A 56,263-nucleotide genomic window follows, 5' to 3' on the forward strand; every position below is an offset into this window, starting at 1 on the left:
CTGGTGCTCGCCCGGCGCAAGGGAACCTAGGAGGACCGCGTGGTCACCACCGACCTGTACCTCATCCGGCACGGTGAGGCCGTCTCGAACGTCGAGCCGGTGATCGCCGGGATCCGCAGCGACCAGGGGTTGACCGAGCTCGGCCGGCAGCAGGCGGCGCTCCTCGAGCAGCGGCTGCGCGGCAACCGTCTCGGCGCCGACGTGCTCTACGTGAGCACGTTGCCCCGGGCTCTCGAGACCGGCGCCTACGTCGCCCGGGCGCTCGAGCTCCCGGTGCGGGAGAGCGACGACCTGCACGAGCTCCGTCCCGGGGACGCCGACGGCCTGACCGTCGCGGAGTGGCGCGCCCGGGCCGACCGCGAGGTGCCGCCTCGCGACCCGTACGTGCCCTTCTCCCCCGGCGGGGAGAGCTGGGCCGCTTTCCTGTGCCGCGCCGAGGCCGCCCTGCACCACCTCGTCACCCGCCACGAGGGCCAGACGGTCGTCGCCGTGTGTCACGGCGGGATCCTGGAGGCGTCGTTCCACCTCGCCCTCGGACGGGGCCCCTCCGCGCCGCGCATGGGCACCGACCCGCGCAACACCAGCCTCACCCACTGGCGGCACCGGCCCGGGCAGCAGGAGACCCCCGCGTGGACGCTGGTGTCGTTCAACGACGCCGGCCACCTCGCGGACTGATCGCGCCACCGAGCACCTCGCGGTGGTGTCCCCCGCTCGTGGTCGCGCTCTACCAGCGCAGCTCGCCGTCGTCGTCCTGCAGCGTCCCCGTCGGACCGTCGGGCCCGAGGGTCGCGAGGCGGACCACCGTGCGGGCGCTCTCCTCGACGGGGCGACCGATGCCGAACGCCGCGGTCATGTCGGTGGCGGTGGCGCCCGGCTCGACGGCGTTGAACTTGATGCTCGGCTGCAGCTTGGCGTACTGGACGGTCAGCATGGTGGCCGCCGACTTGGACGCGGCGTAGAGCGCCAGCGGCATCTGGGACTCGGGGCGCTGGGGGTTCGTCACGGCCCAGAACGACCCCATGCTGCTGCTGACGGTGACCACCGTGGGGTTGGCGGAGCGCACAGCAGCAGCGGGAGCGCCGCCTCGGTCACCCGCACCAGCCCGACGGCGTTGGTGTCGAAGGACCGCAGGGCGGCGGCGCCGTCGAGGCCGGTCTCCAGGACACCCGCGTTGTGCACGAGGACGTCGAGCCGCCCCTCGGCCTCGTCGATCCGCGCCAGGGCGCCGCGCACCGAGTCCTCGTCGGTGACGTCGAGCTGCGTGAACCGGGCGCCGATGGCCGCGGCGGCCTTCTCGCCCCGCTCGCTGTCGCGCGCGCCGACGTACACGTCGTGACCCAGCGCGGCGAGCTGCTTGGCTGTCTCGAACCCGATGCCCTTGTTGGCTCCGGTGACCAGGGTGACCGTCATCGATGTGCTCCTAGGTTGATGGCCCCTCGGGGGGCGTTCACGACGCTAGGTGCGGTGGCGGCGTCCACCCAGAGCCCTGCGCAGCCCGGGGTGGGACGGGACCCCCTCAGCGGGGGCCCCGGCGCGACGGGAGCTTCCCGCAGGTCGATCGGGGCGACACGACCGTCCACGAGCTGCGCCAGGAGCAGCCGCCCACCTCGAAGCCGGTCGAGGAGCTCACCCACGTCCAGTCCACGAGCGCCACCCCATCCGCGTCCCGTGCGACGGAATGCCTGCCCTGTTCCGGCTGGCCAGGCCGGCCGGCGCCCCCGACCGGAAGTCGCTGGTGGTCTCGAGCGACCCCGACGCCGTCGAGATCCCGGTGGGCCGAGGCACCGGTCCCGCCGGCCCGGTGGGACGGCGGACCGGTGGGGTCAGGGCCGGGCCCGTTCCTCCCGGCTCGGCTCCCAGCCGCGCTCGGTCCGGACGGCCTCGGCGATCCGCCTGCTGATGGCGCGCAGCTGGCGGGCCTGCGCCTCGGTGAGCGGGTCGAGAACCAGGTGGCGGACGGTGCGCACGTGGCCCGGCGTCGTCTGCTCGAGGTGGTCTCGGCCGGCGTCGGTGAGGACGGCCAGGGTGAAGCGGCCGTCCGTCGGGTCGGGTGTCCTCCGCAGCCAGCCGCGCGCCTCGAGCCGTGTGGCCGCCCGGGACAGCCGGGTCAGCGTGCTGTTCGCGAAGTCGGCGAGCACGCTCATGCGCAAGGTCCCCTCAGGGGCGTCGCCGAGCGCGAACAGGACCCCGTACTCGAAGTGGCTGAGCCCGCCGTCGCGCTGCAGCTGGGCGTCGAGCGCGCCGGGCAGCCACTCCAGGACGGTGGCGACCGCCGACCAGGTCGCGAGCTCGTCGTCGGTGAACGCGTCGGCGTCCTGGGCGGGCTCGGTGTGGTCGGGCGGCACGGCGCGAACCTACCCGCCGTGACTTGCCCAGGAAAGTCGACGGCCAGTACGTTCACTTGACTGAGCAAGTCAACGTCGACACGAGGGACACCACCATGGACATGCAGGTCGCAGGCAAGCGCGCGTTCGTCAGCGGCTCGACCCAGGGGATCGGGTTCGCCATCGCCGCGGCCCTGCTCGCCGAGGGCGCGGAGGTCGTCGTCAACGGGCGGCACCCCGACCGGGTCGACGCCGCCGTCGGACGACTTCGTGAGCAGACGCCGGGTGCGGCGGTGTCGGGGATCGCGGCCGACTTCTCCGACGCCGAGCAGGTCGCCGGGCTGACGGCCGCCCTGGGGGAGGTCGACGTCCTGGTGAACAACGTCGGGGTGTTCGAGGTGCGGCCGTTCGCCGAGGTGCCCGACGAGGACTGGGCGCGGTACCTCGAGGTGAACCTGATGAGCGGCGTGCGGATGTCGCGGCACGTCCTGCCCGGGATGCTCGAGCGGGGCTGGGGCCGCATCCTGTTCGTCGCGAGCGAGTCCGGCGTCGACGTCCCCGCCGACATGACGCACTACGGCGTCACCAAGGCGGGCATGCTCGCCCTGGGCAACGGCCTCGCCAAGCTGACCCGGGGCACCGAGGTCACGGTCAACACCATCCTCGGTGGCCCGACGTACTCCGAGGGCGTCGCCGACGTCGTCGAGCAGGTCGCCACCGCCCAGGGCGTGCTGCCCGAGGAGCTGCGCTCGGCACTGGCGGCGGGCAACCGCACCTCGCTGCTGCAGCGCTTCATCGAGCCGAGCGAGATCGCCCACCTGGCCGTCTACCTCGCCAGCCCGTTGTCGTCCGCGACCAACGGGGCCGCCGTGCGCGCCGACGGCGGGACCCTCACGACCATCGTCTGACCCCCGGAGTGCCGGTCGGCCGGACTGCCGCTCAGCCCGCGCCGAGGGCGGCGAAGATCTGCCCGTACCGCTCCTCCGGGCCGAGCGCGAGCCCGGACTTCACGAACCTCGCCCAGTCGTCGGCCAGCACCTCCTGCGCGCCCGACTCGATCGCGTCGAGACCCGCCGCCGCCAGGTCGGCGGGGGCGATCTTCGGCGCCTGCACGCCCTTGGCCATGTCGGTGTCGACCAGACCCATGTGCACGCCGACCACGTGGGTGCCCTGCGAGGCGAGCTCGAGGCGGGTGCTGTCCGTCAGCATCCAGGCCGCGGCCTTCGACGCGGCGTAGGCACCGGCGCCCGGGGCGGTGAACCAGGACAGCGCGGAGACGACGTTGAGGACGGCACCTCCACCGTTGGCCGCGAGGACAGGGGCGAAGGCGCGGGTCATCTGCAGCGGGCCGTAGAAGTTGGTGTCCATCTCCCGCCTGATGCTCGCCTCCTCGCCGGTCACCAGCGCCGTGCCCGTCGAGATCCCGGCGTTGTTGACCAGGACCGAGACGTCGCCGGCCGCGCGTGCCGCGGCCTCGACCTGGCCGGCGTCCGTGATGTCGAGCTCGATCGGCTCGACGCCGTCGGCCTCGATGGTGCTCACGTCGCGGGCGGCGGCGTAGACCTTGGCGGCCCCGCGCTCCTTGGCGAGCCTCACGAACTCCGCGCCGATGCCCCGGTTCGCGCCGGTGACGAGCACGACCGCACCCTTCAGCTCCATGACAACCCCATTCTGTAGTGACCGCTATTGATTACAGCCCGAACGTACCACGTTCCATAGTGATCGCTACGTTATGATGGTGGCATGGCCGGCCGACCACGCAGCTTCGATCGCGACGCCGCTCTCGCAGCGGCCGTCGAGCAGTTCTGGCGCGAGGGGTACGAGGGGACGTCGGTCGCGTCGCTGACCGCTGCCATGGGCGTGTCGCCACCGAGCCTCTACGCGGCGTTCGGCGACAAGCACCGCCTCTTCGAGGAGGCCTCCGCCACCTACTTCCGACGCACCTGCGAGGGCCTCGACGAGGCGGCCCGGCTGCCGACGGCGTACGACGCCGTCTCGCGGATGTTCCACGACACCGCTCGCGCCCACACCGACGCGGCCACGCCTCCCGGCTGTCTCATGCTGACCGAGCCACGGCTCACCGCTCAACGAGACGAGCTCCACCGCCGGCTCCAGGACCGGCTCGAGCGCGGGGTGCAGGACGGCGACCTCGCACCCGGCACCCGTACCGACCACCTGGCCTCGTTCCTGGTGTCGGTGCTGCGCGGCATGTCCGGCTGCGCCCGCGACGGCGGCACCACCGAGGACCTGCTGGCGATCGCCGACACCGCGATGGCGGCGTTCCCTCCCCCGCCCGGAGGCACCGCGCCGGGCGCGGTCGCGCCCGCCGACGGCGACGCCTGACGCCCGGACGAGCCGGCGACGAGCGGGGCGCAGCACGCCCGCGCCGATGGGGGGAGCGACGGACCCTGAACACGGATGCCGATCTCCCCCACGATGGGGTCCGTGACAGTCACCGGCAACCACCGCGCCCGCCCTGAGAGTGCCGCATGAGCAGGTGGCTGCGCCGACTCCTCCGCCTGGCCGTCGTGGGGGCGGTCGTCCTCATCATGGTCGTCGTCGCCGCCAACGTCGTCGTGGTGGCTCGGACCCAGGACGACGTGACCACCCGGCTCGACGACCTGGATCCTGCCCAGGTGGTCATCGTGCCGGGGTCGCACGTGCGCGACGACGGGTCCCTCGGCCCCGTCGTGGCCGAACGCGTCGAGGCGGCAGTGACCCTGTACCGGGCCGGCACGGTCACCAAGGTGCTCGTGTCGGGCGACCACGGCTCGCACGGCTACAACGAGACCGACGCGATGCGCGACGCCGTGCTCGCAGCCGGTGTCCCCGCCGTCGACGTGTTCACCGACCACGCGGGGTTCAGCACGTGGCACACCATGAGTCGCGCCCGCGAGGTCTTCGACGTCACGACCGCTGTCGTCGTCACCCAGAGCGCCTACGCCGCACGTTCGGTCGACCTCGGCGACGCAGCGGGCATCGCGACGCAGGGCTACGTGGTCCGCGACGGCGGCCGACGCGGGCGCGAGGTGCTCGCGCGTGTCAGAGGGCTCGGCGAGGCCACCTTGCGTCCGAGCGTCGTCGGCGGCCCGATGGTCCCGATCACCGGTGACGGCCGGGCTTCGTGGGACCTCGACACAGACCTACCGCGGCCGCTCGAGCGGTGACTGGTCCTCGGGGTCGGGGTCGCCGACGCCGTCGCGCGAAGGGGGGATCGGCAGGCCCTGAATGCGGCTGCGGATCTGCGCGACCGTTGGACCACGCAGCACCGGGGCCGACCCGGCCCAGCTGCCGGAGATCGCACCGCACACCCACCGTGACCAACAGGAGTGACACCATGCCTCGTACCACTGTCGACATCACCGTCCCGAACCTCTCCGGCAAGCGCGCCGTGCTGACCGGAGGCAGCGACGGCATCGGCCTGGGGATCGCCAAGCGCCTCGCGGCGGCCGGCGCCGAGCTGGTCCTGCCGGTGCGCAACCAGGGCAAGGGCCAGGCCGCAGCCGCCGAGATCCGAGCCGCCGCCCCCGGCGCCACGGTCGTCCTGCAGGCCCTCGACCTGTCCTCGCTGGAGTCCGTGGCCGCCCTCGGTGAGACCCTGCGCACCGAGGGCGCACCGGTCCACCTCCTCGTCAACAACGCCGGCGTGATGACCCCGCCGGCGCGCCAGACCACCGCCGACGGCCACGAGCTGCAGCTGGGGACCAACCACCTCGGTCACGTCGCCCTGGTGGCCCACCTGCTGCCGTTGCTGCAGGCCGGCAGGGCGCGGGTGACCTCCCAGCTCAGCGTCGCCGCGGCGGGCGGGACGATCAACTGGGACGACCTGAACTGGGAGCGCTCCTACGACGGGATGAAGGCGTACCGGCAGTCGAAGATCGCGTTCGGGCTGTTCGGCCTCGAGCTCGACCGCCGCAGCAGGGCCCTCGGCTGGGGCATCACCAGCAACCTCTCCCACCCCGGGATCGCGCCCACCAGCCTGCTGTCCGCCCGGCCCGAGCTCGGCCGCGAGCGCGACACCGGCGGCGTGCGCCTGATCCGTGCGCTGTCCAAGCGCGGCATCCTCGCGGGCACCGTGCAGAGCGCCGGGCTCCCCGCGCTGCTCGCCGCCACCTCGCCCGACGCCGAGGGCGGGCTGCTCTACGGCCCCAGCGGGTTCCAGCACATGAGCGGAGCACCGGCGGAGCAGAAGATGTACGAGCCGCTGCGCGACGAGACGGAGGCCAAGCGCCTCTGGCTGGCCTCTGAGAAGCTCACCGGCGTCACCTTCCCGACCGACCAGGACCCCGGCCAGCCCACCGACCGGCCCGTCACCCGCCTGCCGCAGCACCCCGCTGCCTGAGACAGCCCACGCCGTGCAGGCTGGGCGCCGACCCGCGAGCAGCCTGGACGTACGCCGGAGAAAGAGGCAGACCGTGATCGACCGGACCCAGATGGCGCAGTTCCTGCGTCGTCGCCGCGAGGCGCTGCAGCCCGAGGACGTCGGCATGCCGCGCGGACGGCGGCGCAGGACGAGCGGCCTGCGCCGTGAGGAGGTCGCCGTCCTGTGCCACATGTCGACCGACTACTACTCGCGTCTCGAGCAGGAGCGCGGGCCTCAGCCCTCGGAGCAGATGATCGCCTCGATCGCGCAGGGGCTGCACCTGACGGTCCCCGAACGCGACCACCTCTTCCGCCTCGCCGGGCACCAGCCGCCGGCCCGCGGTCCGAGCAGCGAGCACGTCAGCCCCGGGATGCTGCGGATCTTCGACCGCCTCACCGACACCCCGGCCGAGATCGTCACCGAGCTCGGCGCGACGCTGCGGCAGACCCCGCCCAGGGTCGCGCTCGTCGGTGACTGGACGCTCTACACCGGTCCCGCCCGCAGCAACGGCTACCGCTGGTTCACCGACCCCGCCAGCCGGGACATCTACATTCCCGAGGACCACGAGTTCCTCTCCCGCATGTACGCCGCCGGGTTGCGCGGCATCGCCGCTGTGCGCGGACCCGGCTCGCAGGCGGCCGAGCTGGCCGAGCTGCTGCTCGCGCAGAGCGAGGAGTTCCGCACCCTGTGGGCCGACCACGAGATCGGCCTCGAGCCCGACGAGGTCAAGCGCTTCCAGCACCCCGAGGTCGGCCGGCTCGACCTGAACTGTCAGGTCCTGCTCGACCCCCACCAGTCGCACCGGCTCCTGGTGTACACCGCCGACCCCGGCACCGAGAGCCACGACAAGCTCCAGATGCTCACCGTCATCGGCACCCAGAGCATGTCGGCTCCCTGACCGCGACCTGACCTGACCTGACCCCCCGCCCGGCCTGGCGCGGCCCTGCCCGCGCCCGGCTGCGCCCCGACGCGCCCTGCCGACCGCCCGGACCCGACCGGGCGCTGCGTCGTGGGCCGCCTCCCCCTGCCCACCTGACACCCCCTGTCAGCTCCGCCGACAGGCACCCAGCGCCGACACTGAAGGAACGATCATGACTCGTCTGCTCTACCGACTCGGTCGACGAACGGCCGGCCATCCCTGGCGGACCCTGGCGGCGTGGCTCGGCCTCGCGGTCGCCGCCTTCGTCGCGGCGGGGGCGTTCGGAGGCACCCCGCAGGACGACTTCAACATCGACCGGGCCCCGGCTCAGGCCGGCGTGGAACAGCTGCGCGAGCACTTCCCCGGGTCAGCGGTCGCCGGCAGCTCTGCCCAGGTCGTCGTCCACGACCCTGCCGGCGACGCCGTCGACGACGCCGATGTCGCCGCTCTCACGTCCCGCCTCTCCGACCTCGACCACGCGACCTCGGTGAGCCCACCGCGGTGGTCCACCGACCGTGACACCGCCGTCCTGACCGTGGTGTTCGACGTCCCCGTCACGCATCCCGACCTGACCGGCGGCGCCGGTGTCGAGGCCATGGAGGCCGCGGTGGCAGAGGTGGCCGGCGACGAGCTCCAGGTCGAGCTCGGCGGCGAGCTGCCGAACTCAGGACCGGGCGAGATCGAGGGCACCGGAGAGATCGTCGGGGTGGTCGTGGCGCTCGTCCTGATGACGCTGGTCCTCGGCACCGTCGTGGCCGCCGGCCTGCCGCTCCTGGTCGCGCTGGTGGGGCTGGGGGTGTCGGTGGCGGGGGTGACCTTGCTGGCGGCCGTGACGAGTGTCAGCACCTCCGCGCCCACCGTGGCACTCATGGTCGGGCTCGGCGTCGGAATCGACTACGCACTGCTGCTTCTCACGCGCTTCGTGGAGTACCTGCGCGAGGGAGTGTCGGTCCCCGAGGCAGCCGGACGGGCCACCGCGACGGCGGGCCGCTCGGTCGTCTTCGCCGCAGCGATCGTGCTCGTCGCACTCATGGGTCTGCCGCTGGCCGGGCTGCCGATCTACTCCTCGTTCGGATTCGCCACCGGCATCGCGGTCATCGCGGTCGCCGCCACCGCGCTGACCCTCTTGCCCGCACTGTGCGGGCTCCTCGGCCGACGCCTCCTCCCCAGGCGCGAGCGCCAGGGCCTGCCCCCGCGCCGTCCGCGTCCCCAGCGCGAACCGTTCTCCGCCCGGTGGGCTGTGGCGGTCGGACGTCGACCGATGGTCTGGACGCTCGCCGCCACGTTGCTCCTGATCGCCTTCGCCGCACCGACCCTCGCGATGCGGACCTGGCCACGCGATGTCGCCAACAATCCCGCCGAGTCCACCACCCGCCAGGCCTACGACATCATGGCCGCCGAGTTCGGCCCCGGCGCGAACGGTCCGCTGACCGTCGTGGTGGATCGTGAAGCAGTCGGTGACTCCGGCGTCGCCGCCACCGCGGCGCAGCTCACCGAGACCGACGGGATCGCCGCCGTGGGCGAGCCGCTGGTCTCCCCCGACGGCCAGGTGGCCGTCATCCAGGCGGAGCCGGCCTTCGGCCCCTCCGACGAGCGCACCCCCGACCTGGTCGAGCGGCTGCGCGGCGACCTGGAGGCAGCCGAGGTGACCGGCAGCACCGCCATGTTCTCCGACATCTCCGTCCTGCTCGCCGACCGGATCTGGCTGGTGGTCGGGTTCGTCATCCTGCTCTCGGTCGTCCTGCTCGCCGCCATGTTCCGGTCGGTCGTGGTGCCGGTGAAGGCAGCGCTGCTCAACCTGCTGTCCATCGGGGCCGCCTACGGGGTCGTCACCGCGGTCTTCCAGTGGGGCTGGGGCGCCGACCTGCTCGGGTTCGACGAGTCCGTACCTGTGTCCAGCTTCCTGCCGATCTTGATGTTCGCCGTCCTCTTCGGCCTCTCGATGGACTACGAGGTGTTCATCCTGTCCCGCATCCGCGAGGACTGGCTGAAGACCGGTGATGCCCGAGGCAGCGTCGTACGCGGGCTCGCCGGCACCGGACGCGTCATCTCGACCGCCGCGGCCGTCATGGTCGCCGTCTTCCTGGGCTTCGCGACCGAGTCCGACCTCGTCATCCAGCAGCTCGGTGTCGGCATGGCGGTGGCCATCCTGCTCGACGCCACCGTCGTCCGGATGGTGCTCGTGCCTGCCACCATGACCATGCTCGGTCACCGCAACTGGTGGCTCCCGGGCTGGCTCGACCGCCTCCTGCCCTCCATCGAGGCGGAAACGGTCGACCAGCCCTGGCACGTCGTCCCCGGCGAACCGGAGGCACCGCACCTGAGCTACGCCGCGTCCCGCGGAGCCGATGTCCCGGGCCCCACCGGCCGCTAGCCGCCACGCCGTCGACGGGACGGGTCGCCGCAGTGCGCGACCCGTCCCGTCGAGCCGGTCCGGCTCCGTGCCGAGGCGGTGCTCAGCGGATGGTCAGCTCGCTGATCAGGTCGCCGGTCAGGGTGAACCGGTAGACGAGGTCGGCGACGTTGCCGGGGAAGTCGCCCTCGATGCGGTTGACGACACCCCAGTGGACGTCGTCCTCGCGGCGGGCGGAGACGAGCTCGGTGGTGTAGGTGAACTGGCTCCCGGCGTGGCGGAGGAAGTCGAGCACCCGCTCCGTGCCGCGGAAGGTCTCGTCCTGGTCGACGACGACCGCGTCGTGGGCGAAGGTGCGCAGCGCGGCGTCGGCCTCGCCTGCTGCGTGGGCCGCGAGGAACGCGCGGATCGTGGCCGGGAGCTCTGCGGAGGGGACGGTCTGGGCGGTGGTGTGCGTGGTCATGCGACGACGGTGCTGCCTCCACCGGGCTGAGGGTCGAGCACTGGACCCTCCCCCGGGGAGAGCGTGCAGACTGCGCGGGTGCACGAGCGCCTCGGCATCGGAGAGTTCGCCCGACTGACCCACCTGAGCGTGCGGACGTTGCGCCGCTACCACGAGGGCGGGCTGCTCGTGCCTGCTCGCGTCGACGAGCTGACCGGGTACCGCTACTACACCGCGGACCAGATCCCCACGGCACAGGTCATCCACCGGCTGCGGGACCTCGACGTCCCGCTCGCCACCGTCCGGCGCGTCCTCGACGCGGCAGACCCCGGGGCCCGCTCCGACCTCGTCGCCGAGCACCTCCACCACCTGGAGTCCGAGCTCGACCGGACCCGGGCCGCCGTGCGGTCGCTGCGTCGCCTGCTCGCGCCCGACCCCCCGCCGGTGCACGTCGAGGTCAGACCCGTTCCCCCGACCACCGTCGCCGCCGTCGAGGGCGACGTCGAGCTCGACGACGTCCTGGGCTGGTACGCCGGCGCGATGGCCGAGCTCGACGCGACCGTGCAGGAGCCGGCCGGGACGCCGGGTGGCGTGTACGACAACGCCCTCTTCGAGGTCGGGCGCGGACACGTGCTGGTGCACCGCCCGTCACCGGACCCACCCACCACGGGACGGGTGCACCCGGTGCTGCTGCCGCCCGTCGAGCTCGCGGTCGCGACCCACGTCGGCGACCACGACGACATCGACGTGACCTACGGCGAGGTCGGCGCCTGGGTCGTCGCCAACGCGCTCAGCGTGGCCGGCCCGGTGCGGGAGACCTACCTCGTGGGACCTCGCGACACCGCCGACCGGTCGCAGTGGCGCACCGAGATCGGCTGGCCCGTGTTCTCGGTGGCCGCCCCGGGCCCGGGCTGACCGGTCCGGAGGTCAGCGCCCGGGGCCGGGCGCGTCGCAGCACCCGCACCCCGGTGCGTCGTCGTCCACGAGATGGGGTGAGGAACCGGAGGCGGGTCCGCACCCGCAGGCCTCGCCGCGCCAGGCCTCGAGTCCCTCGCGCACGGCGACGGCGGCGATCACCAGGCCGGCCACGGCGTCGGCCCACCACCAGCCGAGCGCGGCGTTGAGCAGCAGCCCGAGCAGGAGCACCGCGGAGAGGTAGCTGCACAGCAGCGTCTGGGTGGAGTCGGCGACCACGGCACCGGAGCCCAGCGCACGCCCGGTCCGCCGTTGCGCCCACGACAGCCACGGCATCACGGCCAGCGAGAGGCAGGCCAGCACCATGCCGACGACCGAGGCGTCCGGGCGCGCGCCCGTCACCAGGGCACGCACCGACTCGGCGCCGACGTACGCCGCCAGGGCGAGGAACGACACCGCCATCAGCCGCAGCGCCGTGCGCTCGCGCGCCTCGGGCAGCGGACGGCGGAACTGCCACAGGACGACCAGGCCGGAGGACACCTCGACCACCGAGTCGAGGCCGAAGCCGACCAGCGCGACCGACCCGGCCACGAGGCCGGCCGCGACCGCGACGACCGCCTCGACGCCGTTGTAGGCCACCGACGCCCCCGCGAGCAACCGGGCACGGCGCCCCAGGCGGGCCCGGTCACCGGCGTCCACGGCCGTGCCGTGGTGGTGGACCGCCGCGCTCACCGGGCACCCCCGGCGGACGTGGCGTCGCCGACGGCGTCCGCCCCGTGGGTGGCGCACAGCGTCACGGCCTCGCCGGTGAGCGCCAGGAGCCGCTCCGCGGCGGCCCACAGCTCATCGAGCTCCGGGCCGTGCGCGAGGGAGTACACCGAGGCGCGACCCTCGGGGCGCACGGTGACCAGGCCGCAGTCGCGCAGGCAGGTGAGGTGCTTCGAGACCGTCGACTGGGCCAGGCCCAGGTGGGCGGTCAGGTCGACGACGCGGTGCTCGCCCAGCGCGAGGTGCTGGAGGATCGCGAGGCGGGAGGGGTCGCTGAACCCGTGGAAGAGGCAGGCCGCTGCGACGAGACCGCGCGGCGAGGCCGACCTGCGGGTCGCGGCATCGCCGTCGGGCACCATCATCGTCATGCGGCGATGCTGCTTCCCCGCAGCGGCCCCGTCAAGGCCACCGTGGCGGTCGACCTCGCCCACCTGGGGACCTGGGACGCCCTAGCTCCCCACGGCGGCGCGGAGCAGCCGGCAGGTCTCGGCATAGGTCTCCAGCAGGTCGATCGTGCGACCGGCCTCGCGCGCCTCCGCCCACCTGTCGAGGGCCACCCGCACCGTCACGCCGGCCGCCTCGACCGCGACCCTCGGCGCCAGGTCGTCCTCGGCGCCGACGAGGTCGCGGAGCCGGACGACCAGGGCATCGGTGCGTTCTTCGTCGTAGGCGATCGCGGCCAGGCGCAGTGCCGGCTCGTGCTGCATCAGACGGCGTACGCGCAGCAGCAGGCGACCCGGCTCGCTGCGTCCGTCGTCGAAGGCGAGCATCACCTCGCGCCACACCTCCTCGAGCTGGTCGAGGAGAGGACGCGTGGCGACCAGCTGCTGGAGGAGCACCTCGACCCGCTCGTCGAGGTCGACGTGCGGCACCAGGGCAGCGCGTTCCTTGGTCGGGAAGTAGCGGAAGAACGTCCTGGGTGAGATGCCCGCCGCGCGCGCGATGTCGTCGACGGTCGTGCGGTCGACGCCCCGGTCCTCGAACAGGTCGAGTGCGGCGTCGCCGATCTCGCGCTCGGTCTGGCGTCGTCGGCGCTCGCGCAGGGCGGTCTGGGACACAGGTGCAGCCTACGCGGAACAAAGTCAGATACCGTCAGGTTGGCAGTGACTGCCACACCGGCATGCGCCGCCAGCGACCCGACACCAGGAGCCCCGCCGTGACCCCCACCCTCGACGCCGCCCGGACGAAGCGCCTGATCGCGCTGCTCGTCGGCTCCGCGTTCGTCGTCATCCTCAACGAGACGATCATGAGCGTCGCCCTGCCCGAGCTGATGCGGGAGTTCGACGTGGAGGCGACCACCGCGCAGTGGCTGACCACCGCCTTCCTGCTGACGATGGCGGTCGTCATCCCGGTCACCGGGTTCCTGCTGACCCGGTTCCCGCTGCGCACCGTGTTCGTGGCGGCGATGGGCTCCTTCAGCGCCGGCACCCTGGTCGCCGCGCTCGCCCCGACGTTCCCGCTGCTGGTCACGGGCCGGGTCGTCCAGGCGGTCGGCACGGCGCTGATGATGCCGCTGCTGATCACCACCATCCTCAACCTGGTAGAGCCCGAGCGCCGCGGCCGGATGATGGGCACGATCTCGATCGTCATCTCCGTCGCCCCCGCGATCGGCCCGACCGTGTCGGGCCTGGTGCTCGACTCCCTGTCGTGGCGCTGGATGTTCTGGCTCGTGCTGCCCATCGCCCTGGTCTCGCTGGGCCTCGGCGTGAGCTGGGTGCGCAACGTGACCGAGCCGCGCCGCGTGCCCGTCGACGTCACCTCGGTCGTCTTGTCGGCCCTCGCCTTCGGTGGCCTCATCTACGGCCTCAGCAGCATCGGCGAGAGCGCGGCCGGCGACGTCCCGGTCGCCCCCTGGATCCCGCTCGCGGCGGGCGCCGCGGCCCTCGTCGCCTTCGTCCTGCGGCAGACCACGCTGAGGGACCGGGCGCTGCTCGACCTGCGCGCCTTCGCCGTCCCGTCGTTCTCCATCGCGGTCGCGCTCGTGGCGGTCAGCATGATGGCCCTGTTCGGCACCCTGATCCTGCTGCCCCTGTTCCTCCAGAACGTGCTCGGCCTCACCACGCTGCAGACCGGTCTCGTGCTGCTGCCCGGCGGGCTGGCCATGGGCCTGCTGGCACCGGTCGTCGGACGCGTCTACGACCGCGTCGGACCCCGGCCGCTCGTCGCCCCCGGCGCGGCCGTCACCAGCGCCGCCCTGTGGGGCATGACCACCCTGGACGTCGCGTCGGGTCGTCCGGAGGTGATCGCCCTGCACGTGCTGATGAGCATCGGCCTGGCCCTCATGTTCACCCCGCTGCTGACCTCGGCCCTCGGCTCGCTCCCCCAGCACCTCTACTCCCACGGCAGTGCGATCGTCTCCACCCTCCAGCAGGTCGCCGGCGCCGCGGGCACCGCGCTGTTCATCACGGTGATGTCCCGCGGCATCGCCTCCGGCACCGACGCCGGCGCGTCGGTGGTCGACGCCACCGCCGACGGCATCCACACCGCGCTCATGTACGGCGGTGCGATCTCGGCCGTCGCCGTCCTCGTCGCCCTCTTCGTACGACGTCCCGAGGCGCAGGCCGCCGCGGCGCAGCCCGGGCACGAGCGCGACGAGGTCGCCGTTGGCGCCCCCGGCGCGCGGTGACCCTGGTGCCCGGTGACCCTGGTGCCCGGTGCAGGTTCGCCGCCGTCCTGGGCCCACGGCACCAGGTCGCCCGGCGCCTGCAGGCCCTGGAACCCCGGTCCGGCTGGTCGACGAACCGGCGCCACCTCGAGCCGGACTCACGTCTCGTACGAGCGACCCTCAGCCGTAGCAAGCGCGGTTGAGGGCCACGAGGAACTTGCCGTCCACCGTGCCTCCGGCGCGGAGGTACTCGCCGATCGATGCCATGGCCAGGTCTCGGCGCTGGGGAATGCGGTCCCTGTCGGCCGCTGCCAGGAAGGCCGGCATCTCCTCGCGCGTGCGATCGGTGCAGTACACCGGCGCGCCCGGTTGTTGGCGCCAGGACCCAGCGAGGGCCCCGGCATCGACCGCGTCGAAGCCGGTCTGCTCGACCAGGAACATCGCGAGCGACCGATGGGCGTGATCGTCAGCCGCGACGGGGATGGCCACACGGCGTGGGTGACCCGGTTCCGTGGCCTTGGCGTCGAACGAGTGCGAGGTGATCGCGTTCCACGCCTTCGCGACGGGGCGGGCGAACAGATCGGTCAGCCAGACGCTCTCGACCTGCCCCTCGTCGAAGTCCCGCATCGCGCCGTCTCGCATCGGGTAGTAGTTGGACGTGTCGATGACCACCGCGTCCTCAGGGGCCGATCCCACCAGGGCCGCGATGTCCTCGTTGCGGTTCATGGGCACCGAGACGATGAGCACCTCGACCCCGTGGGCGGCCTCGGCCGCCGCCACGGCGCGCGCTCCGGTGCTCAGGGCCGCCGCGGCGACCGTCTCTGGACCGCGCGAGTTGGCGATGACGACGTCGTGCCCGCGGCGGCTGAGGCGTCGGGCGATGGTCGAGCCGATCGAACCCGCTCCGATGATGCCGATCTTCACGGGTTCCTCCTCGTAGTTCTCGTTCATCGTCACCTGGCCCCCGTCTGGCGGACCGCTTCGTCGGCACCTGACGCGCCGCCGATCGGCTCGTCTTCGACCGGCCCAGCAGCGCCCAGCGCGCCAGTGGCCGTCCCGTCGGCTGCGGTGGTGTCGGGCGCCGAGCTCGGCGTCCGGTTGACGAAGAAGGCGCCCAGCAGGACGACCACGCCGATGGCCAGGGCGGTCAGGAAAGCGGCGTGCGCGGCGGACGTCGCCTGACCCACGTCGAGCACGCCGGCGTCGCGGGCACCGGATCCGATGGTGTAGGCCGAGATGAACACCGCACCGAAGGCGGCACCGGCGAGCTGCTGGGCGGCAGCGAAGGCCGAGGCGCCGTGCGGATAGAGCTCGGGGCGCAGGCCGCTCATCGCACTGGTCGTGAGCGTCGCCCACATCGCGGCCTGCGCGCTGGTGAACACCAGCCACGCGACGATCAGCGTGACCACGCTGGTGCTCTGGTCCACCCGGCTGAGGAACCACAGGACGGCCAGCCAGATGACGGCAGCGGGGACCAGCAAGGGACGTGGGCCGAGGCGGTCGTACGCCCGGCCGCTCACCGCCGCGAAGATCGGGATCGCCACTCCGCCCGGGACGAGGAAGAGGCCGAGCTGGAGGATGCTCAGGCCGGTGACGTTGGTCAGCACCAGCGGCAGCACGACCAGCAGGCCGATCGCGTTGCCCGCGACGAGGAGCATCACCAGGAGGGGCGCGGTGAACGACCTCGCGAGGAAGATCCGCATGTCCAGGAACGCGTCGTCGCGGCGTTGCAGCGGGATCTGCCGCAGGACGAACGCCACCAGGCCCGCCAGACCCACCGCGATCGGCAGGTACGGCGTGATCGGGGCGTGTCCGGAGGACGCTTCACCGATCAGGGAGAGTCCGTAGACCAGGCCTCCGAACCCGAGTGCGGACAGCAGCAGCGACGGCACGTCCAGGGCCACCGGCTCCGGGGTGGTGGTGTTGCGCAGCTTCCAGGCACCCAGGACCAGGGCGGCGACCGCGAACGGCAGCATCAGGATGAACAGCCATCGCCAGCTCAGCGTCGACAGCACGAGACCTGACAGGGCCGGCCCGACCGCCGGCGCCACGGCCGGGACGGCCGTGGTGATCGCCATCATCTGGCCGCGGCGACCGACCGGGACCAGACGCATGGTCGTGGTCATCAGCAGGGGCAGGAAGACGGCGGTGCCGGACGCCTGGACGACCCGGCCGAGCACCAGGACGCCGAACGTCGGCGCGGTCGCGGCGAGCGTCGTGCCCAGGATGAACAGCGACATCGCGACCAGGAAGATCGTGCGCATGTGGAACCGCCGCATCACGAAGCTGCTGGCCGGGATCAGCACGGCCATGGTCAGCAGGAAGCCGGTCGTGACCCACTGCCCGGTGCTCGGGGTGACCCCGAAGTCCTCGATCAGCGTCGGGAGCGCGACCCCGAGGAGCAGCTCGTTGAGGAAGACGATGAACGTCGAGACGATCAAGATCCCGATGACCAGGGCGACACCCGGCGGGAGCCGTCCATCGGGGTCAGTCGTCGGGCTCGCTGCTGCGGAGTCGGGTGGCGATGTCGTCATGGTGATGTCTCTCTTCGTGTTCGGGGTGGGCCGACCGGTGGCGCAGCGGCGGGGCACGGTCGAGCCTCGTTCGGGGGTGGTGGCTGGAGGGGCGCCGGGCGCAGTCGGCGGCGCGGTCAGTGGTCGGGCAGCGCCTGGAGGCGCGGGTCGAGGCCGTACTGCTCCGGGATCCCGAGGTTGTCGCGCAGGGTCTGTCCGGCGTACTCGCCCGGGTAGAGGCCCCGGGCGCGCAGGACGGGGACGACCTCGTCGACGAAGGCGTCCATGCCGGACTCGGCGAGGTCCGGGATGACCCAGAACCCGTCGGCGGCCTCGGCGTCGAACCACTCCTGGAGGTGGTCGGCGGCGAGCTCGGCCGGACCGACGACTGTCGGGTGGAAGTCGATGACGCCGTGGGCGAGGACGTCGCGCACGGACCATCCCTGTCGTGCCACCCGCAGGGCGATCTCGGACCTCGGGTCGACGGGTGCCGCGAAGGCGCGTGCGAGCTCGCCGGAGGTGAGGGGGTCGTCCAGGCGATCGGGACCGAGGTGCAGCCCGAGCATCTGACCGAGCATCTGCACGCGGGCTGCTGGTGCCTCGCCGGTCACGGCCAGTCGGCGGTCCAGCCCCTCGCGGACCGACGGCGCCACCGTGGTCATCAGACCTGGGAAGTACTTGACCTCGTCGGGGTCGCGGCCTGCGCGACGTGCGGCCTCACGCACCATCGCGCGCTGCTGATGGGCCTCCTCGATCGTCCAGACCTCCGCGATGAACCCGTTCGCGTAGCGGCCGGCGAGCTCGAGCAGGTGCGGGCTCGGTCCCCCGGCCGTGAAGACGACCGGCTGTCCTTGCTCGGACGGCGGGATGGGCAGCGGACCGCGGGCCGCCACGTGCTCACCCTGGAGGTTCACCGGGCGCAGCTTGGCCGGGTCGAAGTAGCGTCCCGAGTCGCGGTCGCCGATCCAGGCGTCCATCTCCCAGCTCCCCCACAACGCCTGGACGACCTGGATCGTCTCGTGCGCCCGCTGGTACCGCTCGGAGCGGCCGGCCACCGGCTTCCCGTAGTTCGCCGCAACGGCCGGGTCGCTCGTCGTCACGGCGTTCCAACCCGCGCGTCCGTGACTCATCACGTCGAGGGCCTTGAACTGGCGCGCCAGGTTGTAGGGCTCCTGGAATGTCGTCGACCCCGTCGCCACGAGGCCGATGTGCGAGGTCTCGCGCGCGACCGCCGCCAGGGCGAGCATCGGGTCCATCGTCATGCCCAGGCCGGCACGCTCTTCCCCGCCCCGCACGGCGGCGAAGTCCGGGAGGAACATGAAGGAGAACCCTCCGCGCTCGGCCGACCGCGCGACACGCACCTGCGCATCCGTGCTCGCGAAGCTGTACGGATCGACCCCGGGTGCCCGCCAGGCGTTGACCAAGCCCCCGTAGCTCGATCCGAGCATGCCGCCCAGGATCATCTGACGGCCGGTCATGCTCCGGGCCTCGCCGGCGGCGCGGCCTTGTCCCTCAGCAACACGTGCATCTCCTCGACTCAACGAAACGGGGTCATCCCCCGTATCGCAAACAGGGGGAGCCCCCAGTTATTCCGAGGACGCACCGGACGAGGGTCAGCTCACGCGGACCAGCCGTCCCTCAGCAACTCCCTGAGGTGCTGCCGCGACCTGCGGTCGGCCATGGAGGCCCCCCTCAACCAGCTGACCGCCAGCGCCCCCAGGAAGAGATCCCGGCCCCTGACCCCCGGGCGCGCGTGGCCGTCCTCCTGCGCAGCGCGCAACAGTCGGTCGGACGACTCGACGAACCCCACACAGGTCGTGGCCAGCGGGTTGTGCTCCTCGAGGAACGCACTGCGCAGGGGGCCCGGAAGGCCCTCGTAGGCACCGAAGAAGTCCTCCATCGCCACGAGCCACGCCTCGAGAGCGGCGCCGCTGTCGCTCATGGCCTCGATCCGCTCGATCTCGGCCTCGATCTGGGTCGCGCGGCGTTCGAGGACCTCGGCCAGCAGGGCGTCCCTGCTCGGAAAGTGCCGGTAGAGGGTGGCTGACCCGACGCCGGCGTCTCGAGCGACGGCCTCCAACGAGGCCCCGACACCATCGGCTGCGAAGTGGCGCTCGGCCTGCGCGAGGATCTCCGACCTGTTGCGCTCGAAATCGGCCCGTGGTCGCCGCGCGCGTGCCTCGGTGGCCACAGGCATCTCCTCATCGCTGTTGCGACGGACCCGTGGGGCGACCGGCGGTCGTCGGCACGACCCGGTCGGGCCTCGTGCCCAGTTTACCGTCGGGCCGGGTGTTGACGGACGCGCAGGCCCAACCGGCCGTCACCCAGCCAGCCACAGCCGAGCAGCCACGAGCTCCCCGACCAGCACCTCGGTGAGCAACCGGACGTCGTCGGCGTCGTCGCCCGGGTAGCGCAGGGTGCAGGCCGCGTCCTCCAGCTCGCCGCCGACCGTGACCACGGTCGTCGAGCGGGGCAGGGTCCACTCGAGGATGCCCGCGTCCCAGCCGGAACCGGCGAAGGAGAGCAGCCGGTAGTCGGTGTTCTTGGTGAGGTAGACGTCCACGTGCGCCCAGTCGCCGGTCTCGCAGGCGACGGCGGCGCGACGCGGGCCCTCGCGGAGCATCAGCGCCGCCTGCTGGGCAGACGACAGGCGCCGGGCCGGGGCGACCACGTGGACGCCCGCAGGTCCGTCGAGCAGCGACGTCACCTCCGGGAGCCAGGACGCCTGCGTCGACAGCAGGTGCGAGGTCGCGGTGGCCGAGCCCAGGACGGTCGACACGAGGGGGTCGAGGGCGTCGCCGAGCAGGTGGGCCTCGAGGGCGAGCAGCAGCACCAGCGTGTGCTGGAACGACCGGCACGCCACCCCGCCCTCCTCCACGCCCGCCTCCATCGCGACCACCATCGAGCAGCGTGACGCCAGCTCGGAGCCAGGTGTGTTGGTCAGCGCCACGACGGTCGCGTCCGGGTGCACGCGGCGCAGTGCGTCGAGGGTCTCGACCGAGCCGCCGCCGGCGGAGATCGCGACCACGAGGGTGCCCTCGCCCCAGGCGGGCAACAGGTCGCTGCTGGCCAGCTCGGCAACGGCGACGAGGCCCCTCGCGCGCATCCGGGCGGCGGCGACCGATGCGGCGTACGCCGAGGAGCCCATCCCGACGAGCACGACGCGCGAGGGCCCGGGATCCAGCCCCGCCCACGGATTCCCCCTGCCGAGCACGGCGGCGAGGTCGCGCAGCGCGGTCGGCTTGCGCTGCACGTCGGTCAGGAAGGCCGAGGGTTCCATCAGGACTCCGTAGCGGTCAGCGGCAGCAGCGCCGGGAGCGCCGCCTCGGGAACGTAGGACCAGCGCGGCAGGTGCACCGCGGCGTAGCTGAACTCGCGGCACACCTGCCGCAGCCGGAAGCCGCGCACGAGTCCGGGCTGGTGCAGCGCCGGACGGCCGTGGGCCGCGACGGTGGCGGCGTACGTCGACACGAACGCCTCCTCGCACGCGTCGGCGGCGGCTGACGCGGTGGCGAGGTCGTGGTGCGGCTCGTGGCGGCGCAGCACCAGGGCGGCGTGCTGGATCGACTGCGCCAGCCCCGCCACGTCGAGGGCGGGGGGCTGCGGAAGCAGCCGCTGCGCGAGGGGGACGACAGGGTTGCCGTCGAAGTCGGTGACGACGTAGGTCGCGCCCGGGCCCGCACCCTGCCGGAGCACCTGGCCGACGTGGAGGTCGCCGTGCACGGGCAGGAGCGGCGAGCCGCAGGCGGCCGCGGGAGGCCGGGTGCCGGCGCGGACCGCGGCGGCCCGCCGGGCCAGCACCTCGTGCGGCTCGCCCGATGTCACGGCCAGCGCCTGCTCGAGGTCGCGGTCGGCGCCGGCCTCCCAGTCGGCGAGGTCGTCGCGAGTCGCCTCGTGGACGCCGTCCGCGGCGAGGGCGACGTGCAGCCGCCCGACCAGGTCGCCGAGCCGGTGACCGGTCTCGCGGACCACCTCGGTCGAGCCGTCGAGGACGGCGTCACGCAGGTCGTCGACGGCCCAGGTCCACCCGTCGAGCGCACCCGAGAGCAGCGTGTCGACGGTCGCCAGCAGCCGGGGCGCGTCGTCCCCGCTCGCGCGCCACTCCAGCAGCCCCCAGGGCGCGGGCATGCCGTCGAACCCCTGCCGCCGCAGCGCGTCCACGACCGTCGGCGCCGGGTGGGGCCCGGGCTCGGCGGCCCGGAACCACTTGACCACCGCCTGCTCCCCCACGACCACGGACTCGTTGGTCTGGTCGACGCCGACCGACCGCTCGCCCGACACCGCCGTGTGCGCCCAGGTGGTGACCTGGAAACGCCCCAGCCGACGGGTGCCCCCGCCGAGCAGGGCGACCAGCGCGGTGGCCGCGCCGTCCCCGCTCGCGGCCCGGCGGTCGGCGTCGACGACCCACGGCACGGGTCGCGGAAGGCCGTCGCCCTCGTCGGCGAGGAGCAGGACGAGGCCGGGGGCGAGCGGCAGGCGGTCGAGGACGATCACCTGGGCGTCACGTGCGGGAAGCCACGTGCTCGAGACCGACCCGCTCGATGACGGCGGCTCCCACCTCCAGGCCGTCGCGTGCCCGGATCCGCTCACCGAGCGCGGCCATGGAGGCACGCAGGTCGGCGTCGGCGAGCAGCCGGTCGATCGCGCCGGTCAGCTCCTCGTCGGTGAAGTCGTAGGTCGCCAGCCGGACGCCGAAGCCGAGCTCGTCCACCCGCTGCGCGTTGTCGTACTGGTCCCAAAACAGCGGCAGCACGACCATCGGCTTGCCGAAGTGCAGCGCCTCGGTGGTGGTGTTGTTGCCGCCGTGGGTGATGACCAGGTCGACCTGGGGGATGACCTTCGTCTGCGGCAGGGACTGCTCGCCCACCATGTTGTCGGCCAGGGTGATCAGGTCGGCCTGCGGTCCCTTGCTGACGATGAAGCGGTGCCGGCTGCGGCCCAGCACCTCGACCAGCCGCTTCATCAGGTCGACGTCGGCACCGCCGAGGGACCCGAGCGAGAGGTAGATCAGGGCGCTGCCCTCCGGGCGGTCGGCGACCGCGGCCGGCACGTCGTACTCCTCGTCGGTGAGCCGGACACTGGAGTCCAACCGCGTCCACGACCGGTCCAGCGGACGCTCTGCGACGTAGTCGGCCTCCTCGGGGAACACGTAGAGGTTGGCGGCGTTGTCGCGCGGCATGAACTCCAGGTCGGGCAGGGGTGCGGCGCCCTGCTCCACGACCCAGGCGTTGAAGGACTGCCACAGGTCGCGGTGGGTCCGGTCCAGCTCCTGGCGGTAGGGCGCCCAGCTGGCCGGGTCTGCCTGCGCGAGGCCCGAGAGGCCGGGGGCCACCCCGGGGCCGGGCACCTCGAGCGGGTTGCAGGAGACGATCCGGACGAACGGGGCGCCACTGGTCGTCAACGCGGGGAACAGCACGACGTTGTCCTCGACCACGACGTCGGGCCGGACGTCGGCCAGGATCGCCCGCAGGGCCGGCTCGGCGTACTGCGCCCCGTCGATCAGCGCCTGGTAGGTCGGTCGCACGAAGGTCTCGAGCTGCTCGGTGGTGCTCTTGCGGAACTCCGGTGCGGTCTCGGCGATGAAGTCGGTCCAGAACTGGCCCGCGTCCTCCTCGCCGGCGCCGGGGTCGGGCGCGGCGAGGTCGATCAACCGCTCCTCGAACCCGAGGGGCGCGAGCCGGCCGGCCCAGGACGACTCGGAGGCGAAGACCACCCGGTGCCCGCGCTTGAGCAGCAGGTCGCCGAGCCCGATGCACTGGTTGGTCGGCCCGTACGCGGACTCGGGGAGGAACAGCACGGTCAGCTGGGTCATGCGGGATCTCCTGCATCGGGGACGGTCGGGTCGGGCTGGTCGAGCGGGTGACCGGTCGCGAGCCGGGCGTAGTCGAGGATCAGCTGGGTGGCGACGCCGTGCCCGATGGTCGCGTGCCGAGCCACCATCCGGTAGCCGTAGGCGTCCTCGAGGGCGACGATGTTGCGGGCCACGGTCTGGGACGGCTGGGCCAGCGTGAAGACGCCGGAGGCGGCCCCGTCCTCCAGGATCACCTGGTACATCGCGACCTGGCGGTCGTAGAGCGACGTGAGCATGGCGGCGTAGCGCGGGTAGCGACCGGCGGCGCCGCCCAGCTCGCACAGCAGCCGGACCGCCTCGTCCTCCGAGTCGCGCGGGAGGCCCGAGGCGATGGTGACGACCAGCTTGCGGTCCGGGGTGATCGGCCCGCTGATCGCCTTCAGCCGCTGGTCGTAGAAGCGCTCCATTCCGGCCCGGTTGGCCTCGACGAGCAGCGTCTGGATGTCGGGGAAGTGGTAGAGGATCGCGCCCGAGGTGAGGCCGGCGACCTGAGCGACGTCCTTGAGGCGCACGTCGGCGCCGTGCTCGGCGACCGCCTTCTGGGCGGCGGCCAGGAGATTCTCACGGCGCTCCTTACGACCGACTGCCATGGCTCTCCTCGAGTCGGCGGGCTGTCGGGAGGAGCCTGCCAGGTCAGTTCCGAAAATTGAAGATGTGTTCAGTGAACGGGGTGTTTCGGTGCGAAAAGACTGTGTTTCGGCCATTGCGTTCCCTGAACTTAGGTGCAAGGTTCTCGGGTCAAGGCGACCCGCACCGAGGTCAGATCACGTTCCCCGGGCCCTCGGCCCGAGACCGGAGAGAGCCATGAACACCAGCATCCGCCGTCCCCGTCGCATCGCGGCCGCGGCCGTTCTCGGGACCGCTCTGACCCTCGTCGTCGCGGGCTGCGGAGGGGACAGCGAGTCCGCCGCCGAGCCCAGCGAGCTCGACCCCGAGGCCGACCTCAGCACGCAGACCATCGTGGTCTCCAACTGGGACGCCTACATGCCCGACGACATCGCCGACGTCGTCAAGAAGGAGACCGGCGCGACCGTCGAGGTGACCTCGCACGCCACCAACGAGGACATGGTCGCCAAGGTCACCGGGTCCGGCGGCGAGGGCCTCGACGTCGTCTTCGGCTCGCAGCCCTACCTGGAGGCACTCGCCAGGGCCGGGATGCTCGAGCAGCTCGACACCGAGTTCCTGGACAACTGGGGCAACCTGGAGCCCGCGGCCGTCGAGACCGCCGAGGTCGACGGCGACGCCTACTGGGCGCCGTACACCTGGGGCACCACCGGGATCTGCTACCGCTCCGACCTCGTCGACGAGGCCCCGACCAGCTGGTACGACCTGCTCGAGCCGACCGCGGCCAACCAGGGCAAGGTGACGATGATGGGCACCGAGCGCTGGGCGATGCTGCCGGCCCTCAAGGCCCTCGGCTACTCGGTGAACACCACCGACGAGGGGGAGCTCGCCGAGGCCAAGGACCTGATGCTGGCCGCGAAGCCGAACCTGCTGGCCTACGACGACACCACGTTCTACGAGCGCCTGATCAGCGGCGAAGCCACGATGACCCAGGCCTGGGACGGGTGGTGCAACTACGGCACCGCCGAGGACGAGAACATCAAGTTCGTCGTGCCCGAGGAGGGCTCGGACCTGTGGACCGACGGCATCGCGGTGCTGAAGTCCTCGGAGAACAAGGAGGCCGCCTACGCCTTCATCGACACCATCCTCGAGGCGAAGACGCACGCCTGGGTCGAGGAGAACATCCTCTACAACATCCCCAACCAGGCCGCCCTGGCCGAGGTGCCGGCCACGCTGACCAAGTCCTACGACACGCTGGGCGCCCGTCGTGAGGAGATGCTCGCCGGGGAGAACATGACCGACGTCGGCGACGACGCCGCTGCGCTCTACAACCAGATCATCACCGAGGTCACGGCGTCCTGATGTCGACCAGCCCGCACGGCGGACTCGGGGCGCGGCTGCGCCGCGGCGTGGAGCCCGCCGTGCTGCTGGGCCCGGGCCTGCTGTTCTACGCCGTCCTCGTGGCGGTGCCGGTCGGCCTGGTGACCGGCTACATGTTCGCCCGTCGTGGCCGCTTCGGGGGCGTCGAGTGGGAGCTCGGGTTCGACAACTTCGCCCGCGTCACCGACTCGGTCTACCTCGAGGTCTTCCGCGAGTCCCTCGGGCTGGCGCTCCTCGCCACCCTGATCGCGCTGCTCATCGGCTACCCCACGGCGTACGCGATCGCCAAGCTGCCGCCGCGGTGGCGGACGGTGGCGCTGGTCATGGTCGTGGTGCCGTTCTGGACGAACTTCCTGATCCGGGTCTACGCCTGGATCGTGCTCCTCAACAGCCAGGGCCTGCTCAACGACCTGCTGGTCGGGCTGGGGATCGTCGAGGAGCGGTTCACCCTGCTCTACACGCCGGGTGCGGTCGTCGTCGGTCTCGTCTACTCCTACCTGCCGTTGATGATCCTGCCGCTCTACGCCGCGATCGAGAAGGTGGACGACGGGCTGCTCGAGGCCTCGACCGACCTGGGCGCCGGGCGGGTCAGGACCTTCCTCGGCGTCCAGCTGCCGCTCACGCTGCCCGGCATCGTCACCGGATCGATCCTGGTGTTCGTCCCGAGCCTGGGCAACTTCGTCGTGCCCGAGCTGCTCGGCGGCGGCAAGACCGTCATGGTCGGCAACCTGATCCGCGACCAGTTCCTCAAGGCGCAGGACTGGCCGTTCGGGTCGGTGCTCGCGATGATGGTCGTGGCCCTGCTGGTCCTGCTCTTCCTGGGCCAGGCGTGGGTGACCCGGCGCGTCGAGGGCGGTGCTCGTGCCTAGCCGCGCAGCCGGGCGCCGTACCGGGCTCGGGTGGCTGTGGCTGCCGCTGGTCCTGTGCGCGCTCTTCCTCTACCTGCCGATCCTGGTGCTGGTCGCGATGTCGTTCAACGGCGGCGGCTCGGCCTACACCTGGGACGGCTTCAGCCTCCGCTGGTACGGCGAGCTGGCTCGCGACAGCGACCTCGTCCAGGCCGTGGTCACCTCCCTCGGGATCGCGGCCGGAGCGACGGTGGTCGCCACCGTGCTCGGCACCCTGCTCGCGGTCGGCCTCGCCCGCTACACGCGGTCCAAGATGCTCGAGGCCGCCGCGATGGCGCCTGCGATCCTTCCCGACCTGGTGCTGGCGATCGGGCTGTTGGCGTTCTTCTACGCGGCCGGCATCCCCAAGAGCGCGCTCACCATCATGCTCGCCCACGCCGCCTTCGGGACGGCCTTCGTGGTCGCGGTCGTCCGGTCCCGCCTCGCCGGCTCCGACGCCGCGCTCGAGGAGGCCTCCCGCGACCTCGGTGCCGGCGCGCTCCCGACGTTCGTGCTCGTCACCCTGCCCTCGATCGCCCCCGCTGTGGTCGCCGGCGCGTTGCTGGTCTTCACGCTCTCGCTCGACGAGTTCGTGATCGCCTACTTCACCGCTGGGCCGACCACCCGGACGTTGCCGATCAACGTCTACGCGATGGTGCGCACCGGCGTCACTCCCGAGATCAACGCCCTCGCGACCGTGCTCGTCCTCATCAGCGTCACCGTCGTCGTCGTGGCCGCGCGAGCGGTGCGCAGAACGGAGAAGTCATGACCACCACCCCCCTGCTCGAGGTGCGCGAGGCGAGTCGGTCCTTCGGCCACGTCCGCGCGCTGGACGCGGTCTCGCTGACGATCGCGGAGAACGAGTTCTTCGCCCTGCTCGGACCCTCCGGCTGCGGCAAGACGACACTGCTGCGCTCGATCGCCGGCTTCGAGCACCCTGACAGCGGCGCGGTCCTGCTCGGTGGTGCCGACCTGTTGGCCCTGCCGCCCCACAAGCGCCCGGTCAACCTGATGTTCCAGTCCTACGCGCTGTTCCCGCACCTCTCGGTCAGGTCCAACATCGCCTACGGGCTGAAGCGGGAGAAGCTGCCGAAGGCACAGGTGGCGGAGCGCGTGGCCGAGGTGCTGGAGACCGTCGGGCTGCAGACCATGGCCGACCGCCGCCCGGCACAGCTCTCCGGCGGTCAGCGGCAGCGGGTCGCGCTGGCGCGGGCCATCGTGAAGCGGCCCCGCCTGCTCCTGCTCGACGAGCCGCTCTCGGCCCTCGACCGCAAGGTCCGCGCCGAGATGCAGCTCGAGCTCAAGCGGCTCCAGCACGAGGTCGGCATCACCTTCGTCGTCGTCACCCACGACCAGGAGGAGGCCATGTCGATGGCAGACCGGATCGCCGTGCTCGCCGAGGGGCGGGTCCAGCAGGTCGCCTCACCGCTCGACCTCTACCGCAACCCGGCCAACCTGTTCGTCGCGGACTTCATCGGGACCAGCAACCTGCTGGCAGGGCCGTCGGACGGCGAGCGGCTGATGGTCCGTCCCGAGGACGCGCGACTGGTCGCGCCCGGCGAGGGCACCCTGGCCGGCACGGTCGTCGACACCCAGTTCCAGGGCGGTACGTCGACCGTCGTGGTCGAGGTCCCCGCTCTCGCCAAGCCGTTCCTGGTCTCCGAGCCGGGTCCGACCCGCGCGGTGCGCGGCACGTCGGTGGGGCTGGCCTGGGACCACTCCGTGATCGTCGGGGAGGGTCTCGCGTGAGCGACGTCCTCGGGGACGCCCGGCCACTGCCGGTCTGGTGGGAGGGTCGCGACACCGGCCCCGTCAGCGAGCCTCTCGCGGGCGAGCGGACCGCCGACCTGGTGGTCGTCGGCGCCGGCCTGACCGGGCTGTGGGCCGCGATCCACGCACTGGAGGAGGAGCCGGGCCGCGACGTCGTCGTCCTGGAGGCCTCCCACGTCGCGGCCGGCGCGTCCGGCCGCAACGGCGGGTTCCTCGCCGAGTCGCTGACCCACGGTCTCGCCCACGGCGTCGCCACCTGGCCCTCCGAGCTGCCCGAGCTGCTCCGGCTCGGTCGCGCCAACGTCGCGGAGATCGACGAGTTCGTGGACCGCGAGAAGGTGGACGCGGACCTGCGCCTGTGCGGCAAGACCGCGATCGCCACCCGCCCGCACGAGGTCGCGGCGCTCCGGGCCGCGCACGAGCTGAACCTCCAGCACGGCGAGGAGTCGACCTACCTCACGGCCGAGGAGGTGCGCGCCGACGTCCACTCCACGTCCTACCTGGCCGGCGTCCGCACCGCCGGCGGCGGCCTGGTGGACCCGTGGGGGTTGACGACCGGCCTGCGCGACGTCGCCCGGAGGCGCGGTGCCGAGCTGCACGAGGGGTCCGCGGTGCGGTCGCTGCAGCGTGAGGGCGACCGCATGGTGGTCCGCACCGACGCCGGCGCGGTCCGGGCCCGCCAGGTGGTGCTGGCGACCAACGCGTTCCCTCCGCTGCTCCGGCGGATCCGTGCCTACGTGCTGCCCGTGTGGGACCACGTCCTGGCCACGGCGCCGCTGACCGCCTCCCAGCTCGACGCGATCGGCTGGGCTGACGGGCAGGGGCTCACCGACGCGGGCAACCAGTTCCACTACTACCGCCGCACCGCCGACGACCGGATCCTGTGGGGCGGCTACGACGCCGTCTACTACTACGGCAACGGAACCCAGGCCGGACGCGAGCAGCGCGAGGCGTCGCACCGGCTGCTGGCCGAGCAGTTCTACGCGACCTTCCCGCAGCTCGCCGAGGTGCGGATGACGCACCGCTGGGCCGGGATCATCGACACCACGTCGCGGTTCACCCCGGTCTTCGGCACGGCACACGCCGGACGGGTGGCCTACGCCGTCGGCTACACCGGCCTCGGCGTCGCGTCGTCCCGCTTCGGTGCACGGGTGGCGCTCGACCTGCTCGCGGGCCGCGAGACCGAGCGGACCGCGCTCGGCATGGTGCGCCGTCGCCCCGTGCCCTTCCCCCCGGAACCGCTGCGATGGGCCTCGGTGCAGGCCACCCGCGCGGCCCTCGCCCGCGAGGACCGCAGCGGCAGCCGTGGCGCGCTGCTGCGCGCGATGGACCGTTTCGGCGTCGGCTTCAACTCATGAGGAGAGCTCTGTGACCACCACCCCCGGCCTGCACCTCGACGGCACCAGCCGTCCCGGCACCGGCAGCACCGTGACGCTCGTCGACCCGGCGTCAGGCGACGACATCTGCGTCGTGGCCCAGAGCTCGGTCGACGACGTCCGGGCCGCGGTCGACTCCGCCGCCGCCGCGTTCCCGGACTGGTCGTCGCGGACGGCGGGTGAGCGGGCCCGCGTCCTCCTCCGGCTCGCCGACCTCCTCGAGGCCGACGGTGACGCGCTGACCGACCTGGAGGTGGCCGAGACCGGCAAGCCGGTGCCTGTGTTCCGTGACGGAGAGCTGCCCTTCGCCGCCGACAACCTGCGCTTCTTCGCCGGCTCCGCCCGCTCGCTCGAGGGCACCGGTGCGGGAGTGCTGAGCACGGGCTTCACCTCGATGCTGGTCCGCCGCCCGCTCGGGGTCGTGGCCGGGATCGCCCCGTGGAACTTCCCGCTGGTGATGGCGATCTGGAAGGTCGGGCCCGCGCTGGCCGCCGGCAACACGATGGTCCTCAAGCCCGCCCCGCAGACCCCGCGCACGACGCTGCGGCTGGCCGAGCTCGCGGCCGAGGCAGGCCTGCCGCCAGGCGTGCTCAACGTCGTCACCGGCGGCGCCGACGTGGGCCAGGCCCTGGTCGCCGACCCGCGGGTCGCGATGGTGTCGGTGACCGGTTCACCGGGCGCCGGGCGCTCGGTGATGGAGACCGCCTCCGCCACCACCAAACGGGTCCACCTCGAGCTCGGCGGCAAGGCGCCGGCCCTGGTCTTCGCCGACGCCGACCTCGAGGGTGCCGCGGGCGCGCTGGTGATGGCCTCGACGTACAACAGCGGGCAGGACTGCACGGCCGCCACCCGCGTCTACGTCGAGAGCAGCGTCGCCGACGAGCTCGCCCGGCGGCTGGCCGAGCGGATGGCCGCGGTCACCTGGGGCCACCCGCGCGACCCCGCCACCGACATCGGCCCGCTGGTCTCGGTGGAGCACCGCGACCGCGTGCACGGATTCGTCACCCGCGCGGTCGCGGCGGGAGCTGAGCTGCTCACCGGTGGCGTGCGACCGGAGGGTCCGGGCGGCTACTACCCGCCCACCTTGCTGCGCGGTGCCGCACAGGACGCCGAGATCGTGCAGCAGGAGGTGTTCGGCCCGGTGCTGGTGCTCGCCACCTTCGACTCCGAGGACGACGCGGTCGTGCTCGCCAACGACAGCGCCTACGGCCTGGCGTCGTCGGTCTGGACCGTCGACGTCGGCAGGGCGCTCCGGGTCGCGCACCGCATCGAGGCCGGCGTCACCTGGGTCAACGACCACCTCCCCATCGCCTCCGAGGCACCGCACGGCGGCGTCAAGGGCAGCGGGTTCGGCAAGGACATGAGCCACGAGGCGGTCCTGGAGTACACCGTGACCCAGCACGTGATGATCAAGCACGCCGAGCGCGAGGCGCACGACTCGTTCCGTCCGGCGTGACCAGGCCGCACGGGGCGTAGGAGGGCACGCCGGGTCCAGGCGCAGGACCCACCGACCGGTGCCCGGCGTCCGTCCCCCGGCTGCGCGAGCCGGGGATCAGCAGGGCCTGGTACGCCGGGCGCCGCGCGTCGAGCCTGGTGCCATGAGCAGCCTCGACCTCCCCCGGCGAACCCTGGCGGCGAGCAGGGCGCAGCCCGGCGGTTCCGGACCGACGACGGAGGGGGAGCCAGGAGCACACCGGGGCGATGCCGCAACATCGAGGCGCCGCCGCCCCGTCCGCCGCTTCGCCCAGACCGCCAGCGGGTGGCTGACCCTGGTCCTGGGAGTGGCCCTTCTCCCCCTGCCTGGCCCGGGCAGCCTCCTGGTCGTCGCCGGGCTGCGTCTGCTGGTGCCCCGCTACGCCTGGGCCGCCCGTCTCTACGAGCCCGCACGCACCCAGGTCGTGCGGGCGGCCAAGGCCGGTGTCGCGACCTGGCCCCGCGTCGTCCTCGCCGCAGCCGGACCGGTGTGGCTGACCGTGGTCGCCGTCGTCTACACCCAGGGGACGCGCATCCCGCAGATCACGGTGGCCGGGGTCGAGCTCGGTCCGACCCTCCCCATGGCGAGCAGCGCCACGACGTTCGCCCTGTGGGTCTCGGTGGCCGCCAGCGCCGCGTTGGTCGGTGCGAGCGTGGCGTGGTGGGGCCCTGGCGTCTCACGAGGTCCGTCTCGGTCCGACGGTCCCCGACCACGTCGCCCTGTCGGGTTGCCGGCCCTCGTGCGCGCCCGGGCGGCGCGGCTCGTCGTGTCGCCCGGGCCGCTGACCGTCGTCGCTGCCGCCCTCCTGCTGGTCGGGCTCACCATCCACGTCTCCGTACAGCTCGTGGACGGCCCGGACGACCGACTCGCCTCACCTCGCTCGGCACGGCTCTGATCCCCGACAGGCTCGGCGAGCACCTCAGGGGGCCCGCCCACCCCGGGCGTCGCCCGTCGACCGGAACGACGAGACCGCACCGCCGGCCATCCGTACGACAAGGCGACCGCGAGGTCCTCGCGGCAGGACCGGTGCACGTCGACCACAGCGAAGGCCCCCCACGGCATTCTTGCTGGTGGGGGGCCTTCGCACTCTGTGCGCCTGTAGGGATTCGAACCCCAAACCTTCTGACCCGTAGCTGGCTACGTCCTGCTCCAACGGTCCCTTCTCGACCAACTGGCTGCCTACCTCGCCGAGCACCCGCGCCGGGACGACCCCACTGCGCCGCTGTTCCCGGGTCGGCAGAAGGGCGGCGCCCGAGCACCCGACCACGACCGCTATATGGATCCGGCGAGTATCTACCGGTACTACCTGAAGCCGGCCTCAGCCCAGGCTGGGCTCGAGGCGGTTCGCGCGCACGACCTGCGGCACACCTACGCGGCGCTCGCGGCCGCGGCCGGCATCGAGATTCAGAAGGTGTCCCGGTTCATGGGTCACCACTCCATCGCCGTCACCGCCGACACCTACGGCCACCTGTTCCACAGCGACTTCGGCGCCGACATGGACCGCCTTGATTCGTACGTGGCCGCACGGCGGGCACAGGGCACTACCTCGGCCCGGACCGTCACCAAAGGGATTGGCTAAGGGATCGCTTACGGGTACCTTTGGGCCTCAAAGCAATCGCATGCAAAGGACCCTCACACGTGACCAACCTCGTCAACATCAACGTTTCCGTCCCCCAGGATCAGGTCGCCGCCGTCTATGGCTTCGTGGCCGAACTCTTGTCCGAGACGCCCAGGGGCGCCCCCATCCGCCCGGGAGGAGCTGAAAACGGCCCGCCCAAGGGCTACACCGCGTACCGCGCATTCGCCGGGTTCAGGCCTGAAACCGTGCAGCGAAACTACCGAGGTGGCACCTCCGAGTACTGGCGGCCGTTCCTGGATGCTTTGGCAGCTCGTCCCGACGAGTGGGTCGCTTGGGCCGACCTTTGCGCCTCCATCGGGTTGGCCCCCAATCGCGCTTCCGGAATGTTGGGCGCAGCCGAACGAAGGTGCAAGTCCTACCCGCCCTACGAGAAGGCATCGAGAGGCGACACGTACTGGTTCCGCATGCCTGCCGACGTCGCCCACGTCGTTCGCGAAGCCGCTGGCGAGACGGCAGAGTGAGCGACCAACCGCGCCTGCGGGTCGTCAAGCCGCTGGGCACGTTCCACGCGGTCAAGACACGGGACGTGGTCGCGCGGGAGCGGGACGGCGAGACCTACCTCGCAATTACAACCTGCCCAGCGCCGTAGACATTACCTGGGAGATCATGTTCGAGGACGGCACTTGGATGCTCGCGCAGTTCGAGGACCTGGACTCTGACCTCAAGCTTAGGCTTGAAGCAGGGCAGATCGCTTTCGCGGCGACGGTGACTCATCGAGTAGCGCATTGACGACTAGCGCTGCTGCGGCTCGGTTCAGACGCAGCAGACCCTCGTCAGCTGGCGGTTCGGCAGGGGCGCGAATCGGGTCGACACCCAGGGCAGAGAGAAGACTCGTAGCCGCCGCCCGCGCGAGGGGCGGTGGGACGCTGTTTCCAATCTGTCGGTGCCCATGCCAGTTCGTCGTGTGAAACCGGAACCAGTCCGGATAACCGTGGAGCCGAGCCGCTTCTCTGACCGTGATCACTCGATCAGACACTGGGTGAATTGGGCGCGGAGACGTGTGCGACCCACGCTCAGAACCCGTCCCTGCTCGAAGTGTCCTCGAGACGCCATCGAGCGCAAGGCGGAACAGCCGACTCTTGGGCTCAACCGACCCCTGCTTAGTCGCGCCAAAGCGTTCGATCGTGGCCGGCGTATGGACCGTCCTCCGCGAACCGGTGACGAGACACGGGTTCCAAGCACGGAGCCCGGCGAAGTCGCCACTGTGGTCCGCCCCGCTCAACCCCCTAGCGTAGGAGCTCACGACGAGCTCCCGCCGCCGAAGGTCACTGTCGCCCGCGAGCACCGAATCCGAGTCGAGCAGCTCGGGGTAGTCCTCGATGTCTGGCAGACCTTCGAGAGCATCCCGAACCGTCACCGGTTGCGACGCACTCGTCGGCGGCCACTCGGCAGGCGGCCCATCGAGCACACCCAGCACGAACACCCGGCGCCTCGATTGCGGCACCCCGAAGTCGCGTGCATTCACGGCCTTGCTCGTGCCTGCAAGCCGATACCCGGCGCCCCTCAACCGCGCGAGAGCCTCCTCGCGCACCACGTCGAACTTCGCCTCCAGAAGGCCGGAGACGTTCTCCAAACAAACGACCCTTGGACGTAACGCCACGACCAGTGTCACGAAGGTCAGCAGCATGCCGTTTCGCTCGTCCTCAACCAGCCGCTTGCCACCGGTGGAGAACCCCTGACATGGCGGCCCGCCGATCACAGCGTCAATTTGCCCGGGCCAAGCCAAACCCGGGTAGCGGCGCTCGAAACCTCGCTGCGCCGCGGCCCGCAACTCGCTTGGGGTCAGGCGCGCGGCGTCTCGGCACAGAACCTCCACGGACGGGAAGTTGTACTTGTGGGTCGCCGCATGGACCGGGTCGTACTCCACCGCCGCGACGACGTCAAAGCCCGCCTCTTCGAAACCCAGGCTCAAGCCACCCGCACCTGCGAAGAGGTCAACAGCGATCGGGCGTGCGGTCGGTACAGCACCTGGGGCGCCCGGGGCAGTATGCACGCTCATACGTCGACGATCGCACATCCTGCACCTCGGCCGCCGGATCCTGGCCGGTAAGCCTTCCCCAAGTCTAGAGACTTTGCCAGCACATAGGCCTAGAGTACGGCCGAACGCCGGCAATCGAACCTGGGGGGAGAATTGCATGGCACTACGCAGGGAGAAGGCGAGCGGGAACCCTTCAAAGGACTTCTTCGTCTCGATGTTGACTCGGGACATAACGCTGGACGACTGCATCCTTGACCTGGTCGACAACAGCATCGACGGGGCATGGGAACAGGTTGACGCTGAGCCGAACGAGTTGGTCGCAGACGACAAGCTGAGTGCGTACGAGGTGGCCATCGAGATGTCCGGTGACCAGTTCCGCATTGTTGACAACTGTGGCGGGATAACCCTGGACGAGGCTGCGGACTACGCTTTCACTTTCGGCCGACGCCCCGACCAACAGCACGAGGAATTCTCAGTCGGCGTCTACGGTATTGGAATGAAGCGTGCCATCTTCAAGATGGGGCGCAATATTGACATCCGAAGTACATACGTCACCAGGTCGTCGGACACTGAGAGCTTTCGCGTTCCCATCAATGTCCCGGAATGGCTCGCACGGCAGCCAAGAATCCTTGATGAAAAGATCATCGAGCCAGCCGACTGGGACTTCGATATCGAGGAGTCGGCGGAGCTGGAATCCCCCGGCGTGGAGATTGTAATCAACGATCTTCTCCCCGACATGTCTTCTCGGCTCGGCGATCCAACATACGCCCGACGTTTGAGAAGTACGCTTGGGCGCGATTATTTGATTCCACTTATGCGGGGGTTGCGCATAACGGTCAATGGGGTCGCCGTAACGGGCACTGAATTCGCATTGTTGCAGAACGAAGAGTTTCAACCCATGCGAGACGCATACACCGACGGCGAGGTCAGTGTCGAGCTCGTCGCTGGAATGATCGAGCCCCCACCTGACTCGCCAGAGCCTGATGAGAATGATCGGAAGCCCAGCATATTCGGTTGGTACATCGTCTGTAACGGCCGGGTCGTGTTAGATGCAGATAAGACCCGCCTCACTGGGTGGAGCGAGACCTTACCTAAGTGGCATGGCCAGTACGACGGGTTCGTTGGATTCGCGTTCTTTGCGGCAGAGCGCGCCGCCGACTTGCCGATGACAACGACCAAGCGAAGCGTCGACACATCGTCAAGCGTCTATCGCCGCGCACTGCCGAAGATGTTTGAACCGACTCGTGCATGGATCTCCTACACAAATGCTAGAAAGGCTGATCGCGAGGCGTCGAAAGCGCGTGAGCTTGCTGCGCAACCTGCGCGGCTGACCGAGGTTGTGAACCGTCCGACCGTTCAGTTGCCTGCCGTCGCAAAGGTGACACGCGAACGGGTAGGAAACATCAACTTCGCTATGCCCGTGACACGGCTACGTACTCTTGCGCGCAGTTTGGGTGACGCCCAGATGACCTATCGTGACATCGGGATCAGCTCGTTTGAATACGCTTATGACGAGCTGGTAGAGGACGGCGACTGAATGACCGGCTCGTCAAACCTCATCAACTATAGCGTCCGCCAGAACAAGACCATTGAAAGAGCCCTCATTTTCGAGGGTCTTGTGCAGCTTAAGAACGCCTTCCAATGGCAAGACGCCGTCTACGTGGGTCTGGGTTCGGCGTGGTTCGTGGACTTCGATCTAGCGCACCGCGAACTGGGCGTCGAAACCATGATCTCTATGGAGGACGACGACATCACGTTTCGACGAGCTGAGTTCAATAAGCCATACCGAACGATCGAGCTTATCAAGGGCATCTCCTACGACGAAACGCCGCAGTTGCTGCTTCGTCCCGAGCTACAGAACCGACCGTGGGTCGTTTGGCTCGACTACGACCACGCCATGGACGGCAGTAAGCTCGACGAGCTCCGCCACCTGGCAGTTGAGGCACCGCCAAATTCGGTCATCCTCGCTACCTTCAATTGCCACCCAGGTAGTTACGGGCTGGGTAATGAAGACCGACTTATCGAGTTCGAAGAACTTTTCGGGCCGGCCTTCCCCAGCGAGGACCACCCCGGAGGGAAGGGTTTGAACAAGGCCGAACGACTGCAGTCAGTTCTGGCGCGTGCGTTGCTAGCAGACCTAGAGTCGACTGTGAGGTCCTCCGCGAGACGCGGATCTTGCATCCCTGCATTCGACTTGCAATATCAGGACGGTAGCCCGATGGTCACGGCTGGCGTGGTCGTGGCTGATGAAGCAACGGAAGTGGCTATTGGCGCCCTGACGGTCCTGCCGAGCTGGCGCTGCAATAGCGACGAGCCCATCAGCAGCCCGCCGTTGACCGCGAAAGAAGTGGCAGCGTTGCGGTCTCTGCTGCCCACCCCTAAGCCGCCGACGCGAGCCGACCTACAGAAGATGGGCTTCGATTTACCCGACAAACATCTAGCGTCTTTTATTAAATATTACCTCGATTACCCGACCTATTTCCAGAGTGCCCGTTAGAGCTCCCCAGTTAGCAACGCTCCCCGCCATTGGGTCGTTCGCAGGTCGAAGGCAGGCCCGTCGACTGCGCCGTCGTGGACGGAGACTGAGGCGTGGGTAGAACGCTTCAAATCGATGCCCGTGACCACGACGAGGGTGTACCTCGCGGCATTCCTGATCGAGAACCTGCGTTCGCCCTCGCTCATGAAAAAACCGGGCTCCGCGGCTTGGGTGCCCTTGACCTCGACGAAACGAGTCGGATCGCTTGCGGCACCAACACGGAGGTCGAAACCCGGATTGCTGTGCGCCATCGGCACTACGTCTTCGCGAAAGCGCTCCCTCATGGCTCTCACGGCGACAGCGACCGAATATGCCTCGACCGCCTGAGCGACCTTCGGGTCGGCGTAGGGAGTCACGGGGTCAGCTGCCGCGGCGCCCGTGCCGCTCTGAACTGCAGCGCCGGCTGCGGCAACGATGGCGTCGAAGCGCTCGTTGGACAGCGGTCGAACGCCCTGGCCCCAATAGACCTTATCCCGCCAGAAGGTCGGGTCGGCCTCGTAGTAAGTACCCGTTGCGTCCTTCAAAGAGACTGGCTCATCAAACGACACGACCGATAGGACGTCGCACACCAGTCTTCCCGGAGCCGGACTCGGCCGGATATCCCCAATGACGCCACAGCCGAAGTAGCCTAGTCCCGGTTTCTGGTAGACGAAACGATCACCAGTACTGATGTAACCGCTGTGCTTGCGGACGGGGTACTCGTACTCGATCCCTGTCCGGTCGCTGTACTCGTGGCCGTCGCGTCCGGCCCCACCAACTTCGACCAAGACAACAGGCATACCGTCAGCCTATGTAGCTCTGCCACTTGCCGCTGTCATTGCTTCAAGATGCAGCGGGACGAGGTCGGTGTCACCCGGTACGTACAGGGGATGACGAGGCTGCCCCTTTGCCGTCAGTCCCAGGCATAGAGCATTGTTCAGTCCACTCGCAACGGCACGCCCGCGGCCGAAGAGGTGACCATGAGATCCCCAGGCGGCCACCACCTCGGTCGAGGCCTGCGCTAGAGCGCGCAGAATGACGTCGTTAGCGACACCAACCGGCTCGGTTGCAGTCTTGAGCTCCAGCGGTTTGGTTGCACGGTACGAGAACAGGTTGACCACGACGACTCCGGCGGCACCCCGCTGGCGTGAGCGCTCGACGATGCGAGCAAGAGTTGGGCGCCGTCCGTTGTCAGTGTCGCCAGTAGACGGGTTCAGCATCACCCAGGCGACGGTCGCCCGAAGATCGTCAGCACCCCACCACCGACCAAACGCATACCGGTGCTTCATGTCGCGGGAGTACAGGTACGCCTCGGGTAACCCTGTCGCACTCGCAGCCAAGCGGTGCTCGAGGTCGTTCTTGCGAGCGAGGCGTTCGAACAGCTCGCTCCCCTTCACCGGCGCGAGCTTGCCACAGAGCCGGGACGGAGTAGCCGGTCGGACCACACGACCAGGATCGGAGGGGTTGCCGAAGGGTTGGCGGGCAAGCAAGAAGCCCTGGCAGCGACCAGCAGGCCGTCTACCAGGGCTTACGTGGTGCGCCTGTAGGGATTCGAACCCCAAACCTTCTGATCCGTAGTCAGACGGAAGATGTTCGCGGGCATCCGCTGGCGTTCGCCGGCTGCCGCGATGACCCGCAGCGGGCTGACGGTACGTTCGCCCGCGTGCACCCCGGTTCGGGGTGGTGTGACGCCCGGCGTTAGCAATGCGTTAGCACCGTTCGACAATGGCGCGGTGGAGGTGCTGACCGATGCCAAACGGTGGGGCCCGGCTGGGCTGCTGAGCGCCGGGCGGCTCACCTCGCTGCCGGTCATGGTGGGCGCCGACTCCACGAGTCGGCACAAGAGAACTGTTGCATCGTGGTGTTCGCTGCCGTCCAGTTGATCGACGCCGCCGGTGCGCTCGACCCCCCGGGTGGCCGAACCGTGCGCGTAGCCGGGCAACTCGAGCCGCACGCAGGCGCGCTACGTCCTCGATGAAGACAGGCAACCCGCGTCCGACGGCTGTACCGTCTCGCTCGTCCTGGGCAGCCGCGCCCCTGCGAACCGCGCTGGCAAACAGGGCCCCTTCGTACCAACCTGACCCACCGACTGGTCGACCCGTCTGGTAGTCGGACGACGGCCGCCGTGATGGTGCCGTCCATGACCGCGATCCGCTCCGCTGAATCGTTGTCCAGGTGGCCGAGGACGATCCCGTCGAAGTAGGACTGGTCGCCGTAGCCGAGCACGAGATCGTTGCAAGGGGCCTAGTTCCCCACGTCGCCGACGTCCGGGTCTGCCCCGGCCGGCTGACCCTCCAACGAGGGCGGCAGCGAATAGGCGGCCGGCCTCCTCCACAGCGCCATGGTCGTCGGCCCTCGGCGTACCCCCTGGCTGTCCGCCGCGTTGCCAGAAACACACGTGGGCATCTCATGGACCACGGCAACCGGTAGGGCCAACGGGGTGGCATACGTCTCCATGAGTACTCGACCCATCAGGTGGTCCAGACGGACCGCGGCTCTGATCGCTCAGGCCAGCGGTGCCTGCCGGTTCAGCGCTGCGCCGCAGCAGCCCTGCCCCGCGACGGGTGTCCACCCGCCGCGGGGCAACGGCACCGTTCAGACGAGGTTGCGCTGGAAGAAGGTCGTCAGCTTGCCGAACGGGATGAGCTGCACGCGGTCGTAGAGGTCGACGTGGCCCGCGTCCGGTACGACCACGAGCTCCTTCGGCTCGTCGGCGAGCCGGTACGCGTCTTCGCTGAACTCGCGCGAATGGGCGGAGGCGCCGGTGATGAACAGCATCGGCCGCGGTGAGATCGTCTCGATGTCTTCGAACGGGTAGAAGTTCATGAACTTCGCGTTCGTGGCGAGATGCGGGTGGGTGGTGGTGTCCGGACTGTACCCGCGGGCCGTCCGGTAGAAGTCGAAGAACTCTCGGTCGACCGGGGTCGAGTCTGCGGTCAGCTCCTCCGGTGTTCCACCGGTGTAGGCGACCTCTCCGCCGGAGAACTCGACGTCACGTTGCTCAGCCGCTTCGGCGAGGATCTCGCGACGCTGAGCCAGAGTCACGGAGTTCTCCAGCCCGTCGCGGTTCACCGCCCCCATGTCGTACATGCTGACGGTGGCGACAGCCTTGATGCGCGGGTCGATCTTCGCCGCGCTGATGACGAAGCTGCCGCTGCCACAGATGCCCAGTGCTCCCACCCGCTCACGGTCGATGAAGTGCTGCGCACGCAGGAAGTCCACCGCGGCGCTGAAGTCCTCGGCGTAGACGTCCGGCAGGACGGCGTTGCGGGGACGGCCGTCGCTGCCGCCCCAGAAGGAGAGATCGAGGGACAAGGTGACGAATCCGCGCTCAGCCATCTTGGTCGCATACAGGTTGGCGCTCTGCTCCTTGACCGCGCCCATGGGGTGACCGACCACGATGGCTGGCGCCTGCGCCTGACGGTCGAGTCCGCGAGGCACGAACAGGTTGCCCTCGACGTCCATCCGGTACTGGTTGCGGAACGACACCGGTCGCACTCGGACGCGGTCGCTGGTGTAGAAGTTGTCCGCGCCGTCCGAGAGGTCGCCAGGGGGGAGGTCCTCGGCTCGTCCAGCGTGGTTGGCGACCAGCGCCGGAGCAGCGGTCTCGGTACCGGCGGCACTGCAACCCGCTACGGCGAACGCGGCCGCACCGGTCGCTGTGACCCTGAGCAGTCCTCGTCGGCCGAGGTGGGCGGGGGTGGGATCCGGGCTGTTGGTGGCACTCATGACACATGCTCCTTCGGAGATTACTCAGGACTGTGGTGGACGAGGGATCGCGCGAGCGGTGAAGCCTGTGCCGGGGGGCGGCCGGGACGACCGCGGTTCCGGCGCGACCTGCGGTGGAGTTGCGGCGCACCGGACGTCGTTCTGCCAACGGTTCGGGCGTCGTCACTCCCCCAGGGAACTCGAACCGGAGGAGACTTGGGAGTCCCGGTCGTGACGCGTACTGACAGAGCACCCCGCGGGGTGCAGCAGTTATGGGGAGTGCTTGCAACTTCGTCGCGGCGGAGAACTGCACCGAGGTGCGACTCCCCATCAGCGCGGCCGTGGAGCTGACGCCGGCCGGCGTCGAGCGACGATGAGTCCCCCCGTCTGCGCCGCAGGGAACTCGCGGCGGCCAGGACACCTGAGCCGCCGGCCCTGGGAAGGCCGCCCAACCCATCTCGTCCCCTCGACCACCTCCGCCCGCTGCTCGGTGTTGGTGAGTTCCGTCAAACCTCGCTGGCTCCGTGCGACGTATTGGCAGCGAAGGATCGGCTGAACGCTTGTCCGGCGATCACCAGTTGTCGGGCGGGTTCGAGCATGCGCTGTTCATAGGCCCGTAGAGCCTCGCGCACACCGGTTCCGGCCGTGTGTTGGGCGAGCTCCTGAGACAGGGTCTCGGCATCGTCGACCGCCACGGCAAAGCCTCGCCCGGTCATCGGCGTGGAGACGTGGGCGGCGTCGCCGACCAGAGCCACCCGGCCCCTGACGAGCCGGCCCGGGACGTATTCAGCAACGGGCGTCCCGGTGACTCCGCGCTGGCGCAGGCAGGCCCGGATGGCCTGGCGCCACGGCGCTGGCCACCGCCTTGCTTCCCGCTCCAGCTCAGCGAGCGTGCCCTCCGGAACGTCGGCCGGTCGCATTGAGTGCTGCACCACGTCACCGACGACGCAGCCGGCCTGGCTCAACAGGTCGTTTCGGCGTGGGTCGAACCAGGCCCACCCCAGTCGCCGGGTGGCTCCGCCGTCGGAGGCGACGTCGCCGGTCAGGGGGTAGCCGAGCAGGCAATCAGGCCCGGCATCGCGAATATCAAGGCCGGTCGGCCACCGTCCCGAGAACTCAAGCTCAGGTTCCGTGGCGATGCCGAGCCAGATGACGTAGCCGGCGTAGGTCGCGTTTGGGTTGTCGGGAGCGACTAGAGGACGGACCGTGCTGCGGTGGCCGTCAGCACCGACCATCAGCGCACCCCGGTGGACGGCGCCCTCCACGGTCGTCGCCCACGCGTGGTCGTCGTCCTGCTGGACCTCGACGACTCGCTGTCCGCTCGACAGCCGGATCATGGGGTCGCCGTGTACGGCGGCACGTAGCAGCCGGTGGGCCTGCTCCCACGTCTCCGCCGGGCCGCTCACGTCGGCGCTGGCCACCTGACGGCCGCTCTGTGCGCTGGACCGCAGGATGCGCTGCAGGCCGGTGCTTGCGTTGCCGAGCGCTGCGCCACTTCGTGGCATCGGACCGGATCGCTCCAGGATGGCGACTTCGTAGCCGGCCCGTGACAGACCGAGGGCTGTCATCAGGCCGGCCAGGGAGCCGCCGACCACGACGGCGCGACGGTCCTGGTCGTGCGGCATCGTCACCTACTCACGTGTCGAAGCGCGCGGAACCGAGCCAGGAGGCGACCTGCGGATCGCGGTGGTCGACGATCGCGCTGTTGCCGGTGTCGAGAGTGGCGATGCGCGACATCTCCGCCTCGGTGAGCTCGAAGTCGAAGACCGCCGAGTTCTCAACCATCCGCTCTCGTCGCACCGATTTGGGGATGGCGACCACGTCGCTCTGGACCAACCAGCGCAGCGCGACCTGAGCGATCGACCTCCCGTGAGCCCGGCCGATCTCAGCGAGGACGGAGTTCTCGAAAAGGCCCTGGCCGCCCTCGGCCAGAGGACCCCACGACTGGTGCTGGATGCCGTGCTCGCGCATGAACGCTCGGTCGTCGGCGCGCTGGAAGAACACGTGGGTCTCGACCTGGTTGACCGCCGGCACGACCTCGTGGTGAGCGATCAAGTCGGCGAGCCGGTCGGTGTGGAAGTTGCTGACCCCGATGGCCCGGACGCTGCCCTCGCGGTAGAGCTGTTCCATGGCCCGCCAAGACCCGTAGTAGTCGCCGAACGGCTGGTGGATGAGGTACAGATCCAGGTAGTCCAGCCCCAGGCGCTGCAGCGAGCGGCCGAAGGCGCGCTTCGCGCCCTCGTCGCCAGCGTCCTGCACCCACAGCTTCGTGGTGATGAACAGTTCATCGCGCCTTACCCCGCTAGCTGCGATGGCGCGCCCCACGGCTGCCTCGTTCTCGTAGGCGGCGGCTGTGTCGATGAGGCGATAGCCAACCGCTAGCGCCGCCTCGACAGCCTCCTGGGTCTGGTCGTCGGGGACCTGGAAGACGCCGAAGCCGAGGACCGGCATCTCGACGCCATTGTTCAAGGTGACGCTGTGCATGGTGCTTCCTCCACGTGATGTGTACCGGGACTACAGGACCGTAATAGCGGACTGATCGTATCCGCTTACGCGTCGCACAACCAACAAGTGGATGCAACTATTCCGATTCGCGTAGCCTCGCCGTATGACCGGACTCCGCCCGCAGCGCAAGGACGCCGCACGCAACCGCGAGCGTTTGCTCGCCGCGGCCAACGAGGTGTTCACCCGCCACGGCTTGGGGGCGACGCTCAACGACGTCGCCCGTCATGCCGACGTAGGGGTCGCCACGGCGTACCGCAACTTCGCCAACAAGGAGGAATTGATCCGGGCGATGTTCGTGGATCGGCTAGAAGATGCGGTGGCGCGCGCTGTGGAGGCGGCGTCGTCGCCGGATGCATGGACCGCGCTGGTGGACTATTTGGAGTACTCGCTGCGTGCCAAGCGCGACGACCGGGCCCTCGCCCAGCTGCTCACCAACCCCGCTGTGGTGCATGACCTCGGCGACCAAGCCAGGGACCGACTGGGGTCCTTGGTGAACACGTTGGTCCGACGCGCCCAGGAGCAGGGCTCGGTACGTTCGGACGTGACGGGCACCGACACCGTGTTCGTCGAGCTTGCGCTGGACGCGGTGATGTCATGCACCCGCCATGTCGAGCCCGATCTGTACCGGCGACTTCTCGGCCTCTTCCTCGACGGCATCCGGGCCGACGGCCACAAGACCCGACTCGAACCGCCGGCCCTGTCGACCGAGCAGACCCACGAGGTCTTGAGCGGGCGTGCGAGCGGAGCCGGGCCGCGCTGAGGCATGTCCGGCGCAGCGTCCACCTGGGGTGATCGCTGACCGTTTCATCGGCGGGCAGCCGCCAAGGGACGGCCCAGGAGTCGCTGGGGTCCGAGTCGGCCCAGCCTGGAGGAGCATCGGGCCGGCGGCCGCCGCCCCGATGCCGCCGCTGACACCGGTGACGATCGCGACGGTTCCGGTGGCGGTGCTGTGCCGTCTTTCCTTCTGCAGCGTGGTGGGGCGAGCCCAGGCGTCGTCGTGGGCGAGGCTGAGCGACAGCTCGCGGTGGGCGTCAGCCTGCGCGAGGAGCTCGTGGACCCTGTGCCCGCAAGCGGCCATGGCTTCGGCGCCGGCGGCGTACCGCGTCGGGGGCTCGTCGAGGGCAGCGGGCTGGACGATGGCGTCGGCAAGCTTGGGGGGTCGTAGCCCTGCTTGCCGTCCATGCCTCACCGGGCCTCGATGGTCTGGTTGGTGCGCTCGGCGTAGTCCTCGATGCTGGGGCCGGCGTACTAGGTGGTCTGGGGCTCAGGAGCTCGGTGCGGAACAACCCGGGCTCGACCAGCATGGTTTGGATGCCCAACGGCGCGCCTTCGGGGGCCAGGGCCCCCATCCAGCCCTCGACAACCAACTTCGATGCGGCGTAGGCGCTGGTGGACTCCACCGCGGAAGATGATCCCGGCGGTGGATTAGGTATTGACCAGACCGGAGCGCTGGGCGCGCAGCTGGGGACAGCCGCGCGGGTGACGTTGACGGGCCCGAACAGGGTGGTCTCGATCTGGGAACGGAGCACGATCCTGGAGAAGATGACGGCGAAGGCCAGGAGCACGATGAGGTCACGCCCGGGGACGGCACGCCGGCGTCAGTGGTCTCGGCAGCGTGAGCGCGACGACCAGCGACACTGCCCCCTCATGCCGCTCCAGGCCACGACCAGGCGGGGTCCGGCACCTACGCGGCACTCCCGCTGTGACGGTCGATCATCGAGCAGCCGGACCAGGTACGGCACGGTTAACAGCCAGAGCAGGCGCACTCCGATCGCCGTGACGGAGACGGCGGGCGCTGAGCCGGCGACCAACCACACCGGGTCCTGCCAAGCTCGAAGATTGCCGCGCGCAGGTGGGGGCCGATGCGGACGAAGGGTGCAGCATTGACGAGGTAGTCGACGATGTCCCACACCTAGTACCCCTGCAGCCTCGGTTCGGGGCGGAGGAGCGCGGGGCCGCGGCCCCCCATGTAGAGCCCAACGGCGACGGTGGCGAGGGATCCGGGGACGTCAAGATGCGCGGCGTGGAGGTAGGCGGCGTAGCCGGTGAGCAGGGGGATGTTGAGGTTCTCCTGGGTGTCGGCGACCGCGACCAGTACGCCGCCGATCATCAGCTCGGCCTCACTCATCGCGCCGTCCTGCCGTCGTCGCCAGCGCCTCCGCCATCGAGCCCGTCGCTCGAGCGGGTTGCACTCCCGGTTGCCTCTCAGCCGGCCGGGGACTCAGCGTGACGGTGCTGCGTCGCCACGGAGCTCCACCCCGGTTTCATCCGCCAGCCCGCGCAGGAGCTCGTTCTGGAAAAATTCGTCGTTGACCAGGGCGTGGGCCTGGCGGCGTTCGCGGTGGTGCCAGTAGCCACCGGTGGTCAAGGCCCTGGGGTCGTCATGAGTAGCAAGCCACTCCTGGGTCTCGTGCCCGAGGTCGAGGTCGTCAGGGGCGTTCACTCCGCCCATCCGGGTGGGCACCCAGCCCGGGTCGACTGCATTGCTGGGCACATCGGGCCACAGCCGGGCCATCGCCGCCGCCAAGGTGGTGACAAACAGCTTGCTGTCCTCGTAAGAGCCAGCGCGGTTCCCGCTCCAGTCGACGCGCGCGGTCGCTGGGCAGCCGCCGTAGTGAGAGCCGCTGCTCAGGTACACCAGGCGCCGGGGCCTGGGCAGCAAGGCGGTGAGCAAATACGGGGCGATGACGTTGACCGGCATCACCGCAGGGCCGCTCCACACTCCGGCGTTGTGGATGACGACATCGAGCGGTTGCGCGTCGCGCAGCTCGAGGGCGAGCCGCACGACGTCCCCGCGGTCCATCAGGTCTCCGACCACGAGCCCGGCACCGCTGTCGACCAGTGGGGCCAGCGTCTCGGCTCGCTGGGCATTCCGCGCGTGCACGATGATGTCGTAGCCCTGGGCGAGCAGGGACTCCGCGGTGAGGCGGCCGAGGCCGTTGGCGGAACCGGTCACCAAGATGCGGCTCACAGGTGCACCTCTAGCAGGCGCCTGGCCGCCTCCACGACACCCGCCCGTCGGCGCGCATCCTCACCCTCAGCGGCCGGAGCAGCCGCGGTGATCATCCGGCCGACCTGAGGCAGGACAGCCCAGTACCCGGCCAAGGACACCAGGTGGAAGTGCAGCAGGTCCGGCGCGATCGTCGACGTGATTGCGCCACTGGCCTGGCTGGTGGCGAGCGTCGCGCTCTTGCGTCCGTAGTACTCACGCCGCAGCGCCTCCTCGGGCACCTCGTCGCTGACGGTCAGCGCCTCCCACTGCAAAAGCCGGGCGAGCTCCGGGTGTCGGCGGTGGTAGTCGTAGAGCCGCCCGGCGTACTCCGCGATGTCCTCGGCCGTGCCCGGGGACAGCGGCACGTCGTCTGAGGCCCCGGACAGCTGGGCACGCAACACTTGGGCGAACAATGCCGACTTCGACCCGAAGTATGCGTAGAGCCGCTCCTTGTTCACCCCGGCGAGCTTGGAGATTCGCTCGACTGTCGTGCCGTCGGGTCCGTGCGCGATGAACTCGGTGGTCGCGGCGTCGAGGATCTTGCGTTTCGTGCCTTCAGTGTCCCATGTCACGCGAACCAACCTACAACTCCAACGTTGGCGTTGTGAACCTGGACGAGTTCCCCTACAGTCTTTCCAACGACAACGTTGGAAGGGAACGCAATGCACCCCGCCACCCCCGACGGCTCGGTCGACACACCCCGGGTCCCCTCTCCCGCTCGATCAGCATCCGCGATGGGCGCTGGCCTGACGTGGTTGCTGGCAATCATCGGCGGCTTCGCCATCGGCAACCTGTACTGGGCACAACCCCTCCTGGGCGTCATCGCTGATGACCTCAGCGTCTCAGCCGGGGCGGCCGGTTGGCTGGTCACCTTCACCCAGATCGGCTACGCGATCGGCATCGTGCTGGTCGTGCCGCTAGGCGACGTCGTGGACCGACGCCGTCTGATCCCGCTCCTGCTGATCGCCTCCGCGGTCGCGCTCCTCGCCTGTGCCGCCGCGCCGACCTTCACCACGCTTTTGGTCGCGCTCGCCCTGCTGGGCCTCACGACGGTCGCCGGCCAGGTCGTGGTCCCGCTGGCCGGTGACCTCGCCGACGCCGCCAGCCGCGGTCGGGTGGTCGGCACCGTCATGACCGGCTTCTTGGCCGGCACGATCGTCTCGCGCACGTTGAGTGGGCTGATTGCCCAGATCGCCGGCTGGCGGGCGATCTTCGTCGTTGCCGCTGTCGTCATCGTGGTGCTCGCTGTCCTGGCCCGCCGACATATTCCGACACTGCCCACCCCGGCGGGGGTGAGCTACCCGGCGCTGCTGTGTTCGGTCGGCGAGGTCATCCGCGACCACCGGATCGTGCGGTGGAACCTCGTGCTCGGCGCCTTGCAGTTCGGGCTGTTCGTCATGTTTTGGACCGCGGCGACGTTCCTACTCAGTGAGGCCCCGTTCTCCTACAGCCCTCTGGCGATCGGCGGGCTCGGACTGTTCGGGCTAATCGGCGCGGTCGCCGCCCAGCACGCAGGCCGCCTCCACGACCGAGGTTGGTCCATGACGGCCACTGGCGCCGGCTGGGCCGTGGCCCTCCTCGCCATGGTGCTCGCCGGTCTCGGGCAGCACTCACTCCCGCTGCTCATCGCCGCGATCGTGCTGCTGCATGTCGCGATCTTCCCCATGAATGTCCTGATCTCCGCACGACTCTTCACCGTCGTCCCCGGCGGCCGCAGCCGCGTCAACACGGCCGTGGTCGCGGTCAACTTCATCGCCGGTGCCATCGGTTCGGCCGCGGTCAGCCCGCTGTGGGCCGCCGGCGGCTGGCACGCCGTCACCCTGACAGGAGCCGCCGTCACCCTCGTCGGCCTGGCCTTGTGGACCCTCGGTCGGCGCGGACCTCTGCACCAACACCCCAACTGACGACAACCTCGCGCTCGCCCTAACCCTCAAACCTCCAGGGTCCAGTTAATCGGGCAGCGCCACATCCTGAGGAGCACACAATGAAGTTCACCCGTAGCGGGGGCCACACCATCCCCGGCCCGCACGAGTGGTTCACCGGCGCCGTCTTCATCGACGGCGTCCGCAACCCCGACGAGAGCTCCTCAATCGGCTGCGCACACGTCCGATTCACCCCTGGCGCCCGCACCGCCTGGCACAGGCACCCCAAGGGCCAGACCCTGTACATCACCGACGGCATCGGCTACGTCGCCAGCCGCAGCGGCGAGGTCTGTGAGATCCGCCCGGGCGACGTCGTCCACATCGAGCCCGGCGAGGAGCACTGGCACGGCGCGACCGCCGACCGCTTCATGTCCCACGTCGCCATGCAGGAAGCAGACGGCCAGGGGCAACAGGCCGTCTGGGGCGACCACGTCAGCGATGCCGACTACAGCCGTGCTGCCAGCGCCAACCCTGAGACCCGCTGAACCGAAAGAAGGCGTACACATGTCGAAACCGTCCCTGAACCCGCAGCACGCCCTGATCATCGGCGCCGGCCCCGGTCTGGGCGCCTCCGTGGCCCGCCGCTTCGGCCGCGAGGGCTACGCAGTCACGCTCGTGGCCCGCGATGCCGAGAAGCTCGCGGCCCTGAGCGAAGAGCTGCGCGCCGACGGCATCGCCGTTGACAGCGCGACCGCCGACGCCGCCGACGCTCGCGGCTTCCGCACCACCCTCCGAGACCTCGCCAAGCGCATCACCCCCGGCGTCGTCGTGTACAACGCGGCTTTCATCGCCAGCGACAGCATCCTGGAGGTGGATGAGGACTACCTGCTCTCCAGTTACGCTGTCAACGTCGTCGGTGCCGTCAGCACCGCACAGGTCTTCACCGCCGCGATGCGCCGAGCCAGAGCCGGCACATTCTTGGCCACCAGCGGCTACGCCTACATCGACCCCTACCCCGCCTACGCCTCTCTCGCGCTCGGCAAGGGCGGGCTCCGCACCGCTACCACGCTGCTGCACAAGGAGCTCAAGGACGAAAGCGTCCACGCCACCAGCATCACCATCCACGGACCCATCGCACCCGACACTCCGCTCGCGCCCGATCTCATCGCCGAGCGCTACTGGACCCTGCACCATCTACCCGCCGAGCAGTGGACGGACGAGATCCACCTCAAGGGCGAGTAGCAGTCATCGACGGCCCCGCCGATCCGGCACCAGTAGCCCTCAACCCCGCCCCCTCGACCCAGAAGGAAACTCACGATCAACACACTGACGTTGAACAACAACCTCGTCATGCCCGCCCTCGGGTTCGGTATTTCAGAGCGCCCTCGCCGGTTCAGCGGTCATCGTGCCCGGTCCCTGACCGCGCGGTACCGGCGTATCCGCGCCTCGCACCGGCGTCGACCTGTTCCCGTTCCGCGGCGATGCCCTCGCGAGCTCGACGCCGCAGCGGGAGTCACTCCTACCAGTGCACGGCATCCGCACATCGGTCGCATGCGCTGCCGCTCGACGGGTTGAAGGCAAGACCCCAAAACTTGGCCCAGCTCACCGCACGCAGCCCACGGGCGGTCGTTCCGACCCCGAAGTTCCTGGTAGGGCGCTGAGCCTGCGGCACCCTGACGGCAGGGTAGTTCTCCAGCCCGAACCCGTAGTGCCGGGCCGTCACGAACCACCTGGGCGTGACGTTGAACGTCCTCGAAGACGCGCGCCCGGGGAACTCCGTCCTGACGTGCGTTGGGCCGGGTCGCACGATGCTGCCGTCCATGCCGTTCCTTCTCGTCTCTGCCCGATGTTGCTCGAAGACGGTCTGTGCCTTGATGTGGCCGAGCCTTGAAGAGCCCATCTGCCCGGCGGTTGGCCCGCACGCCCGGTTGGGCGGGTTAGACGGCGGGTGATTTCACCCTTGTCTTAGCAAGCGAACTGGGCAGATGCGTCGAACGAACCGCTCTGGCTGCCCGGCTGCACCACGGTGGTCGCCCACGCCCACCCAGAGCCAGCGGGTCGTTCATCACTGACGTGGTGTCTCGCTACAACTCGTCGCCCATACGCGACGGCAGCCATTCCGCCATCGCTGGGCACAGGATGAGGATGACCAGGAACAACTGGCTCAGCGGGAGGGCATGACCACTGCCATCATGACGTCCCCTGCGCGTGATGACGTGTCCGTGGCGTAGGTCGTCTTCCCTGACGATCCTCAACATTATGAAGAGCAAAAACCCATTCGGGGCGTCACGATGGCAATCTCGCACAGGAGCACACGAACACCCCGAAGACGAATGGCGAGACACCAGCGCTCTCGACCTCCGGCATCAGGATGGGCACTGTCCACAAGAACATGGTTACGTTCTTGGTGGGGGGAAGTCCGGGTTCGGCGAGACCGCCCAGGGCGTCACCATCCCCGGCAAGATCGACAAGATGGGCTACAAGGGCATCGACACCACCGAGATGGTGCTCGAGGGCCACCGCATCTCCGTCTGTCAGATCCTTGGTGGGAATACCGGCCAGGGCTCACACCAGATGATGGACGGCGTCGAGGTGGGCCGGGTCAATGTTGCCGCCGGCGCCGTCGGGATCGCCAACCGCGCTTTCGCACCGGGCATCGCCTACGCCCAGCAGCGCGAGACGTTCGGCAAGCCGATCGCGGAGCACCAAGCCATCCTCTTCCGCCTGCGGAGATGGCGACCAAGGCCAAGACGTCCCACGCGCTGATGGTGCGCTCGGCCCGCACGAAGGACGACGGGGAACGCAACGACGTCGAGGCCGGAATGGCCAAGATGGGCGCCCCGGAGTACTGCAACGAGGTCCCAGGACTCCCTTCCGAATCCACGGCGGCTTCGGCTACTCGAAGGGGTACGAGATCGAAGCGTCTTTACCGCGAGGCCGCTTTCATGCTCATCGGCGAGGGCACCTCCGACATCCAGAAGAGGATCACCGGTCGCAGCCTCCTGAAGAACTACAAGCTGACTTGAGCCGTGCGCCGTCGAACGCACGCCAGGCGAGACCGCGCAGGTCGTCACCGGTTTGGGTGCCGCGGGGGTTGAGGGCGGCCCCGCACCCCTCGGGGTGCGGGGCCGCCGCAGTGTCGTCGTCACCGATCAGCGCCGCGTGACCCCCACCACCTCCAGGCCGCGGGCCCACTCTTCGGATGCAACCAGATCAGGTGCTAACGACCCGGCCCCGCTACTCCTGTCGTCGCGCCGGAGAAGGGGGCACGACGCGACTGCGGCACCCCCCACCCGGTGGACAGCACCGTCTTGAGGACAGCGCCGCCCACGACGAGACGGCACATCAGCGTCGGACGGTGACATTGATGGGGCGGGTGACCGAATGGGTGCCACCGGTGCCGGTGAAGGTGACGCCGAGGACCACGTCCCTGCCCCGGCGGAGCTTCGTCGTCGCCGCCCTGGTCAGCTCTACGGTGACCCTCCGCTGGGCGCCAGCTGGGACTCGGACGTCCTGGGCGTGGATCCGCTGGTCCCGGACGCTGACCCGCATCCTGCTGGTGCAGACGCTCGCCGCGCTGGCGCAGCCCACGCGCAGGACAGCCGCGGCGTTGCTGCGTCCGGTGAGTGTCGCGGTCACGGTCTTGCTGAGGACCGTCGGGCGACGTACCTCAGGCGTGACGGGCTCCAGGGGCTCGACCGGGTCGGGCACCGCGTCCGCGTCGTACTCCAGGGCAGGCGTGACGGTGGGCAGCACCCGGCCGTCGGCGATCTGCTCGAAGGCGTACACCATGCCCAGGAGCTCGGCGTCCTGGAACGCCTTCCCCTGCAGCTGGAACCCGATGGGCGTGCCGTGGGAGTTCGTCCCTGCGGGGAAGATGGCCGTCGGCACGCCCGATGCGGACGACTCCGGGTCTCGACGTCCGAAGCTGTTTCCGGTGGAGTCGTTGAGGTGGATGTCGCTCAGGCCCGCCGGGTACAGGACCGCGTCGATGCCGTTGTCGTCCATCCAGGTCGCCAGCACATCGCGGTAGCGTGCGCGCCAGGCCTCGAAGTCGCGCTGCTGCTGGTCGGTCATCTCGGCCGTGCCCGGCGAGACGGCACTGATGTCCACGGGCGCGTCCGGGTGCGCCTCGAACCACTGGATCCAGCCCTCACGCCCCGTGCTGCCGAAGTCGCCACGGGCCGGTGCGGGCGGCGCCGCCGGGATCTCCTTGATCGTCGCGCCCGCCGCCTCGAAGGTGGCGAACTGGGCCCGCAGCGCGTCGCTGGTCTCCGTGGTGCCGAACGGGTCGTTGTAGGCCCCTGCCGGGATGCCGAGGACCTTGCCCCGCAGGGCGTCGGCGGTGAAGTACTCGGACCAGTCCTGGGGCCGGTTGCCGTTGGCCACGTCGTCCAGGACGTCGTCGGGGTTGTCGACCGCTGCGACATCGAGCAGCAGGGCGAGGTCCTCCACCGACTGGGTCATGAAGCCGACGTAGTCCTGGATGATGGTCAGGGGCATGACGCCGGCGCTGGACTGCATGCCGTCGGTGCCGCGCAGGGAGTACAGGCTGCCGGCCCACGACGGGCCCCACAGGGAGTCGCCGGTCTGGGTGCCCATGGCCGCGGCGCCGAAGCTGGACGCGATCGCGGCACCGGAGCCGCCGCTCGACCCGATCGTGCTCTTGGAGGGGTCGAAGGCGTTCCACACCTGGCCGAAGTGGCTCTCGCTGAAGTGACCGCTGAAGGCGAACCGGGAGAGGTTGGCCTTGCCGATGATGATCGCGCCGGCCTCGCGCAGCTTCTTGATCTGCCAGGCGTCGTCGGCCGGGGTCCATCCGTCGAACAGGAGGGACCCACCGGTGGTGGGCATGTCCTTGGTGTCGATGATGTCCTTGGCCAGGATCGGCACCCCGAGCAGCGGCCGGGTGTCGCCGTCCCTGCGGGCCGCGTCGGCCGCGCGGGCCTGCTGCATCGCGTCGGGCGCCACCGAGATCACCGACTTGAGGCCGAAGGGGCCGCGGTCGTACGCCGCGATGCGGTCGAGGTAGGCACGCACGACCTGTTGCGAGCTGGTCCGGCGGGCGTCCATGTCGGCGACCAGGGTGGTGATGTCCTTGCCGATGACGTCGTACGGCGACGTCGTCCTGACCGTCTCGGCCTGCACCGCGCCCGTGACGTCGTTCTGGATGGGCTCGGTCGCCACCGTCGCGCAGTCGGCGTCGTCCACGCCCAGGGTGGCCAGGTCGTAGTTGACGACCGAGCAGACCTCGCTGACGCTCAGCCCGTCGACGTCCGGGGCCGTGACCAGCCGCTCGGCGGCCGTCTCGACGAACTCGACCTCCGACCCGGCGGCCGGGACGGGCGCGCCCCCGAGGGCTCGCACCTCGGAGCGCCCGGCGACGACGTACCTGACCAGCGAGGCGGTGTCGCCGGGCTCGATGACGAGCTCGCTCATGAAGGCGGGGTGGTTGGCCTCGTCCCCTGCGGGCGCCAGGTCGTTGGTGAACGGGTCGCGCAGGAAGTTGCCCATCCGGGCGAGGGCCTCCGGTGTGCCGGTCTCGCCGGCCACGGTGGCCGACGGGCCGTTGTTGCTCGCCGAGCCCGGGCCGTTCGACGGGGAGTACCAGGCGGCCCAGGTGTCGCCCGGGGTGATGGCCGCGTCGCCTGAGGAGGTGCCTGCGATCGCGGTCTGGTTGACGCCGGTGTTGTAGCCGAGCTGGCCCCCGAACGCCACGTCGACGGTGACCGGCCGCTGCGTCGTGTTGGTGAAGGAGTCGAGGAAGCGGCCGTAGTTGTCGGCCCGGTCGACGGTCAGCTCGCGCTGCACGACGACACCGTCGAGCTTGACGCCCTGGGTGGTCGCGAACGTGTCGCGGCCGTCGTAGGTCAGCCCGAACCCGCGCAGCAGGATGCCGTTGAGGCGGCTCGAGCCGCCGGCGACCTCCACCCTGAGGCCGCCGTACCCCTGCAGCGCGTTCGCCGCCGTGCGGGTGACGCTGCCGGTGTCGAGACCGGGGATGGCGGCGTCGTGGACCCGCCAGGTGTCACTGCGTGCCACGGTCACGGTGTTGAGGCCCTGCGCCGGCACGACGCCGAGCGCGGACAGGGCCAGCCCGGCGACCAGCGCCGGAGGGACGAGACGACGACCGCGACTGGGCCGCTGGTCCAACTTGCGGGACATGGTTCTCCTTCGATCGAGCCGGACGAGGCATGAGATGGCGGGCACGCGAGAGCACCGAGGTGGACGTCGCATCACCGTGGCCCCCGGTCGACCCGGCTCGGCGGAGCAGGTGGGCGGGACGCCACGACCAGTAGAGCGACCTCAAGTCACCGGGCCGTTCCGCACGCATTGACCTCGTGTGCGTCCAAATGAGAATCGTCCCGGGCAGCGGCTCACCCCCCTCGCCCCCGAGGGCTACTCCCGCCCCACCTCGGCGGGCCGGTCCCGACCCTCCGTGAGGTGGGAGATCGCCGGGAGGTGCGAGAGCGCCCGCACCCGCTCTCCGATGACGAACCCACGCAGGTCGGGGGTGCGCGCGAGGTACTCGTTGGCGACGAGGTGCTTGACGATGCGGTAGACGGTCGCCTGGGAGAGAGGGAGGGCCTCGGTCAGCTCCCGCGCGGTGACACCCGGGCCGATGCGGGCGACCGCCTCGAGCACGGCGAAGGCGTTGTCGACAGCAGCTGGTTGCCTCGCCAGGAAGCCGTGCGAGTCAGAGCTCGGCACGGGCGTCGGACCGTCCCCCGGGCGGGAGGAGCACGGCAGAGGCCAGTGCTTCTTCGTGCATCCCGACGTAGCGGTCGCCAAGACCGTCCGCCCGCTCGGCGAGGCGCCGCATCAGCAGCCCGGTGGCCGCGGCGGCGCCCAGCAGGCCAAGCCCCAGGTATCGGCCGTCCCGCAGCTCGGAGACCAGCTCGTTCGCGGCCACCGCTGCGGCGGTGACCCCGCCGACCGCGGCGGCGACCACCGTGACCGGGGACAGCTCGTCGATCGACCGGAGGAAACGGATCAGGGACGCAGCGGTCAGCGCGTAGGCAGTGCAGACCACGACGCCGGTCGACTCCTTCAGCTGCCAGGAGAACGTCCCGGGGTCGTTGCCCACGAACAACCCGACGGCCGGCGGCAGCAGCGCGAGCGGCAGGACCGTCCAGACGGCGGCCATCGGGATGCCTCGGCCGTTGACCCGACCCAGCGCCTGGGGCAGCACCCCCTCACGGGCGAGGGAGAACAGCAGCCGCGCCGAGGCCGACCACACGCACACGGCGAGCGCCACCAGCGACCAGGCGAGGACCAGCAGCACGAGGGCGTCGGCGACCGAGCGGTCTGCGCCCGGTGCGAACCACCGCCAGCTCCACACCGACGGCGTGCCTGCCGGCCGCGCGGTCGCCACGAGGTTGGCGAGACCGAAGAGCACCGCGGCGAGCACCAGGCTGGAGCGCAGTGCGAACGGCACCTCGACCATCGGTCGCCCGGTCTCCAGCCCGAGCGACGCCGAGCTCTCGAAGGCGAGGGTGAGCATGACGATGAACGCCGCCCCCAGCCCGACCCGGGTGGGCGAGGCCCCCTCCAGGGACAGGGCCTGCCAGGACGGGAGCCCGTGACGCGCGGTCCACGTGCCGAGGACTGCGAACAGCACCACGAAGCTGACGACCTCCGCGACCAGCGCCGCACGTGTCGACCAGCGAATGCCCCTGCTGATCGCGTACACGCAGACGAGCGCACCCCCGACGAGGAGCACGACGGGGCGGACGTTCCCGGCGAGCAGGTCGACACCGCCCGAGCTCAGTGCGGCATCGGTGCGCCCGGCCGCGTCGGAGAGCCCGAAGCCGATCATCGCGGCGTACCCGATGACCAGGCCGCCTGCGGTCATGAGTGCGGGTAGTGGACCAAGGCCCTTGGCGACGAAGGTGTACAGTGTGCCGGCCGACCCGAACCGGGCCGCGAACTGGTTGACCACGAGGGCGAACAGCCCCACCAGGCCGTAGCCGAGGAGGGTGCTGACCCAGAACCCCGGCCCCACCAGGGTCGGGAAGGCCAGCCCCGAGCCGAGCGCCGTCAGGGACGGCACCAGGACCGCGACGGAGTGGGCGACCAGGTCGAGGGAGTCGACCTCGCGACGGGCCACGCCCTCGAAGACCGAGCGGTCGCGAAACCCCAGCGACGGGCGGGAGCCCTCCGGTCGAGGCGCAGGCGGGCGGTCGGGGCTGCTGTCTGACACCGGAGGAACCGTACGGACCGAATGTTTCGGCGCGGGTACGGCGTCCGGGTCGCGCACGGCGAAGGGGTGCACCCCCAGGGCACCCTTCGCCCCTCGGCTGGGAGGCCGCTGAACCGTAGGCTCGTGGGCGTGGACAACCGACAAGAAGTGCGGGACTTCCTGACCACCCGTCGCGCTCGGTTGACCCCCGAGCAGGTCGGCCTCCCGAGCACCGGCGCCCGACGAGTACCCGGGCTGCGTCGCAGCGAGGTGGCCACCATCGCGGGTCTCAGCGTGGAGTACTACGCCCGCCTCGAGCGTGGGCAGATCGCTGGCGCCTCCTCCGGTGTCCTCGACGCACTGGTCCGCGCCCTGCAG

Annotated in this window: 55 protein-coding genes, 1 tRNA gene and 1 pseudogene (2 of these 57 running past the window's edge); 27 read left to right on the forward strand and 30 right to left on the reverse strand. The window is 70.4% G+C overall.

The features are described 5' to 3' along the window. On the forward strand, positions 1 to 30 hold the final stretch of the coding sequence (locus tag AC4OR8_RS01855; protein ID WP_492163870.1) for a ComF family protein. It extends 612 nt beyond the left edge of the window; the window shows 30 of its 642 coding nt (coding positions 613-642); the start codon falls outside the window, past its left edge; it ends in the stop codon at positions 28 to 30. A gap of 9 nt (positions 31 to 39) precedes the next feature. Continuing rightward, on the forward strand, positions 40 to 675 hold the full coding sequence (locus tag AC4OR8_RS01860; protein WP_492163871.1) for a histidine phosphatase family protein: 636 nt from the start codon (positions 40 to 42) through the stop codon (positions 673 to 675). Positions 676 to 724: 49 nt separating this feature from the next. Here AC4OR8_RS01860 and AC4OR8_RS01865 read toward each other — a convergent pair whose 3' ends face one another. The 3 genes from AC4OR8_RS01865 to AC4OR8_RS01875 form a co-directional block, all read right to left on the reverse strand. Then, positions 725 to 1,003: an SDR family NAD(P)-dependent oxidoreductase gene (locus AC4OR8_RS01865; RefSeq protein ID WP_492163872.1), complete on the reverse strand. Its 279-nt coding sequence runs from the start codon at positions 1,001 to 1,003 to the stop codon at positions 725 to 727. Then, positions 1,000 to 1,410: an SDR family NAD(P)-dependent oxidoreductase gene (locus tag AC4OR8_RS01870; RefSeq protein WP_492163873.1), complete on the reverse strand. Its 411-nt coding sequence runs from the start codon at positions 1,408 to 1,410 to the stop codon at positions 1,000 to 1,002. Before AC4OR8_RS01870 ends, AC4OR8_RS01865 begins: the two co-directional genes overlap by 4 nt. A 413-nt stretch (positions 1,411 to 1,823) precedes the next feature. After that, entirely contained in the window at positions 1,824 to 2,345 is a 522-nt protein-coding gene (locus AC4OR8_RS01875; protein WP_492163874.1) for a MarR family winged helix-turn-helix transcriptional regulator, read from the reverse strand. Positions 2,346 to 2,401: 56 nt separating this feature from the next. On the opposite strand from AC4OR8_RS01875, the gene AC4OR8_RS01880 reads away from it, so the two are divergent. Next, entirely contained in the window at positions 2,402 to 3,232 is an 831-nt protein-coding gene (locus AC4OR8_RS01880; RefSeq protein WP_492163875.1) for an SDR family NAD(P)-dependent oxidoreductase, read from the forward strand. 31 nt (positions 3,233 to 3,263) lie between these two features. Here AC4OR8_RS01880 and AC4OR8_RS01885 read toward each other — a convergent pair whose 3' ends face one another. Continuing rightward, positions 3,264 to 3,983, reverse strand: coding sequence for an SDR family oxidoreductase (locus tag AC4OR8_RS01885; protein ID WP_492163876.1), 720 nt, complete (start codon positions 3,981 to 3,983; stop codon positions 3,264 to 3,266). Between the two features lie 84 nt (positions 3,984 to 4,067). On the opposite strand from AC4OR8_RS01885, the gene AC4OR8_RS01890 reads away from it, so the two are divergent. From AC4OR8_RS01890 to AC4OR8_RS01910, 5 genes are all read left to right on the forward strand, one after another. Then, positions 4,068 to 4,667 carry a TetR/AcrR family transcriptional regulator gene (locus AC4OR8_RS01890; RefSeq protein ID WP_492163877.1) on the forward strand — a complete coding sequence of 200 codons (600 nt, stop codon included), beginning with the start codon at positions 4,068 to 4,070 and terminating at the stop codon, positions 4,665 to 4,667. A 146-nt stretch (positions 4,668 to 4,813) separates the two neighbouring features. Next, positions 4,814 to 5,491: a SanA/YdcF family protein gene (locus AC4OR8_RS01895; protein WP_492163878.1), complete on the forward strand. Its 678-nt coding sequence runs from the start codon at positions 4,814 to 4,816 to the stop codon at positions 5,489 to 5,491. Between the two features lie 170 nt (positions 5,492 to 5,661). After that, positions 5,662 to 6,666, forward strand: coding sequence for an SDR family oxidoreductase (locus tag AC4OR8_RS01900; RefSeq protein WP_492163879.1), 1,005 nt, complete (start codon positions 5,662 to 5,664; stop codon positions 6,664 to 6,666). A 73-nt stretch (positions 6,667 to 6,739) separates the two neighbouring features. Next, complete coding sequence (locus AC4OR8_RS01905; protein ID WP_492163880.1) at positions 6,740 to 7,585, forward strand: helix-turn-helix transcriptional regulator; 846 nt, start codon at positions 6,740 to 6,742, stop codon at positions 7,583 to 7,585. Between the two features lie 193 nt (positions 7,586 to 7,778). After that, positions 7,779 to 9,980: an MMPL family transporter gene (locus tag AC4OR8_RS01910; RefSeq protein ID WP_492163881.1), complete on the forward strand. Its 2,202-nt coding sequence runs from the start codon at positions 7,779 to 7,781 to the stop codon at positions 9,978 to 9,980. A gap of 82 nt (positions 9,981 to 10,062) precedes the next feature. Here the strand turns inward: AC4OR8_RS01910 and AC4OR8_RS01915 are convergent, their stop codons facing one another. Then, on the reverse strand, positions 10,063 to 10,422 hold the full coding sequence (locus tag AC4OR8_RS01915; protein ID WP_492163882.1) for a nuclear transport factor 2 family protein: 360 nt from the start codon (positions 10,420 to 10,422) through the stop codon (positions 10,063 to 10,065). Between the two features lie 78 nt (positions 10,423 to 10,500). On the opposite strand from AC4OR8_RS01915, the gene AC4OR8_RS01920 reads away from it, so the two are divergent. Continuing rightward, positions 10,501 to 11,316 (forward strand): MerR family transcriptional regulator, encoded by an 816-nt coding sequence (locus AC4OR8_RS01920; RefSeq protein WP_492163883.1) that lies wholly within the window; start codon positions 10,501 to 10,503, stop codon positions 11,314 to 11,316. 12 nt (positions 11,317 to 11,328) lie between these two features. Here AC4OR8_RS01920 and AC4OR8_RS01925 read toward each other — a convergent pair whose 3' ends face one another. From AC4OR8_RS01925 to AC4OR8_RS01935, 3 genes are all read right to left on the reverse strand, one after another. Next, positions 11,329 to 12,048: a cation efflux transmembrane domain-containing protein gene (locus tag AC4OR8_RS01925; RefSeq protein ID WP_492163884.1), complete on the reverse strand. Its 720-nt coding sequence runs from the start codon at positions 12,046 to 12,048 to the stop codon at positions 11,329 to 11,331. Next, entirely contained in the window at positions 12,045 to 12,452 is a 408-nt protein-coding gene (locus AC4OR8_RS01930) for an ArsR/SmtB family transcription factor (protein WP_492163885.1), read from the reverse strand. The genes AC4OR8_RS01925 and AC4OR8_RS01930 overlap by 4 nt, the downstream gene beginning before the upstream one ends. A gap of 81 nt (positions 12,453 to 12,533) precedes the next feature. Beyond that, the gene (locus AC4OR8_RS01935) at positions 12,534 to 13,142 is read right to left on the reverse strand and encodes a TetR family transcriptional regulator (RefSeq protein ID WP_492163886.1); all 609 of its coding nucleotides are present in this window, start codon (positions 13,140 to 13,142) and stop codon (positions 12,534 to 12,536) included. A gap of 98 nt (positions 13,143 to 13,240) precedes the next feature. On the opposite strand from AC4OR8_RS01935, the gene AC4OR8_RS01940 reads away from it, so the two are divergent. Then, entirely contained in the window at positions 13,241 to 14,710 is a 1,470-nt protein-coding gene (locus tag AC4OR8_RS01940) for an MDR family MFS transporter (RefSeq protein WP_492163887.1), read from the forward strand. Positions 14,711 to 14,869: 159 nt separating this feature from the next. Here AC4OR8_RS01940 and AC4OR8_RS01945 read toward each other — a convergent pair whose 3' ends face one another. The 8 genes from AC4OR8_RS01945 to AC4OR8_RS01980 form a co-directional block, all read right to left on the reverse strand. Then, the gene (locus AC4OR8_RS01945) at positions 14,870 to 15,640 is read right to left on the reverse strand and encodes an NADPH-dependent F420 reductase (RefSeq protein WP_492164460.1); all 771 of its coding nucleotides are present in this window, start codon (positions 15,638 to 15,640) and stop codon (positions 14,870 to 14,872) included. Positions 15,641 to 15,642: 2 nt separating this feature from the next. Continuing rightward, positions 15,643 to 17,223 (reverse strand): MFS transporter, encoded by a 1,581-nt coding sequence (locus AC4OR8_RS01950; RefSeq protein ID WP_492163888.1) that lies wholly within the window; start codon positions 17,221 to 17,223, stop codon positions 15,643 to 15,645. A gap of 116 nt (positions 17,224 to 17,339) precedes the next feature. After that, on the reverse strand, positions 17,340 to 18,680 hold the full coding sequence (locus AC4OR8_RS01955; protein ID WP_492163889.1) for an NtaA/DmoA family FMN-dependent monooxygenase: 1,341 nt from the start codon (positions 18,678 to 18,680) through the stop codon (positions 17,340 to 17,342). Positions 18,681 to 18,820: 140 nt separating this feature from the next. Next, complete coding sequence (locus tag AC4OR8_RS01960) at positions 18,821 to 19,393, reverse strand: TetR/AcrR family transcriptional regulator (RefSeq protein ID WP_492163890.1); 573 nt, start codon at positions 19,391 to 19,393, stop codon at positions 18,821 to 18,823. Between the two features lie 129 nt (positions 19,394 to 19,522). Beyond that, positions 19,523 to 20,482 carry an SIS domain-containing protein gene (locus tag AC4OR8_RS01965; RefSeq protein ID WP_492163891.1) on the reverse strand — a complete coding sequence of 320 codons (960 nt, stop codon included), beginning with the start codon at positions 20,480 to 20,482 and terminating at the stop codon, positions 19,523 to 19,525. Next, the gene (locus AC4OR8_RS01970; RefSeq protein ID WP_492163892.1) at positions 20,482 to 21,696 is read right to left on the reverse strand and encodes a hypothetical protein; all 1,215 of its coding nucleotides are present in this window, start codon (positions 21,694 to 21,696) and stop codon (positions 20,482 to 20,484) included. The genes AC4OR8_RS01965 and AC4OR8_RS01970 overlap by 1 nt, the downstream gene beginning before the upstream one ends. 7 nt (positions 21,697 to 21,703) lie before the next feature. Further along, entirely contained in the window at positions 21,704 to 23,014 is a 1,311-nt protein-coding gene (locus AC4OR8_RS01975) for a glycosyltransferase (protein WP_492163893.1), read from the reverse strand. Continuing rightward, entirely contained in the window at positions 23,011 to 23,643 is a 633-nt protein-coding gene (locus AC4OR8_RS01980) for a TetR/AcrR family transcriptional regulator (protein WP_492163894.1), read from the reverse strand. Before AC4OR8_RS01980 ends, AC4OR8_RS01975 begins: the two co-directional genes overlap by 4 nt. Positions 23,644 to 23,857: 214 nt before the next feature. Here AC4OR8_RS01980 and AC4OR8_RS01985 point away from each other — a divergent pair, with 214 nt between their 5' ends. From AC4OR8_RS01985 to AC4OR8_RS02025, 9 genes are all read left to right on the forward strand, one after another. After that, positions 23,858 to 24,979 carry a polyamine ABC transporter substrate-binding protein gene (locus AC4OR8_RS01985; protein WP_492163895.1) on the forward strand — a complete coding sequence of 374 codons (1,122 nt, stop codon included), beginning with the start codon at positions 23,858 to 23,860 and terminating at the stop codon, positions 24,977 to 24,979. Further along, on the forward strand, positions 24,979 to 25,866 hold the full coding sequence (locus tag AC4OR8_RS01990) for an ABC transporter permease (protein WP_492163896.1): 888 nt from the start codon (positions 24,979 to 24,981) through the stop codon (positions 25,864 to 25,866). The genes AC4OR8_RS01985 and AC4OR8_RS01990 overlap by 1 nt, the downstream gene beginning before the upstream one ends. Further along, on the forward strand, positions 25,859 to 26,653 hold the full coding sequence (locus tag AC4OR8_RS01995) for an ABC transporter permease (protein ID WP_492163897.1): 795 nt from the start codon (positions 25,859 to 25,861) through the stop codon (positions 26,651 to 26,653). The genes AC4OR8_RS01990 and AC4OR8_RS01995 overlap by 8 nt, the downstream gene beginning before the upstream one ends. Further along, on the forward strand, positions 26,650 to 27,633 hold the full coding sequence (locus tag AC4OR8_RS02000; RefSeq protein ID WP_492163898.1) for an ABC transporter ATP-binding protein: 984 nt from the start codon (positions 26,650 to 26,652) through the stop codon (positions 27,631 to 27,633). The genes AC4OR8_RS01995 and AC4OR8_RS02000 overlap by 4 nt, the downstream gene beginning before the upstream one ends. Next, positions 27,630 to 29,012 carry an NAD(P)/FAD-dependent oxidoreductase gene (locus tag AC4OR8_RS02005; RefSeq protein WP_492163899.1) on the forward strand — a complete coding sequence of 461 codons (1,383 nt, stop codon included), beginning with the start codon at positions 27,630 to 27,632 and terminating at the stop codon, positions 29,010 to 29,012. Before AC4OR8_RS02000 ends, AC4OR8_RS02005 begins: the two co-directional genes overlap by 4 nt. 10 nt (positions 29,013 to 29,022) lie before the next feature. Then, a complete protein-coding gene (locus AC4OR8_RS02010) occupies positions 29,023 to 30,486 on the forward strand; it encodes an aminobutyraldehyde dehydrogenase (protein ID WP_492163900.1) in 1,464 nt (487 codons plus the stop codon). A gap of 142 nt (positions 30,487 to 30,628) precedes the next feature. Continuing rightward, positions 30,629 to 31,399 carry a PGPGW domain-containing protein gene (locus AC4OR8_RS02015; RefSeq protein WP_492163901.1) on the forward strand — a complete coding sequence of 257 codons (771 nt, stop codon included), beginning with the start codon at positions 30,629 to 30,631 and terminating at the stop codon, positions 31,397 to 31,399. A 249-nt stretch (positions 31,400 to 31,648) separates the two neighbouring features. Next, positions 31,649 to 32,083, forward strand: a complete 435-nt coding sequence (locus AC4OR8_RS02020; protein ID WP_492164461.1) for a tyrosine-type recombinase/integrase — start codon at positions 31,649 to 31,651, stop codon at positions 32,081 to 32,083. 59 nt (positions 32,084 to 32,142) lie between these two features. Continuing rightward, the gene (locus AC4OR8_RS02025) at positions 32,143 to 32,604 is read left to right on the forward strand and encodes a hypothetical protein (protein ID WP_492163902.1); all 462 of its coding nucleotides are present in this window, start codon (positions 32,143 to 32,145) and stop codon (positions 32,602 to 32,604) included. Positions 32,605 to 32,810: 206 nt separating this feature from the next. Here AC4OR8_RS02025 and AC4OR8_RS02030 read toward each other — a convergent pair whose 3' ends face one another. Then, positions 32,811 to 34,394 carry a DNA cytosine methyltransferase gene (locus AC4OR8_RS02030; RefSeq protein WP_492163903.1) on the reverse strand — a complete coding sequence of 528 codons (1,584 nt, stop codon included), beginning with the start codon at positions 34,392 to 34,394 and terminating at the stop codon, positions 32,811 to 32,813. Here AC4OR8_RS02030 and AC4OR8_RS02035 point away from each other — a divergent pair. Together AC4OR8_RS02035 and AC4OR8_RS02040 are read left to right on the forward strand one after the other, a co-directional pair. After that, on the forward strand, positions 34,279 to 35,658 hold the full coding sequence (locus AC4OR8_RS02035) for an ATP-binding protein (protein ID WP_492163904.1): 1,380 nt from the start codon (positions 34,279 to 34,281) through the stop codon (positions 35,656 to 35,658). The two genes, AC4OR8_RS02030 and AC4OR8_RS02035, sit on opposite strands and share 116 nt — an antisense overlap. Then, on the forward strand, positions 35,659 to 36,618 hold the full coding sequence (locus AC4OR8_RS02040; RefSeq protein WP_492163905.1) for an O-methyltransferase: 960 nt from the start codon (positions 35,659 to 35,661) through the stop codon (positions 36,616 to 36,618). On the opposite strand, the gene AC4OR8_RS02045 is transcribed toward AC4OR8_RS02040, so the two are convergent. The 6 genes from AC4OR8_RS02045 to AC4OR8_RS02070 form a co-directional block, all read right to left on the reverse strand. Further along, positions 36,615 to 37,436 carry a protein NO VEIN domain-containing protein gene (locus tag AC4OR8_RS02045; protein ID WP_492163906.1) on the reverse strand — a complete coding sequence of 274 codons (822 nt, stop codon included), beginning with the start codon at positions 37,434 to 37,436 and terminating at the stop codon, positions 36,615 to 36,617. The two genes, AC4OR8_RS02040 and AC4OR8_RS02045, sit on opposite strands and share 4 nt — an antisense overlap. A gap of 9 nt (positions 37,437 to 37,445) precedes the next feature. Beyond that, positions 37,446 to 38,033, reverse strand: a complete 588-nt coding sequence (locus AC4OR8_RS02050; RefSeq protein WP_492163907.1) for a DUF1643 domain-containing protein — start codon at positions 38,031 to 38,033, stop codon at positions 37,446 to 37,448. A gap of 136 nt (positions 38,034 to 38,169) precedes the next feature. Continuing rightward, a tRNA-Arg gene (locus tag AC4OR8_RS02055) sits at positions 38,170 to 38,273 on the reverse strand. A gap of 958 nt (positions 38,274 to 39,231) precedes the next feature. Continuing rightward, on the reverse strand, positions 39,232 to 40,365 hold the full coding sequence (locus tag AC4OR8_RS02060) for an alpha/beta hydrolase (protein ID WP_492163908.1): 1,134 nt from the start codon (positions 40,363 to 40,365) through the stop codon (positions 39,232 to 39,234). 485 nt (positions 40,366 to 40,850) lie between these two features. After that, positions 40,851 to 41,969 (reverse strand): FAD-dependent monooxygenase, encoded by a 1,119-nt coding sequence (locus AC4OR8_RS02065; RefSeq protein WP_492163909.1) that lies wholly within the window; start codon positions 41,967 to 41,969, stop codon positions 40,851 to 40,853. A gap of 10 nt (positions 41,970 to 41,979) precedes the next feature. Next, positions 41,980 to 42,828, reverse strand: a complete 849-nt coding sequence (locus AC4OR8_RS02070) for an aldo/keto reductase (RefSeq protein WP_492163910.1) — start codon at positions 42,826 to 42,828, stop codon at positions 41,980 to 41,982. A gap of 124 nt (positions 42,829 to 42,952) precedes the next feature. Here AC4OR8_RS02070 and AC4OR8_RS02075 point away from each other — a divergent pair, with 124 nt between their 5' ends. After that, positions 42,953 to 43,609, forward strand: a complete 657-nt coding sequence (locus AC4OR8_RS02075; protein WP_492163911.1) for a TetR/AcrR family transcriptional regulator — start codon at positions 42,953 to 42,955, stop codon at positions 43,607 to 43,609. 271 nt (positions 43,610 to 43,880) lie between these two features. On the opposite strand, the gene AC4OR8_RS02080 is transcribed toward AC4OR8_RS02075, so the two are convergent. The 4 genes from AC4OR8_RS02080 to AC4OR8_RS02095 form a co-directional block, all read right to left on the reverse strand. Then, the gene (locus tag AC4OR8_RS02080) at positions 43,881 to 44,414 is read right to left on the reverse strand and encodes an SDR family NAD(P)-dependent oxidoreductase (protein ID WP_492163912.1); all 534 of its coding nucleotides are present in this window, start codon (positions 44,412 to 44,414) and stop codon (positions 43,881 to 43,883) included. A 347-nt stretch (positions 44,415 to 44,761) separates the two neighbouring features. Continuing rightward, positions 44,762 to 44,977 (reverse strand): hypothetical protein, encoded by a 216-nt coding sequence (locus tag AC4OR8_RS02085; RefSeq protein WP_492163913.1) that lies wholly within the window; start codon positions 44,975 to 44,977, stop codon positions 44,762 to 44,764. A 93-nt stretch (positions 44,978 to 45,070) separates the two neighbouring features. Continuing rightward, complete coding sequence (locus AC4OR8_RS02090) at positions 45,071 to 45,820, reverse strand: SDR family NAD(P)-dependent oxidoreductase (RefSeq protein ID WP_492163914.1); 750 nt, start codon at positions 45,818 to 45,820, stop codon at positions 45,071 to 45,073. Next, positions 45,817 to 46,413 carry a TetR/AcrR family transcriptional regulator gene (locus AC4OR8_RS02095; RefSeq protein ID WP_492163915.1) on the reverse strand — a complete coding sequence of 199 codons (597 nt, stop codon included), beginning with the start codon at positions 46,411 to 46,413 and terminating at the stop codon, positions 45,817 to 45,819. The genes AC4OR8_RS02090 and AC4OR8_RS02095 overlap by 4 nt, the downstream gene beginning before the upstream one ends. A 162-nt stretch (positions 46,414 to 46,575) precedes the next feature. On the opposite strand from AC4OR8_RS02095, the gene AC4OR8_RS02100 reads away from it, so the two are divergent. The 4 genes and pseudogenes from AC4OR8_RS02100 to AC4OR8_RS02115 all read left to right on the forward strand — a co-directional run bounded on the left by AC4OR8_RS02100 (position 46,576) and on the right by AC4OR8_RS02115 (position 50,729). Beyond that, entirely contained in the window at positions 46,576 to 47,745 is a 1,170-nt protein-coding gene (locus AC4OR8_RS02100) for an MFS transporter (protein WP_492163916.1), read from the forward strand. Between the two features lie 80 nt (positions 47,746 to 47,825). Then, positions 47,826 to 48,248, forward strand: a complete 423-nt coding sequence (locus AC4OR8_RS02105) for a (R)-mandelonitrile lyase (RefSeq protein WP_492163917.1) — start codon at positions 47,826 to 47,828, stop codon at positions 48,246 to 48,248. 19 nt (positions 48,249 to 48,267) lie between these two features. Beyond that, positions 48,268 to 48,945 carry an SDR family NAD(P)-dependent oxidoreductase gene (locus tag AC4OR8_RS02110; RefSeq protein WP_492163918.1) on the forward strand — a complete coding sequence of 226 codons (678 nt, stop codon included), beginning with the start codon at positions 48,268 to 48,270 and terminating at the stop codon, positions 48,943 to 48,945. Positions 48,946 to 50,280: 1,335 nt separating this feature from the next. Beyond that, a pseudogene (locus AC4OR8_RS02115) lies at positions 50,281 to 50,729 on the forward strand (acyl-CoA dehydrogenase family protein). A gap of 319 nt (positions 50,730 to 51,048) precedes the next feature. Here the strand turns inward: AC4OR8_RS02115 and AC4OR8_RS02120 are convergent. From AC4OR8_RS02120 to AC4OR8_RS02130, 3 genes are all read right to left on the reverse strand, one after another. Then, positions 51,049 to 53,868, reverse strand: a complete 2,820-nt coding sequence (locus tag AC4OR8_RS02120) for an amidase (protein ID WP_492163919.1) — start codon at positions 53,866 to 53,868, stop codon at positions 51,049 to 51,051. A 234-nt stretch (positions 53,869 to 54,102) separates the two neighbouring features. After that, positions 54,103 to 54,414, reverse strand: a complete 312-nt coding sequence (locus AC4OR8_RS02125) for a helix-turn-helix domain-containing protein (RefSeq protein ID WP_492163920.1) — start codon at positions 54,412 to 54,414, stop codon at positions 54,103 to 54,105. After that, positions 54,401 to 55,906, reverse strand: a complete 1,506-nt coding sequence (locus tag AC4OR8_RS02130) for an APC family permease (RefSeq protein WP_492163921.1) — start codon at positions 55,904 to 55,906, stop codon at positions 54,401 to 54,403. The genes AC4OR8_RS02125 and AC4OR8_RS02130 overlap by 14 nt, the downstream gene beginning before the upstream one ends. A 129-nt stretch (positions 55,907 to 56,035) precedes the next feature. On the opposite strand from AC4OR8_RS02130, the gene AC4OR8_RS02135 reads away from it, so the two are divergent. Beyond that, positions 56,036 to 56,263 carry the 5' portion of a helix-turn-helix transcriptional regulator gene (locus tag AC4OR8_RS02135; protein ID WP_492163922.1) on the forward strand. 678 nt of this gene lie beyond the right edge of the window, so only the first 228 of its 906 coding nucleotides appear in the window; its start codon is at positions 56,036 to 56,038; its stop codon lies beyond the right edge, outside the window.

Source organism: Nocardioides sp. FY1077, assembly GCF_058681775.1.

Coding starts and splice junctions, on each gene's coding strand:
- AC4OR8_RS01900 (WP_492163879.1), top strand. CDS start 5,662: ATGCCTCGTACCACTGTCGACATCACCGTCCCGAACCTCTCCGGCAAG.
- AC4OR8_RS01945 (WP_492164460.1), bottom strand. CDS start 15,640: ATGAACGAGAACTACGAGGAGGAACCCGTGAAGATCGGCATCATCGGA.
- AC4OR8_RS02060 (WP_492163908.1), bottom strand. CDS start 40,365: ATGAGTGCCACCAACAGCCCGGATCCCACCCCCGCCCACCTCGGCCGA.
- AC4OR8_RS01885 (WP_492163876.1), bottom strand. CDS start 3,983: ATGGAGCTGAAGGGTGCGGTCGTGCTCGTCACCGGCGCGAACCGGGGC.
- AC4OR8_RS01890 (WP_492163877.1), top strand. CDS start 4,068: ATGGCCGGCCGACCACGCAGCTTCGATCGCGACGCCGCTCTCGCAGCG.
- AC4OR8_RS02100 (WP_492163916.1), top strand. CDS start 46,576: ATGGGCGCTGGCCTGACGTGGTTGCTGGCAATCATCGGCGGCTTCGCC.
- AC4OR8_RS01950 (WP_492163888.1), bottom strand. CDS start 17,223: ATGACGACATCGCCACCCGACTCCGCAGCAGCGAGCCCGACGACTGAC.
- AC4OR8_RS02000 (WP_492163898.1), top strand. CDS start 26,650: ATGACCACCACCCCCCTGCTCGAGGTGCGCGAGGCGAGTCGGTCCTTC.
- AC4OR8_RS01870 (WP_492163873.1), bottom strand. CDS start 1,410: ATGACGGTCACCCTGGTCACCGGAGCCAACAAGGGCATCGGGTTCGAG.
- AC4OR8_RS02070 (WP_492163910.1), bottom strand. CDS start 42,828: ATGCACAGCGTCACCTTGAACAATGGCGTCGAGATGCCGGTCCTCGGC.
- AC4OR8_RS02035 (WP_492163904.1), top strand. CDS start 34,279: ATGGCACTACGCAGGGAGAAGGCGAGCGGGAACCCTTCAAAGGACTTC.
- AC4OR8_RS01985 (WP_492163895.1), top strand. CDS start 23,858: ATGAACACCAGCATCCGCCGTCCCCGTCGCATCGCGGCCGCGGCCGTT.
- AC4OR8_RS02045 (WP_492163906.1), bottom strand. CDS start 37,436: ATGCCTGTTGTCTTGGTCGAAGTTGGTGGGGCCGGACGCGACGGCCAC.
- AC4OR8_RS01965 (WP_492163891.1), bottom strand. CDS start 20,482: ATGGAACCCTCGGCCTTCCTGACCGACGTGCAGCGCAAGCCGACCGCG.
- AC4OR8_RS01930 (WP_492163885.1), bottom strand. CDS start 12,452: ATGACGATGATGGTGCCCGACGGCGATGCCGCGACCCGCAGGTCGGCC.
- AC4OR8_RS02015 (WP_492163901.1), top strand. CDS start 30,629: ATGAGCAGCCTCGACCTCCCCCGGCGAACCCTGGCGGCGAGCAGGGCG.
- AC4OR8_RS02030 (WP_492163903.1), bottom strand. CDS start 34,394: ATGCTGTTGTCGACCAGGTCAAGGATGCAGTCGTCCAGCGTTATGTCC.
- AC4OR8_RS02105 (WP_492163917.1), top strand. CDS start 47,826: ATGAAGTTCACCCGTAGCGGGGGCCACACCATCCCCGGCCCGCACGAG.
- AC4OR8_RS01980 (WP_492163894.1), bottom strand. CDS start 23,643: ATGGCAGTCGGTCGTAAGGAGCGCCGTGAGAATCTCCTGGCCGCCGCC.
- AC4OR8_RS01915 (WP_492163882.1), bottom strand. CDS start 10,422: ATGACCACGCACACCACCGCCCAGACCGTCCCCTCCGCAGAGCTCCCG.
- AC4OR8_RS02065 (WP_492163909.1), bottom strand. CDS start 41,969: ATGCCGCACGACCAGGACCGTCGCGCCGTCGTGGTCGGCGGCTCCCTG.
- AC4OR8_RS01955 (WP_492163889.1), bottom strand. CDS start 18,680: ATGACCGGCCGTCAGATGATCCTGGGCGGCATGCTCGGATCGAGCTAC.
- AC4OR8_RS01975 (WP_492163893.1), bottom strand. CDS start 23,014: ATGACCCAGCTGACCGTGCTGTTCCTCCCCGAGTCCGCGTACGGGCCG.
- AC4OR8_RS01910 (WP_492163881.1), top strand. CDS start 7,779: ATGACTCGTCTGCTCTACCGACTCGGTCGACGAACGGCCGGCCATCCC.
- AC4OR8_RS02075 (WP_492163911.1), top strand. CDS start 42,953: ATGACCGGACTCCGCCCGCAGCGCAAGGACGCCGCACGCAACCGCGAG.
- AC4OR8_RS02085 (WP_492163913.1), bottom strand. CDS start 44,977: ATGAGTGAGGCCGAGCTGATGATCGGCGGCGTACTGGTCGCGGTCGCC.
- AC4OR8_RS02120 (WP_492163919.1), bottom strand. CDS start 53,868: ATGTCCCGCAAGTTGGACCAGCGGCCCAGTCGCGGTCGTCGTCTCGTC.
- AC4OR8_RS01895 (WP_492163878.1), top strand. CDS start 4,814: ATGAGCAGGTGGCTGCGCCGACTCCTCCGCCTGGCCGTCGTGGGGGCG.
- AC4OR8_RS02110 (WP_492163918.1), top strand. CDS start 48,268: ATGTCGAAACCGTCCCTGAACCCGCAGCACGCCCTGATCATCGGCGCC.
- AC4OR8_RS02040 (WP_492163905.1), top strand. CDS start 35,659: ATGACCGGCTCGTCAAACCTCATCAACTATAGCGTCCGCCAGAACAAG.
- AC4OR8_RS01990 (WP_492163896.1), top strand. CDS start 24,979: ATGTCGACCAGCCCGCACGGCGGACTCGGGGCGCGGCTGCGCCGCGGC.